The following is a 45,279-nucleotide window of genomic DNA, read 5'->3' as shown; positions in this document are numbered from 1 at the left end:
AGACTTAAACAAAATTACCGAAATCACCGCGGACTAAAACCTGAGAAAAGAGCAAATTATTTTAAGTGGTTTTTTGTTTTAAAGTCAAAATAGCACACATCTGTGACTAATATGCCCATATGGACTAAGACAAAAAGCAGAAAACAGGAACTTGGATTCTGAACGAGCAGGAATAAATATTTTCAGAGGAATTTACCAAAGAGTTCCAGAATCAACTGAAGACTGGAACATTATGCAAGCAATAACATACTCAGGAGCTAAAAGATAAACTATTATAATCGGAGGAGTTCAACTCCTCCGATTTAAAAAATATGTCAATATTTGATACAATTCTATTGATTTCTTGGGCGGGCTTTGTTTTCTATGGTTTGTTTTTTGGATTTATTCGCATGATAGGAAATTTTATTGGAATGATCGTCGGAATTTTTCTGGCTTCTAGATTTTATGTTGATTTTTATGAATCATTTGATTTCTTATTTGGTTCTTATGAAGGTTTAGGTAAAATTGCCTCATTCATAATTCTCTACGGACTAATAAGCAAGCTAGTAAGTTTTGGTTTTGCTGTTGCGGAGAAGATATTTAACCTGCTAACAATTATTCCTTTCCTAAAATCATTCAACAAACTTGGAGGTGCTATTCTTGGGTTTTTCCTCGGGGGGGTTATTCTTGGTCTTGTTCTATATTTAGGTTCTAAATATTTTATCATTGATAGCTTGCTTGGTGCATCTTTGGTTAATTCCCAAATTACCCCGATACTTTTATTCTTTGCTAAATTAGTTGAACCACTCTTGCCAGAAGCTCTCAAAGTAATGAAATCACTAATATAGTATGTTAAGAAAAGAAATTGATTTAGATAGTATTTCTAAAAATGATATTGAATTTATTTCAAATGCTTTTTTGGAGGGTAGTGTGATTGTCTACCCAACTGATACTGTATATGGTCTTGGCTGTTTGGCAACTGACAAGAAAGCAATTAGAAAAATCGAAAAGATTAAAAACAGATTCGAGCAGAAGTCATATATATTATTAACAAAAAGTTTTTGTATGACTAAAAAATATGCTAAAGTTAGTAAGAAACAGGATGAATTTTTGAGGAGTGTCTGGGTCGCTAGGACAAATGGTCCAGAAATAAACAAAAAAAATGCCAATAAACCAACCACTGTTATCCTTGAGGCTAGGCCGAATATGCTCCCTAAAAATGCTTTGAAAGACGGAACTCTTGCGTTTCGTTTGCCTAAAAATGATTTTCTTAGTAAAATACTAATGATAGTAGATTTGCCTATAGTTTCAACCAGCTTAAATATTTCAGGCCAAAAACCATTATCATCACTTGATGACATTGAAACATATTTTAGGAAAACAAGTTTGCCGGATTTAGTGGTTGATGCAGGGAAAATATCTAGGACGAAAACTTCAGAAATTATAGATATCAGAGATATTGAAAACATAAAAAAAATTAGATAATTATTTTATTAAATAAAAAAAATTTATGGCTTTATTAGACATGATCAAAAAACTATTCGGAGGAGGAAAAAAAGATGAGGTGCAAGAGGCTCCAGCTGAAGAAGTGGCAGCACAAGAAGAAGTGGTGGAAACTCCATCAGAAGAAGATGTTTCTAAAGATGCTTCAAGTGAGGAGACTGAAGAAGTAAAAACATATTAAATAACTCATGTTATCTATGTTAATAATAGACACGCACACGCATGTCAATTTTAATGTATTCAAGGAAGATGCCGATGAAGTAATTCGTCGGTCTCTTTCTGATGAGACATGGATGATATTGGTTGGCTCTGAGTATAGAACTAGTAAACGTGCCCTAGAATATGCTAATAAATACGAAAAAGGAGTTTATGCGGCAATTGGTCTCCATCCTACTCATGTTAGCGGGGGAGATGTTAAAGGAGATGATTATGAATTCTCAGCAAAGGATGAAGAATTCAATTATGATGCTTATGAGAAACTTGCGCGGTTTCAAAAAACTGTCGCAATCGGTGAAATTGGTCTTGATTATTTTCATCTTCCAAAAGATGAAAACATTGAAGAAGTAAAGAGGAAACAAAAAGATGTATTTTGGGAACAGCTAAAATTGTCACGTCACATAAAACTCCCTGCTATTATTCATTGTCGTCAAGCTCATGATGACATGATAAATATTCTTACAGATTTTAAAAAAGAGTACAAAGATGATTTTACTGAGTCTGGACCATGGGGAGTGATGCACTGTTTCTCTGGCGATGAAGATTTGGCATGGAAATATTTCTCCCTAGGCCTTTTTATTTCATTCACTGGTCTTATTACATTTTCAAAACAATGGGATGATTTAATCAGGAAAATGCCCAGTGATAAGTTTATGATAGAAACAGATGCTCCGTATATGACACCAGAACCATACAGGGGAAAAAGGAATGAACCAGTCTTGGTTTCATACGTTGCTAAAAGAATAGCTGATATAAAGAATTTAAGTTACGAAAGAATAGCCGAATTATCTACCAATAATGCTAGAAGATTATTTAAGATATAGTCTTGATATTTTTTAGAGTAAACACCTTGGTGGTGTTTTTTGTTTACTTAAATTGCTAATATTATTAAAATATTATTAGAAAAGTAATTTATGAAATCAATATTAGATAATGAAAATTTTAAGTTTGATGATGATTTTGAAATAAACCAATCTTCAAATAAAAAGAAAATAATTGGTGGAGTTATTGTAATTTCCGTAATTATTTGTTTGTCATTGTTGCTATTCATTGTTAATCGTTATGCATTTCCAGGTGGGTTTAATCTTTCGGATGTTAACAATGGGGAAGAACTTTTTGTTGATACTGATGGTGATGGGTTATATGATGATCAAGAAATTATTCTAGGAACAAGTCCTGAGCTAGCTGATACGGATGGTGATGGTTTTAGCGATAAAGATGAAATAGATAAGGGGTACAATCCACTTGGTGAGGGCAAATTAGAAGAAGATTTCAAAAAAACATTAGTTAGTGGTGCAAGTCAATTGAATTTTAATTTTTCTGATATTAATTCTGAAAGAGAATTTGCTAGTGTATCAAAGAATTTTAAAATAATCTTAAAGCCCGGTTGGATTTATGAAAATAATGATGGTGAGACAATCTCATTTTAAAAACTAGTTAACGACAAAAGCGTCGCATCGTTTACTATATACCCCTATGCAAGCTTGGCACTGGGCGCACTTCAAGTCTTAGGAGGCGGAAGTGAAAGTTTCACACTAAATAGTCTAGATAAACAATTTAGAAATAGTGATTTTATAAGAACTAAGCTTAAAACAAAGGAAGGCAGAGTTTATAAATATGTGTCTAATGATGATCGAGGGTCAATCGATTATTATTTGGAAACGAAAGGAGCACTTGGAATAGGCAATGATGTTGTTAATATAAAGGGAGGAATAGGTGGTAATGCTACTGACGTTGCAATATTAGAAATGGATTCGATTATTTCTTCTTATGAATTTTTCGCTCTCTCTCTCTCTCTCTCTCTCTCTCTCTCTCTCTCTCTCTCTCTCTCAAAAGGTTGTTAGATATAATGCATATCTCCATTCTCCGTCTATTACTTATTGCTCATCGGTAAATAGAATTTATGAAAGGGATATTTGTTTTGCAGATATTGTTATAAGATTCGAAGATTTTTCATATTGTGATTACGTTCAAGCCAGGAGACTTAAATCTGACTGTCTAAAACAACAAACTAGCAATAATGTTAAGTGCGTTGGAAATACATTTAGTGAGGAGTGTTATACTAAAATAGCAATTCTTAAAGATGATGTAGATCTTTGCAAATCTGATTCGTGCTACACGGCCTTTGCAAATAAAAAATCCGACTACTCATTTTGTGAAATTATTAAAAATCCCCAGGATGTTGATGGGTGTTACTATTCAGTATCAAATAATGAAGATTTCAAGGATTTTAATATTTGTGAGAAGATAAGTGACTTATCTTACAAGAATAGCTGTTTTAATGATTTTGCAGGAAAACAAAACAGTGTTGATATATGTAAAAAAATAACTAAGAACTTTATTCAAAATACCTGTATAAAAAAAGTTGCCGTTAATCTTAACGATATTAGTATATGTGACAATGCAACAGACAGTGATGGTAGGGAATACTGCAGGGCTGTGATCAATAAATCAAAAAACATATTTGAATTATATTTTGCCATGGAGCGTAAAAGTAAGCTAGAGGACTGTGAGCTTTTGCCAGATGAATCTAAATCTTTCTGTATAGATACTATTTTGAATCCAGAAAAAGTCCTCAAAGATATGCAAGATACTTTTAATGATAGATATTAGATTTCTAGGATAATTTAATAAAATCAAAACACATTATTTGGGTTATTAAGAAAACACACTTAGATATCGTTCAAAATATTAAAACTCTTGACTTTTTGGCTATTTTAGGTAAATTGTATATATAGTTGTGTATAAGCAATTTTTAGGAAAGCTTTACTATCAAGGATCTTCCCGGACCTTGATATTTATTTTGTAAAATGGAAAAAGATACAGGTAAAGTGGATGTTGAAGTCAGAAAAGCTGATCTAGACCAGAATACGCAAGACACAAAAGCGTGGTGGCAACCTGCCATGACTCTTTTTTTACGAATGTCTGTTTGGATAGTGACCCCAGTAATAGTTGCAGTTTTTGTCGGAAAGTGGGTTGATAAGACATACGGGACTGAGCCATGGGGATTTTTGGGAATAATGGGTTTATCATTTTTCTTTTCAATGTTTGTAATAATAAAAATGGTTTTGCAGGAATATACTAAGATTGAAAAAAATGAAGAGAAAAGTAAAAAATAATTAAATATGGATAATTTAGAAATTAACAATACAGAGACTCACGAGAAGATTGATAGTCATTCTGATGAGATGCATGCTGAGCATCAAGCAATGTTTGCAGCGGCTGCAGCTCAGAATGAAGCAGCAGAGCATCTTGTTGATGAACACGCAGAAGAAGGAAGTTATGAGTTAGTTCATGAGAACACTTTGTTCGCAGAGCCTATTGGAAGCATAGGAGGTTTTCCAATAACAAATTCTCTTATTAACTCTTGGGTTGTTATCTTAATTATAATTGTTTTTTCATTGGCTATTAGAAGGAAAGTAAACATGGTGCCGAAAGGTATCCAAAATATGTTTGAAATGGTTATTGAAGGATTCTTAGGAATTTTTGATTCAGTCACAGGTAGCCGAAAGATGTCTTTGAAGTTCTTCCCATTGGTATTTTCATTCTTTATTTTAATACTTCTTTCAAACTGGATGGGTTTACTTCCTGGCGCAGGGTCTATTGGTCAAGTTCAAGTTCATGATGGTCACAACATGTTTATACCTTATTTGCGTGGAGCTACTGCCGATATAAATACAACTCTAGCTCTGGCTCTGATTGGTGTTGTTGCTAGTCATATTTTTGGAGTTTTAACATTAGGTTTGTGGGCACATTTTAATAAATTCATAAATATAAAAACATTTTTAGAAATACCTAAAAAAGTAAAAGAAGATTGGACAGTTTTGATTGTTAACCCAATTAAGGCTTTTGTTGGATTGATTGAAATCATTGGTGAGGCAGCAAAGGTTGCTAGTTTGACTTTTAGGCTTTTTGGAAATATTTTTGCAGGAGAGGTATTGCTCGCATCGATGTCAGCAATTCTTGCTTTCGGTCTTCCAATTCCTTTTATGTTTATGGAAGTTTTGGTAGGATTGATTCAGGCTCTAATTTTCTCAATACTAATATTGTCATATTTATCAATGAGTACTAGTGCTGAAGAACACTAGACCACACAGCGTGTAACACGAAACATGTAACAAATAATAAAGTATTTAATTAATATATAAATAATAAAAAATATGGAAAACATTATGTTAGCAAAAGCCCTAGCTATTGGACTAGGCGCAATTGGACCTGGTTTAGGTATTGGTTTTATTGGTGGTAAAGCTGTTGAGGCTATTGGAAGAAATCCTGAAGCTTCAGGAAAGATTTTGGTTCCAATGCTTTTGGCTGCGGCCTTTGCAGAAGCTATTGCTATTTACGCTCTAGTTATCGCCTTCAGTATTAGCTAATAATATTGCTAACTGTTCCTTTTTGTTTAAAAGGGGGCAGGAGTAAGATTATTAAAAATAGGATTAAGAATAATTTTTCAATTTAATTCGAAATTCAAAATTCTTCATTCGAAATTCAAAACATATGGATTCATTAATAGAAACATTTCACATTGACTTAAGACTTTTGGTGGCACAAATGATTAATTTTGCTATTGTAATTTCTGTCCTATATTTTTTTGCTCTAAAGCCTTTGATGAAAGTGATGGACGAAAGAAGTAAGAAAATTGAAAAGAGCATTGAGGAGGCAAAAAGTATTGAAGAGAAATTACAAAAAACTAACGCAGACTACAAAGAAGCTATGAGCAATGCAAAGAAAGAGGCAAATCTGATTATGGAAAAAACTAATGCTCAGGCCGAAGAAAGAAAAGAAGAGATGCTTAAGAAAGCAAAATTGGAAATTGGTGCTGTTATTAATGAAGAAAAAGCCAAAATGCAAACAGAAAAAGCAGAAGTTTTGAAAGAATTAAAAAAAGAAGTTGCTGAAATGGTGGTTTCATCTCTTGAAAAAGTTTTAGATAAAAATTTAGATGATAAAACTGATAAAGAATTAATTAAGAAGATAGTAGAATAAATAATATTCTCCTCTCGAGAGGAGTACCCGTCAGGGGGAGGTGTGTAATAATTGGTGAGATAAATAATGTTTAACACTCCCCGTCAGCAAAGCTGCCACCCCTCTCAAGAGGGGAATTCAAAAAATATGAAAATAAGTCCAAAACAATATGCAATTGCATTATATGACCTAGTGGAAGGAAAAACAGAAAAAGAAATCTCTGTTCTTCTTGTTGGATTTTCTGATATGCTTAGAAAAAACAATGCTATGTCTAAATTGGATAGCATTTTGAAAGAATTTTCTGCTATTTGGAATAAAGAAAATGGGATTGTTGAAGCGACTGTGACATTGGCAAGAGATTTGGATGGAATAAGTAAAAAATCAATTATTGAATATATTAAAAAAGCAACGAAAGCAACCGATGTTCATTTAAAGGAAACAGTTGATAAGAGTATCCTGGGTGGAGTTGTTTTGAAGTACGGAGATAAAATAGTTGATAATAGCTTAAGGGGCAGGATAGAGAGTTTAGGACGTTCTTTGGAAAAATAAAAAAAGGTACCGTAACGATACCTTTTGTGAGATAGGTAAAATTTTACCTAGTTGCCGATAAGTTATAAAGCTGTATTGCCATGTCCTTCTCTTGCAACAGAAGATGTCTAGTTTGGCAATGAAGGCTAAAAATTTGAGCAAGGGTTTCTCTGTGCTCTGGTGGAGTAAAGTGTTTTAGATCTTGCATAAGTTTCATAGCCAGTAGGTGGGAACATTCATGACAATCTTCTGATGGTTTTGCAGGGTTTTCAATATAAGGATTTGCTTTGTGGTCCATGCATGATTCTTACATTGAATTTCTCCTCGTCTAAAAGGGTGATTGGTTGAATAAGATAAATTGAAATTTATTTTATTACAATGTTTGAGAGAGAACTGAATTCACAGACTATTCTTACTTGGTCATTGTTAAGTTCTCTTGTGAGAAGATCAAGAAGATGAAGTCGTTTCTCTGCTGCACATTGTATACATGGTACATCTGGTCTTTGTCCAAGTGGGTCATAGACATTTGATTTATGATTTTCACCTCCGCTAGTAAATGTTAAAGAACAATTAATTTAAATAATTACATAAGTCAATATATATGAGTAAAACTAGCTTGTTGAATTGTTAAATTGCTATCTCTTTTTCTGGATTCCGGGTCAAGCCCGGAATGACAATGAGGAACAATTTAACCATTTAATAATATAACAATTTATAAAATATATGAGTAAAACTAAAGATTTTATTGTTGAGCAGTTAAAAAAACAAATTTCTGATTTCAAGGCTGAAAGCCAAGAACAAACAGTTGGTCGTGTGGCGGAAATTGGTGATGGAATTGCTCGTGTCACAGGTCTTTCTGATGTTATGATGTCGGAGATGCTTGAATTTAGCACTAAAGATGGTCTTATTAATGGTGTGGTTTTGAATTTGGAAGAAGATTCAGTCGGAGTTATTTTACTTGGTGAATATTCTGGGATTAAAGAAGGAGATGAAGTTAAGGCTCTTAAAAGAATTTTAGAAGTTCCCGTAGGTGAAGCTCTTGTTGGGAGAGTCGTTAATGCTCTTGGTCAACCGATTGATGGCAAGGGAGAAATTAATGAAGCGAAGTTTTATCCAATAGAAAAAATTGCTCCAGGTGTTATTACTCGTAAATCTGTATTTGAACCTGTGCAAACCGGAATAAAAGCAATCGACTCAATGATTCCAGTTGGACGTGGTCAACGTGAGCTTATTATTGGTGATAGACAGATTGGTAAAACAGCCATTGCGGTTGATACAATTATCAATCAAAAAGGTCAAAACATGAAATGCGTTTATGTTGCTATTGGACAAAAAGAATCAAAAATTGCAAATATTGTAGCAAAGTTAGAAGAAAATGGAGCAATGGCCTATACTACTGTAGTTTTGGCTGGTGCTTCTGATCCTGCTTCGCTTTCATATATTGCCCCTTATTCAGGAACAGCAATTGCCGAATATTTTCTTGATAAGGGTGAAGACGCATTGGTTATTTATGATGATTTATCAAAACATGCTGTAGCGTACAGAGAAATTTCTCTACTACTCAAAAGACCTCCGGGACGTGAGGCTTATCCAGGTGATGTTTTTTACCTTCATTCAAGACTTCTTGAGAGATCATGTAAACTAAACGATGATTTTGGAGGAGGTTCTATTACGGCTCTTCCAATTATTGAAACACAGGCCGGTGATGTTTCCGCTTATATTCCTACAAATGTTATTTCTATTACTGATGGTCAAATATATTTAGAAACAGATTTATTTAATCAAGGAAATAGACCAGCTGTAAATGCTGGACTTTCAGTTTCACGTGTAGGATCAGCGGCGCAGACCAAGGCTATGAAAAAAGTTGCTGGAAAGATGCGTTTGGAAGCTGCTCAATATAGAGAGCTCGCTGCTTTTGCTGCTTTTGGTTCAGATCTCGATGCTGAAACTAAAGCAAAACTAAATAGAGGTGAAAGAATTATTGAAATATTTAAACAAGGTCAATATGCTCCGATTGAAATGGAAAAACAAGTTTCTATTTTCTACGCAGCAATCAATGGTTTACTGGACAATGTTCCAGTTGAAAAAATATTAGAGTTTGAAGCGGGAATGTATAAATATGTTGAGAATAATTCTGATGTTTATAAAAAGATTGCAGAGAAAGGTGAACTTTCAGATGAAATTAACGCTAGTTTAGAAAAAGCTGTTAATGATTTTAAAGACACCCTGGATTATTTAATTAAAAAAGAGTAATAGTAGTAATTAAATCCTAAATCCTAAGCATCAAATACTAAACAAATTCAAATTTCCAAATAAAAAATCCAAAACAGTTTAGAATTTAGATATTAGAATTTAGAGTTTATTAATTTATGGCTTCCATAAAAGACATACAACGTAGAATAAAATCAGTTAAGAATACCAAAAAAGTCACAAAGGCAATGGAAATGGTTGCGGCTGCAAAGATGAGAAAGGCTATTGAATCAGTATTGAAAACTAGAACTTATGCCAACTTGAGTTGGGAGACTGTTTTGCATATTTCAAAAGCTGCCAATGGTAGTGCTGCTGCTCATAAGATGCTTGCCAAGAGAGATGAAATTAAAAAAGTAGGCATGATTCTTGTAACATCAAATAGAGGTCTTTGTGCTGGTTTTAATACAAATATTATAACAAAGGCTCACGAATCAATTAAAAAACATCATTGGGATGGTAAAGCAGTTGAGTTTGTTACAATTGGTAAAAAGGGAATCGGAGCCAATAAATATTACGGATACGATGTTGTAGCAGAATTTCCAAAAGAAGATATTATCACTGAGATAAAAGATATTTATGATATTGCAAAGTTAGCCATCGATGATTATGTTTCTGGCAAATATGATAAGGTAATGGTTGCATATACTGATTATGTAAACGCTGCAACACAAATTCCAAGAGTAAAACAGTTATTGCCAGTTGATATTAGTGCTGAGGATGAATACTTGGGTGTAGTAGGAAGCGACACGAGAGTTGGAACAACGAAAGAAATGATTGGGGAGAAATCAGAACAACATTTAAGTAGTGAAAAGTATGCGCTTGATTATACTTTTGAACCAAGTCCTATGGAAGTGTTAGATGAAATGATACCAAGATTGATCGAGGTTCAGTTGTTTCAAGCATTACTTGAATCAAACGCTTCTGAACATTCCGCTCGAATGACCGCAATGCACCAAGCAACTGATGCGGCCTCAGATATGATTGATGAGTTGACTTTGAGTTACAATAAAGCAAGACAAGAAAAGATTACGAATGAAATAGCAGAAATATCAGCTGGAGCGAATTCTTTACAGGGTTAGAAAAATGTTCTTTAAATAAAAAAGCCACCAAGTTTCTGGTGGCGATTATGGAGGAAACATTTAGTAATAATGTTTCAAGTCTTCGCAAAAAATATGCAGTGAATAGCAAATCCATCCAATTGCGAATATTGCAATAGTTCCAATGAATATCAACATAAATTATCCCATGGATTAGAATGAACAAAACGATTATCAATAATTAACATAACAATAAATAATTGTCGACTATGTGAAATAGAAAAATGATTTCACTCGGTAAATCTCTAGTTTTAAAGATTTAATTATTGAAGAATGAATAATTGAGTCATTAAAATTAGATTGATTATAAAAAATATAAATAATATGTCAGAAAAATTAGGAAAACCCTCAGTCGCTAACGCGAAGGGTAAAATTAAACAAGTTATCGGTGCTGTTGTTGATGTCCAATTCGACGAAGATATGCCGGAAATTTACGATGCTCTTGAGGTTCAAGTTCAAGGAAAAACATTAGTGCTAGAAACTCAGCAACATAGAGGTTCAAATGTAGTTAGAGCCGTTGCTATGAGTTCAACTGATGGATTGAAAAGAGGAGACGAAGTAGTCAATACTGGTACTGGAATTTCTGTTCCTGTTGGTGATGAAACTCTTGGTAGAATTTTTGATGTTTTAGGAAACGCTGTAGATGGAAAAGAAACTCCAAAAACTGATATGAAATATCAAATTCATAGACCTGCTCCAGCCTTTGTTGATCAATCAACGAAAGTAGAACTTCTTGAAACAGGGATTAAAGTTATTGATTTAATTTGTCCAATTGCCAAAGGTGGTAAGGTTGGATTGTTTGGTGGTGCTGGTGTTGGAAAAACTGTTATAATTCAAGAGCTTATCAATAATATTGCTAAAGGACACGGTGGATATTCTGTATTTGCTGGTGTTGGAGAAAGAACTCGTGAAGGTAACGATCTTTTTCATGAAATGAAAGATACTGGTGTTTTGGACAAAGTTGCAATGGTTTTTGGTCAAATGAATGAACCACCAGGGGCTCGTGCTAGAGTAGCTTTGTCTGGTTTATCTATGGCTGAATATTTCCGTGATGAACAAGGTCAAGATGTGCTATTTTTCGTTGATAATATTTTTAGATTTACACAAGCTGGTTCAGAAGTATCAACACTTCTTGGACGTATGCCTTCTGCTGTTGGGTATCAACCAACGCTTGCAACAGAAATGGGAGAATTACAAGAAAGAATTACCTCGACAAATAAAGGTTCTATCACTTCAGTTCAAGCTGTATACGTACCAGCTGATGATTTGACTGATCCTGCTCCAGCTACTACTTTTGGTCACCTTGATTCAACTGTGGTACTAGCTAGAAGTTTGTCAGAGATTGGTATCTACCCAGCGGTTGATCCACTTGATTCAACTTCTACAGTACTTGATCCAAAAGTTGTTGGAGAAGAACATTATGCAGTTGCTCGTGGAGTTCAACAAGTTTTGCAAAGATATAAAGATTTACAAGATATTATTGCAATTCTAGGAATGGAAGAATTATCAGATGAAGACAAGCAAACAGTAACAAGAGCTCGTAAGGTACAAAGATTTTTGTCTCAACCGTTTGAAGTTGCTCAGGCTTTCACGGGAACACCTGGACAATACGTAAAAATTGAAGATACTGTAAAAGGATTTAAAGAAATTCTTGATGGTAAACATGACGATAAGGGTGAAGATGATTTTTATATGAAAGGTGGAATTGAGGATATTTCTTCGAAATAGAATCATGAAGCATGAATAATGAATCACAAACAAGAAAAATTGTTTTCTTGTTAATAAAATAATTCATAATTCATAATTCTTGATTCATAATTCTAAAACTTATGAAATTAATAAAATTTGAAATAGTAACCCCAGAAAGAATGGTCATGCAGGAAATGGTCCAGCAAATTGTTGCACCGACAAAAGCAGGAGAGATAACAGTTCTACCTGGCCATATTCCAATAGTAGCGTCACTACAGGCTGGTGTTATTGAAACAAAGAATGAAAAAGGGGAAAATAGTGTAATGAGTGTTTCCGGTGGTTTTATTGAGGTCCTTTCAGATAAAGTTGTTATTTTGGCTGACACAGCAGAACGAGCTGAAGAACTAGATGAAACAAGAATTGAAGAAGCAAGAACGAGAGCCGAAGAGGCCAAAAAAGATATTAGGTCTTTTGACAGAGAGAGATTTGCAAGTATTAATGCTAAGATGGCAAAAGAATTAGCAAGATCGAAAGCAGCCAAGAGATGGAGAAAATTAAAAGGAAACTAATATATATTTAAAATTCAGTCTATATACAAAAATAACCGATTTAAAGATTGGTTATTTTTATTTACAAAATAATGAAATTTTGATAAAATATAATTATTAACAGCTCATTAAATCATAATAAAAGAAAGGAGACAAAATGTTTGTATTTTATATTTCGCTAGGTATTCCGTTATTGATTACAATTCTTTTTTCATTACAGTTTACCTGTAGTCCCGCTCTTCTTTTCCTTATTTACGTTTTAAGCACAACTATCTCACTATACGTTCACTTCAAAGTTGTGAAAGAAAAAACTTACGAAGATTCACCATGATTTTTTTTAAATCCTTTCTTTAATTGTTACCTTTCTTTTAAGGTAACTTTTTTTTGTATTGACAAAGTATTAAATAGTATTACAATTGACATAGATTAAATAATTTATTTTAACAAATTATGTGGGTAAAGGATTACATGATAACCGAATATTGCACAGCTAAAAAGGATATGACAATTCTTGAAGCAGTAAAATTAATGGTTGAGAAAAAAACAAACAGTCTCATCGTTATCGATGAAAATAATCATCCAATAGGAACATTGTCTTCGTACACTTTAGTAAAAGAAGTGGTTCCTCCGTATTTGCAAGATGATCCAATTTTTTCAAATTTTGGAGCAGAGGGAACATTCAACAAATACGCCGAGAAAATGAAAGACAATAAGATTGAAGCTATAATGCACAAAGATTTTCATGCTTTGAGCATAAATGACGCTATGATTGAGGCAGCTTCATATGCCACTAAAGGGACAAGAAGAATCCTTCCAGTTATTAGCGATGATGGCGCTATGGTTGGTGTAATAACAAGGACATGTATAAAAAATGCTTTATACAACGCATTGTTTGAAAAAGATCAGATTGATGCAAGGAACGGTGGTAATAAATAATAATTTTTTTAATATAAAAATAATAAACATTTAAATAAGAAACTAAAGTTTAGTTTTTTATTTTTTTTGGATAATTAGTATGCATGAAGAATTAGTCGGCGTCGCCGCAAGTCATATAACCAGTGGAGCAGTTACAGCTGCTTTACTAATATTTTTAGCCAGTTATGGTGCTATAATTTCAGAAAAAATTCATAGAACAATTGTTGCAATTTTTGGAGGAGCTCTGATGATAATTGTTGGAATATTTATGGATTTTTATAGTCAGGACTCCGCTATTGGAGCAGTTGATTTTAATACAATCGGCTTGCTTATCGGAATGATGATTATTGTTGGGATTACGAAAGATACAGGCCTTTTTCAATATGTTGCAATTAAATCAGCAAAATTAGCTAAAGGAAACCCTTGGAAGATAATGTTAATGTTTGCAATAATAACAGCTGTTTTTTCTGCTCTTCTTGATAATGTAACAACAGTTATGTTAATGGTTCCAATGACATTGGTTATTGCTGACCATCTTAGAGTAAACCCAATTCCTTTTCTGTTTGTAGAAATATTTATGAGTAATATCGGAGGGACCGCAACGCTTATTGGCGACCCACCAAATATTTTGATTGGTTCTGCTGCAAATCTATCATTTCTTGATTTTGCTTTAAATCTAGCCCCCGTTTCTATAATTATTTTTATAGTTATGATCCCCGTAATAAAATTTTTCTATAAGAAACAAATACAAACCAGCCAAGAGAATATGGACAAGATTATGAAATTAAATGAAAGAGATGGTATCCAAGATGTAGTTTTACTTAAAAAATCATTATTCGTTTTAGCTTTAGTGGTGATTGGTTTCTTTCTACACGGATGGTTACATATGGAAGGGGCTACAATTGCTATTATGGGCGCAGGCTTGCTCTTGCTTCTAGACAATAAAAACCCAGAAAAAGCCTTGCATGAAGTAGAATGGATAACAATATTTTTCTTTATAGGACTTTTTGTAATAATTGGTGGACTTGAACATGTCGGCGTTATTGGATGGGCTGCTGATAAGCTAATCGAAGTAACCAATGGAAGTCTGGCTATAACCGCTATGGCAATGTTGTGGGGAGGGGCAATATTCTCAGCTTTTGTTGATAATATTCCATTCGTTGCAACAATGATTCCGCTAGTTCAAGAAATGCATGTTACTACCTTTACTGAGACAGCACAAATCAATACTATTTGGTGGTCTCTAGCACTTGGTGCTTGCCTTGGTGGAAATGGAACTTTGGTTGGAGCTAGCGCCAATCTGGTGGTAGCCGGAATGGCTGAAAAGTCAGGATACAAAATTGGTTTCATGGACTTTATGAAAATGGGGCTACTTATAATGTTTATTTCAATATTAATATCTACTGTCTATGTTTGGATGAGATATTTGTAGTATATAATTCAAAAAAATATATATAAAATAAAGTCGTACACCCGCCTGCCTCTATTTTTATTCAGCTTCTTTATAAAGAGAAATTATCTTTATAAAAATTTTGATTTAATACAATTCGTTCATGGCATTTTGGGCAGGTATGTACGACTTTATTTTATATATTTAGTAATTTTTTTTCTTGACACAAAGATAGAAAGTGATAAAATACTATAGAGTTAGCACTTGAAGCTAGAGAGTGCTAAAATTATTATTAATTAATTATCAAATGTTAAAGCATTTGTGTTATACCTATGAACTTGAAACCGCTACATGACAATGTTATTGTTAAGCCAGATGCACAAGAAGAAATGACTAAATCCGGTATAGTTTTACCAGGAAACGCTGAGCAGGAAAAACCAGTTCACGGCAAAGTACTAGCTGTAGGGGATGGTCTTTTTTTTGAGAATGGTCAAAAAAAGAAAATGAGCGTTAAAGTAGGAGACAACGTTGTTTTCAAAAAATATTCTCCAGATGAAATTACAGTAGAAGGAGAAGAATATTTGGTAATTAAAGAAAACGATATCGTCGCAATAATAAATTAACAAAAACTCTAAGCACTAAATACTAAATTCTAAACAAGTCTTAAACTCAAAATTCAAAAATTAAAAACTTTTGAATTTAATATTTTAAAAATTTGAATTTATTTAGAATTTAGAAATTATAATTTAGAATTTAATACTTTTATGTCAAAACAAATATTATTTAATGAAGAAGCTCGTTCTAAATTAAAAGCAGGTGTCGACAAGCTTGCAAATACAGTAAAGGTAACACTTGGACCGAAAGGAAGGAACGTTGTCATAGACAAAGGTTTTGGTTCCCCAATTATTACTAAAGACGGAGTATCTGTTGCTCGTGAAGTTGAATTGGAAGATAAAATTGAAAATATTGGAGCAGAGATGGTAAAGGAAGTTGCTTCAAAAACGAATGATACAGCCGGGGATGGAACAACCACCGCAACAGTTCTAGCTCAAGCAATGATAAGTGAAGGACTTAAAATGGTATCATCCGGAGTAGATCCAATAGAAATTAGAAAAGGAATAGAGGAAAAAGTTTCCAGGATGGTCGCTGAACTGAAAAAAGTAAGTAAAAGTATTTCAACAAAAGAGGAAATAGCTCAAGTTGGTTCAATTTCAGCCAATGACAAAGAGATTGGAAAGATAATTGCTGAAGCCATGGATTCTGTAGGGAAAGATGGTGTTATCACGGTTGAAGAGGGTCAATCTTTCGGAGTTGAAAAAGAAGTGGTAGAAGGAATGCAACTTGACAAAGGATATATTTCACCATATATGGTTACAAATCCTGAAAAAATGGTTTCAGAATTTACAGATCCATTTATATTATTAACTGACCAAAAGATATCATCAGTTCAACAAGTTTTACCTCTTCTTGAAAAAATGGCTCAAGCCGGAAAGAAGGATCTAGTTATAATCGCTGAGGAAATAGATGGTGAGGCATTAACAACTTTTGTTTTAAATAAACTAAGAGGAACATTTAATGTTCTTGGTATTAAATCTCCAGGCTTTGGTGACAGAAAAAAAGATATGTTAGAAGATCTAGCTATAGTTACGGGAGCTAGAGTAATCGTTGAAGAACTTGGCTTAAAACTTGAAACAGCTGATTTTGACGACTTAGGACAAGCCAGAAAAGTTATTGCTACAAAAGATGAGACAACCATTGTTGAAGGAAAAGGTGAAGAAAAGGATATTAAAAAAAGAGTTGAACAAATCAAAGCTGAAATTGAAGTTGCTGACTCCGATTATGATAGAGAAAAATTAAAAGAAAGATTGGCTAAATTGTCAGGAGGAGTTGCTGTTATAAAAGTAGGAGCTGCCACTGAAGCTGAGATGAAAGAGAAAAAAGATAGAATTGACGATGCCTTGCATGCTACAAGAGCGGCAGTTGAAGAGGGTGTTGTTCCTGGAGGAGGCATGGCACTTTGCTTAGCTGGAAATGCATTTGAAGGGCTAACTGGCACAAAAGAAAAATCAATTGGAGCTAGAATTGTTGATAATGCAATAATTGAACCACTTAAACAAATCGCTGCCAATGCTGGGAAAGATGGTTCATTGGTTCTCTATAATATAATGCGTGAACATAAAGATGGAAAAGTTGGTATTGGCTACAACGCTGCACTGGATAAATTTGAGAATTTATTAGAAGCGGGGATAGTTGATCCAACGAAAGTTGTTAGAAGTGCCCTAGAGAATGCTGCTTCAGCTGCAATCATGTTTCTGAGTACAGAAGCGGTAATAGCCGATAAACCATCAGAAAAAGACGATGGCGGAGGAATGCCGGGTGGAATGGGGATGGGTGGAGGAATGCCGGGGATGATGTAGTTCGACAGGCTCACCACAGGTAGAAAATATATTTTAGATATGAAAAAAGGCGGGTCTGTTGTAGACCTCGCCTTTTTGTTTTTAGGAAGCAATTTTGCAAATAATGTTTTTTTTATCTAGTGGCCTGATAAATTCGTCGCCGTTTTCTAGGAATGATAATCTTTCATCATCATAGAATGTTAGGTGAGTATTTGATTCAGGGAAACTAATAAGGGAAAATTTTACGTCATCCTTTCCTGAAATTTGTTTGACCAGTACGTGCCGTACTCCTGGTTCCAGGTCATTAAAAATAAGATAGTTTCCCTTTCCGTGAAGATTACTTGAAATGCTGAAAAAAATAATCGATAATGCAAATAGAACTGCTATTACCAATAACCCAACATTATTTCCAAATTTATTTAGTTCAAGAATGAAAGCAAAACAAACAAAGGAAAGAGTTAGTAAAACTAATCCTGCAAAAGCTAACCTTTTTACGTTTTTCTTCATGATGTTTCTCCTTTTTTTTGTAATTATATATTCTTTATATATAAATAACAGATTTTCTATGAAAATTCATAGATTTATATGTCCAAAAGTTGTTGGACCAAGAAAACTAAATAATAAAGTTTTTCAAAGAACATCATAATATATCATTAAATTATCATTTTGTCAATCGTTGTTGATTGTCTTAAAATATTGTATAATTGAAATATAAAAATAAACAATAAATATGGAAAATGAAAAGAAAAGCCAATACTTTAATATTTCCTTTTTAACTATCGTGAAGATTTTAGTTGCTCTTCTTTTGTTTTTTGTTTTATATGTGGTTCGTGATATTTTGGCTGTTTTGTTTATATCATTGATTTTGGCTTCAGCACTTGACCCTTGGGTTGATTGGATGCAAGACAGAAAAATACCACGTGGAGTTGGTATTATTACTATTTATCTTTTATTGTTTGGAATAGTGGGTTCAGTTATTTTGCTCGTTATTCCACCGATTACATCTCAAATAACAGAACTTACTTCCCATTACCCACAAATATCTGAAAAACTCTCCTCCGGGTTTACCTTACTTAAAGAATATTCTTTAGGAGCAAATCCCCTTGAAAACATTTTGAGTAGTAAGAATAGTTTCCCTGGGTTTGCGAAAGCTGCTGAAAATATCATCACAGGCGCTATTGATGTTTTTGGTGGTATATTTACTTTCTTTTTGGTTATAGTTGTTACTTTTTATATGGTCGTAGAGGAAGACGCTGTCAAAAAGGTTATTTGGTCAATTGCGCCTGCAAAAAATCAAGTTTATGTGATGCAGCTTATTTCAAGAATGCAAAAGAAAATAGGTCTTTGGTTGCGAGGTCAGATTATACTATCTTTATTAATCTTTACTTTAACCTATATTGGGCTTAGTATTCTGGGGGTCGAGTATGCCCTTGTTTTGGCTATAATTGCAGGCTTAACAGAGTTTATTCCATATTTAGGACCAATGATAGCAGCAATTCCAGCTATGTTCCTTGCATTCACCCAAGGAGGAGCTATCTTCATGGCTTTCGTTGGAATCTTGTATTATATTATTCAGTTAGTAGAAAACAATATTATAGTTCCAAAACTTATGCAAAAAGTTGTTGGGCTAAATCCAATAGTAACCTTGGCTGTTTTAATGATTGGCTTTAAGTTGGCTGGTGTTATAGGGATGGTTCTGTCTATTCCGGTCGCAACTGCAATAAATGTGTTCATAAAGGACATTATCGATAAAAAGGCTTTTAAAAGTGAGTAAAATATGAGCACTAAAATAAATATTGAAAATATTTTAAAGAAGGGGGTTTTATATATGATTCCCTTGTTTTTTTTATTGTTTTCTTTTGGAAGCGAATTCTTTAAATTTTTTGTTTTAGTTTTATTTTTTCCAGCATTAACTCTTTTGTTAATTTATTTTAAAAAATATCCATTGAAAGATAATTTCAAATTCTACACATATGAAAAATTAATAGTATTATTTGTCCTATTGTCCTTTTTTTCTAGCATGCTTTCTCAAAATAAATTCTCAGCATTTTTTGGAGATTTCAATAATCATCTTTTCTCATTTTTAACTATTTTTTTCTCAGTCGTCTTGTTTCTTTTATTAGCTCGAGCAAAAGATTTGTTTTCTTTAAAAGATAAGTTTTTGAAAGTATTTCTTTATTCGAGTATAGGATTGTTTGTATACAAAATAGTTACTTCCTTTATTCCGGCTTTTAATTTTTTTAAATTCACAACTGAAGATTTGATTATTATTGCCTCTCTAAATATATTACTTTTTGCTCCGCTTTTCTTTGGAAATTTTTTCTCAAAGTCTCAGAATAAATTTGTTAAGTATTTTCTTCTACTTCTTTTTTTCTTAATAACCATCGTTTTTCATAAACCTTTATTTTTTATTTTCGCAATTGCTTTTTTAATTCAAGGAATGTTGATTGATAAAAAAATTCTTCTTAGTTCTTTTAGGAAAAGATTTTCACTGCTGATTGTTATCGTCTTCTTTTTTGGAATTATCCTTTCAATCGGCTCAGAAAATGTTTATAAAATAGGAGAGGAAAACTTAAATAGAAGTGCTTCTTTTAAAATTGTTTTATCTTCAATAAAAACTGATTTTTTGTTTGGGGTGGGCCTTGGTTCTTACTCTGATTATTTATCTCTCCATAGACCTTATGAGCTAAATTATGAAGACAATTGGCAACTACGATTCAAAAACTCTCATTCATTTGTTTGCAATCTTCCACCGACTGTCGGTTTTTTGGCTAGTGTCAGTTTTATTCTTTTTCTTGCATTCTTGCTATATATTTCATATAAATCTGCAGTGTTATATAAAAAGAAAGACAATGATTATCAATTTATTTCCAGTCTAGGCGCTTTTGTCTTCGTTGTATTTTTGCCATTCTTAACTATTTTCTCATTCTTGAGTTTTCTTTTGTTCTGGTTTTTTCTGGCCCTTTTCTTAAATAATGTTTTAAGTTCAGGTTACTACAAGAACAGTGGGTTTCTTATACGAAATACTAATAATATTTTTCAAATACTATTTTATTTAGCAGTTTTTATGTGGTTTTTGATTATTGCTTTTAGCGTCAAATTTTTGATTGCTGATGTTTATTCAAAAAATATTAATGAAGAATCAATCCAGAAGGCAATATATTTTAATCCTAGTTTTGAGGAATATCCCATTACTCTTTCCAAAATTTATTTAGAAAGAGCAAAGCTTGAGTTAAAAAATGCAAATAAAGATTACGGAGCAATAGCGAGAGATGTGGACGAGGCGAAAAAGTGGGCTGAAAAAGCTATCGCCATTAATCCTAATTCTGTTATCTCATACGAAACATTGGGTATCATTTATCGAGACATCGCTAATTATTCTTCGAATGGGGAGGTTTTTGCCATAGGACCGCTTGTAAAAGCATTCTCGCTTGAGCCTACAAATCCTGTCCTTGCCACAGAGATTGGAAAGCTATATTTACTTCAAGGTGACAAGGTGAATTGCGAAGCAAGAGAAGGTGCCCTGGGGTGCAACGAGAATGCTTTAAAATATTTTAATATTGCTCACTCTCTGAAGAGTGATTATAGCGATGCTAGCCTTGGTCTCGCAAAAGTTATGATAGTTAACAATAACAACAGGGAAGCAATAGACCTTCTAGAAAAACTTAAAAAAGATGAGTTTAGTAATTCTAAAATTTATTTTGAATTAGGAAGAGCATATTTTAATATGAATAATGATAGACTTGCAATTGAAAATTTCCAAAAATCATTATTGTTTGATTCAAATAATTCGAATGCCCTATACAGTCTTGCTATCACTTATGACAGGATGGGGGATAAGGAATCAGCTTTTCTCTACTATAAAAAAACTCAAGACTTAAATCCTGGGAATCTTGAGTTGATGCAAAAGATTAATGAGTTTGAGTAAAATTTATTGTTATGGATATTGATCAAAATAAAAACTCTTCAAGAAGAAGAGTTTTTATGTTTGTGACCAGGGAGGGCCCGCCTTCGCTAAAGCTACGGACGGGTAAAAATCGAACGGGGTGAACCCCAACAAACCAATCGTAAATGTTTGAATTATTTCCTGTTATTTCTGCTGACAAGCAAAGCTCTCTGAATTCCATACATTTATCACACTTGAGGGTTTTCATCCTTCCACAAAACTCTATCAAAAAACTCTCCAAAAAGGAGAGTATTTTTAATAGTGCCCAGGGAGGGAATCGAACCCTCACTCTATTGCTAGAACGAGATTTTGAGTCTCGCGTGTCTACCAGTTCCACCACCTGGGCGTATTTATCCAATTACAATAAAAAATAGCCATTATTAGCTATCGGATTTTATTATATCAATTTTTAGGAGTTTGTCAAAGCATTTTTATTGTTGTATAATTAGTGTAATAATTTATACAATATGGGAAAAATAATATCAGTCGTGAATCAAAAAGGAGGAGTAGGCAAAACAACAACCTCAGTTAATGTTGGGGCTTATTTAGCGCAACTTGGAAAACATGTCTTAATCGTTGATATTGACCCACAAGCAAATGCCACATCTGGGATAGGTATTGATCATAAACAACTCGATCATGGAATATACGAAGCATTAGTAGGTAATAAAAATATAAGGGATGTTTTAAAAAGGACTATCATTGATAAATTCACTGTTGCACCAGCTACAGCTGCCCTTGCGGGGGCGGGGATCGAGCTTGTTTCAATGGATGATAGAGAATTTATCCTACAAACTTTATTAGAGGAGATTAGGGATGATTATGACTATATTATTATTGATGGACCACCGTCGCTTGGTCTTATGACTATAAACAGTCTGGTTGCCGCTGATGAAATCATTATTCCAATACAAAGTGAATATTATGCACTGGAAGGACTTGGTCAACTATTGGAAACGATTACCTTGGTTAAAGAAAATTTAAAACCAGATTTAAATATAATGGGCGCTGTTATAACTATGTTCGATAAACGAAACAAACTTTCTGGTCTTGTTTTGGATGAAATAAAAAACCATTTTCCAAATAGAGTCTTTAGTACAGTTATTCCTAGAAGTGTAAGATTGGCTGAGGCTCCAAGTTATGGTAAGACCATAATGCATTACGATACGAACTCTCGAGGCGGTCGAGCTTACGAAATGCTTGCACAAGAAATTATTGATATAGAAAATTTTGATATAAAAAAAGAAGGTAAAAAACTCGATGAGCCTGGATCATATTTTGGTGAATAAATAGAAAATAAATAATTATTAATAAAAAATATTATGGTAGGTTTAGGTAGGGGGCTAGACTCCTTGATTCCAAAAAAAGTAAATAAAATCACAACTTCAAGTTCGGGTGACACAGTTGTTAACGTTTCACACCCCGACGAACAACATACAGTGATGCAAGTTAGTCCAGCGGATATCTCTGTAAATCCTTATCAGCCCAGGAGAAGATTCTCAGATGCTCATATAGATGAGTTGGTTGAGTCAATAAAAATATACGGTATAATTCAGCCTTTGATTGTAACCAAAAAAGAAGAAGGTGGATATGAATTAATCGCTGGTGAGCGAAGGTGGCGGTCTGCTAAAAAACTTGGACTAGCTACTGTCCCTGTAATTATTCGGGATGCAGACAAACAGGAAAAATTAGAAATTGCCTTGATTGAAAATATTCAAAGAGAAGATTTGAACCCAATAGAAACAGCAATATCCTATAGAAAATTAGTTGATGAATTTAATTTGACACAAGAAGAATTAGCGGGAAGAGTCTCAAAGTCAAGATCTTCAGTTGCAAATTCACTCCGTCTTCTTAATTTGCCAGAAGAAATTCAAAATGCTTTAAGCGAAGGAAGAATTTCTGAGGGGCATGGAAAAATTATTCTTGGAATGGAAAATGAAGTACAGCAAATGGCTTTGTTTAGAAAAATACTACATGACAATATGTCTGTATCTGATACTTCTTTTGAATCAAAAATTACAAAAACCCCAAGTACAAAAAAAGAAAAACCTGTTAATTTTCAAGATAAAGACAGAGAACTCGTTATAAGAGAATATTTTGGCACCAAGGCTGAAATTAAAAGAAAAGGTTTAGGAGGACAAATTCTTATAGAATTTTATAGCGATGATGAGCTAGAGGAATTTATGAATAAATTGCGATAATCATACATCAAAAAAACACTTAGCAATAAGTGTTTTTTTGATACTCAAATTTATATAGCTAACTTAAAAAGTCCCCTTTGATTGCCTAGCTCAGAATAGAAATATAGCACGTCACCGTCATTATTGATATCTAGGAAATCAATATTGTTTAGTTTTATCAAGTGGTTCGTACTGTGTTTTTCTCTGTTGTCTAGCTCAATAGTGAACAGTGATTCGGCTGTTGAATAAATAATATAATTATTACTTGGATGCCATAAAACATAATTAATCTTATCACTAATCCTAGTTAGGATAGTTTTTTTGAAATTATCTTTTTCATAAATCCATATTTCGAAATCATTATAGTAAACTAGTTTTTCATTGTCGACCCAAAAACTATCTCCTACATTGTTGATTGTTTCCTTGAGTGGGCCAAAATAATCTAGCGGATCAACTAAATTAAGTGTTTTAAACCTTGAGCTATATATATTGATTAAACTATTATTTGTATTAACGAAAACATAGCTATCATCAAAATTTAAGTTTATTTGCCTAATTATTTTTTTATCATCATAAACAATCAAGTAAATATTTTTATTCAACTCTTCAATCGTGTAGATTAAATTATCCTTTATTAGGTAGTCAAATATTTTTTCAGAATTTAGAACAGTTTCTATCCCAACGCTTTTGGAATCAAGTTTAATAAGGCTATTGTTGTTTTGAATATAGACTAGACTGCTATTTGAAAAAGTGACACTTTCAAGATTAATATTCACGAGTGAACTAGATAAATCTTTTGGTTTATTCCAGTCATCAAGAGAAAATAAAAAATAATCAAATAAAATATGATTATTATCGAGCCAGATGATACTATTTGTTAGTTGGTTAGTACTTGAGGCATTTTTTTGATAATTAATAACTTCTTCGTTATCATCGTTGAAAATTTGGTATGTATTTTCAGTGGTATAGGCTATGTATTTTTTATTTAGAGATTGTTTTGAATTTATTATTATAGAAGAAGTTACAGGTTGAGGTAGATTATTTTTGAACATTACAATATCTTCAGCAAATGTTGAACTGCCTGGGTTTATTTCCAGTTTTTTTTCCCATGACCAATATCCATCTTTTTCGAGCTCTACTGTATATTCATCAGGAATAAGACCTTTTATTTTGGCTGGGGTCGTTAAAATGTTTTGATCCTTTGTGCTGTTGAGAGCTTTGGATCTAAGTTTGTTTAGAAATTTTTGTTGAGGTTCGTCGTTAATTATAATTTTCGCTCCGCTGGGCGTTGAATCGATAATGAGCATTCCTGTTTTTTGTAGAAAGTCACCAGAAAAACTAAATTTATATCCTGCTGCATAAAGACTAACAAGGGGAGTTATTGTGACAAAAGCCAAAATAAAAAATAAAAATAAATATTTTCTTGTTTTACTGTTCATATTAGTCTTTAACTCTTTTTATATCTGCACCAAGTGTTCTTAGTCTTTCGTCAATCTTTTCATAGCCTCTATCAATCTGGTAGATATTGTCTATGGTGGTCTCTCCTTCAGCGATAAGACCAGCCAATATCATAGTGATCCCAGCTCTTAGATCAGGAGATGTAAGTTTTTTACCAAAAAGTGGAGTTGGTCCATTGACAACTATTCTATGTGGATCGCACATTATAGAATTGGCTCCCATTTGAGCCAAAAGATCTGTAAATAGGAGTCTTCTGTCATAAATTGTTTCGTGGATTAGGGATGACCCTTGAGCTTGTGTCATTAGTAGAGTGTAGGGGGATTGCAAATCAGTAGGAAAACCAGGATATTCATGAGTTTTTATGCTATATGATTTAAAAGATTCAGTGGGAAATATTCTTAGATAATCAATGCCCGCATCAAACCTAATACCGATTTTATTAAATATATTTAAAAGAATTTCAATATGGTTTGGATTGCATTTTTTGATAGTTAATTCAGCTTTCGTGAGGGCAGCCAAAATAGCAAAAGTTCCAGTTTCAATCCTATCAGGAATAACCTCAAAAGTTCCCGCTGATAGTTTATCTACCCCCTCAATAGACATGATGGGGGTTCCAGCACCACTTATTTTAGCTCCTTGTGTGTTTAGATATTCAGCCAAGGCTGTAATCTCAGGCTCCATAGCACAGTTTTTTATTACACTAACCCCATCTGCCAGAGTAGCAGCCATCATTATACTTTCAGTTCCAGTAACACTAACAGTAGTAAAAAAGTAATCACAAGCTTTAAGTTTTGATGCTTTGATATGATAGAAGCCATCCTTATGTTCTATTTTAGCTCCAAGCGCTAAAAAACCTTCTAAAAATAAATCAATAGGTCTAGAGCCTGCTCCAATAACACAACCTCCAGGATGGGGAAACTTAACTTCACCGAAACGAGCAAGGATGGGTGCGACAAACATTATTGATGCTCGGAATTTGTTTGCTAGCTCTGAACTTAGTTCAATTGTTTTGATATCCTTAAGTTGGATTTCACACGAACTTTTGGAAAGAGTGATTTCTGCTCCTAGGTGTTCCATCATTTCAATCGACCTTTTGATATCCTCAATTTCAGGTAGATTTGTTATTGTAATTTTTTCTTCAGAAAGAATTGAGGCAGGGACAATTTTAAGCGCTGCATTTTTTGCCCCTTTCACGTCTATTTCGCCTGATATTTTTTTGCCACCTTGAATAATGAATTTTTCCATATAAATTATAGTATAAATGTTTAGTTTAATTGAATTTTAACTAATATTTGGTAAAATTGCAAATATAATAAATGGTTTTGTCTTGAAGGGAAATTAAGACAATTGATGCAATTTTTATATTTGTCTATCTTTTTTTAATGTGTTAAAATGAATGAAATGGAAAATGATAAATTAAATAAAACTGAAGATATGGGAATTGATATAAAAAAAGGTTTCTTAAAGAAATCTTTCTTCTTTGTTTTGGTGCTTTTATTAATGAGTGGTTCTTTTTTTGCAGGAATTTATTCGATTAGCAAAAACACCACAATTGAAGAAATAGCCAAGGAAAAGACTGTTTTTGTTGGACAAGTTCTGGGAAAATACAATAAAACAGATGATGGCTTGCTCACTCAGGATGTTGATTTTGATTTATTTTGGGAAGTCTGGGACCAGTTGGAGAAGAAATATGTCGATCAAGGTGAAATAAATGAGAAAAAGCTTTTTTATGGTGCTCTGAAAGGTCTTACTTCAGCTGTTGGTGATCCTTATACGGTTTTTATGGACCCAGTTATATCTAAAAGTTTTCAGGATGATTTGGCTGGAACTTTTGAGGGGATAGGCGCTGAAATTGGTATAAAAAATGATATTTTAACAATCGTTGCTCCTTTACCAGATATGCCTGCAGAAAAATCAGGACTTTTGGCAGGTGATCAGGTCTTTGCGATTAATGGAGAAACGACAATGGGAATTAGTATTGACGAAGCTGTTAATAAAATTAGAGGAGAGAAAGACACTCCGGTAACGCTCACTATATACCGTGAAGATTTCGAAGTCCCAAAAGAAATAGAAATAATTAGAGGAAAGATTTTAGTTTCTAGCGTAAGAACCACTTTGCGAGATGACAATATATTTGTTATTAAAGTTACGAATTTCAATGAAGATACTAAACAAAAATTTGATATAGCTATCGCTGATATTATTAAAGCTGAACCACTTGGTATTATTATTGATCTAAGAAATAATCCAGGAGGTTTTCTCGATACAGCGATAGAGATGTCAAGTGAATGGGTAGAGGATGGAACAGTGGTTATTGAAAAGTTTAGTGAAGACAGAGTAAATCCTTACCTGGCTAGAGGTCGCGCCAGGCTAAAGGATTATAATACTGTTGTTTTAGTCAATCAAGGATCAGCCTCAGCCTCTGAGATCGTTGCAGGTGCCCTGCAAGATACAAATGAAGCAAAGCTTGTTGGTATGCAAACATTTGGTAAAGGTTCAGTTCAAACACTTGAGACCCTCAGTGATGGTTCTTCATTAAAAATTACTGTAGCCAAATGGCTAACACCAAAAGGCAGAAGCATAAATGATGAGGGGATTGCTCCCGATATTCAGGTTGACCTAACATTGGAAGACTATAATAACAATACTGACCCTCAAGTTGAAAAAGCAGTAGAAATATTGTTTGATTATGAAAAGTTTCAAGATATATTTGCAACAAGTACTGAAGAAATAATAGAAGAATAATATGAAAGTCATACTTATAAAAAGTGTCCCAGGCCTAGGTGTTAGAGGGGATGTAAAGGACGTTAAGGAAGGATATGCTAATAATTTTTTATTGTCACAAAAGTTAGCAGAGATTGTCAGCGATAGGAAGGTTAAAAATATACAAGATGACAAGAAAAGAGAGGAAAAAAAGAAGAAAACAGCGATGAAGAGCAAGGATAAGATAGCCTCCAAGATAAATGGAAAATCATTCAAATTCAATCTAAAAGCTGACGAAACAGGAACTTTGTATACAAAACTGAATTCCAAATTTATAGCAGAAAAAGTTAAAAAAGGAGGATATGACATTTTAGAAAAAGATGTTAATTTGCCTTCCCCCATAAAAAAAATAGGTGAGTACGTAGTAGAATTAAGATTAGGAAATACTAAACCAAAAATTAAAATATTAATTAATAAATAGTGAGAAATCTTGCTATTTTTTTATTAAAATATGACTGCAAAACTAAGTGAGAAAAAGAATGACACAAAGTTTATCTTTGTTGTTGGTGGTGTGATGTCTGGCGTTGGTAAAGGTGTAACGACAGCTTCAATCGGAACTATTTTAAAATCAAAAGGTTTCAGGGTGTCAGCGATAAAAATTGACCCCTATATAAACGTAGACGCTGGGACAATGAATCCAGTTGAACATGGCGAAGTTTTTGTAACTGAAGATGGTGATGAAACAGATCAGGATGTTGGAAATTACGAGCGTTTTTTGAATACAAATATTTATAAAGAAAACTACATGACCACTGGTCGTGTTTATCAGACCGTCATCCAAAAAGAAAGAAACTTAGAATATAAAGGAAAATGTGTCGAAGTTGTTCCACATATTCCGATGGAAATCAGAGATAGAATTTATGCTGCAGTTGAGAAATCTGGTGCAGAAATTATGATTATTGAAATTGGCGGGACTGTTGGTGAATATCAAAATATGCTTTTCTTAGAAGCGGCTCGTATGATGAAGCTGTATAATCCTGATGATGTACAATTTGTTATGGTTTCATATCTTCCAATTCCACATTTAATGGGGGAGATGAAAACAAAACCGACTCAACATGCTATTCGGACGCTAAATTCAGCAGGAATTCAGCCAGATTTTATTATTGCTCGTTCAGAGAGACCAGTCGATGATCCCAGAAGAAAGAAAATTGCAATCAACTGTAACATCCATTCAGGGGATGTTATTTCAGCTCCTGATATTGACTCTATCTATGATGTTCCAATCAATTTTGAAAAAGATGGTTTAGGAAATAGAATTCTTGAAAAATTCAAACTAAAAACCAGAAAAAATGACTTGAAAGAATGGACCAAAATGGTCAATATCTCAAAGAATGCGACCAAGGAGGTAAAAGTAGGAATTGTTGGTAAATACTTCGCTACAGGCGATTTTACCTTTTCTGATTCATATATTTCAGTTATTGAGGCTCTAAAACACGCAGGTATTGCTAATAAAACCAAAGTTAAACTAGTTTGGATTGGAACTGATGAAATAGAAAAAAATGGGATAAGAGTCTTGAAGGGCTTAGACGGAATTGTTGTTCCTCAAGGATGGGGAAGTCGTGGTTCAGAAGGGAAAATAAGAACAATTAAATACTGTCGAGAAAATAAAGTTCCATACTTTGGACTTTGTTATGGAATGCAAATGTGTATTATTGAATATGCTAGGAATGTTTTGAAATTAAAAGATGCAAATTCCGAAGAAGCAAATTCAAAAACACCACACCCAGTTATTCATATTATGCCAGAACAAAAAGAACTACTCGCTAAGAAACAATACGGTGGAACTATCCGTCTTGGTGGTTGGCCATGTAAGATTACTCCAGGAACTCATATGGCAAAAGCTTATGCTAAGAAATTTGGCAAAACAATGACTGTTTCAGAGAGACATAGACATAGATATGAATATAACAACGCCTACAGAGAACAACTAGAAACAGCAGGACTCAAAGTAACAGGAACAAGTCCCGATGGAAAAATAGTGGAAGCAGTAGAAATAACCGACCACCCATTCTTTATGGGAACCCAATTCCACCCAGAATACATTTCAAGACCACTGGACCCACACCCTCTTTTTGTGGAGTTTGTGAAGGTGTGCGCTTCGCTTAGTGAAAAGATGAAAGTAAAAAGTAAAAAGTAGGCCCCTTGTCATTCTCAGCTTGACTGGGAATCCAGAAAATAAAAGTGATTTCAATAAATTTCGAATGAATATTTTAAATTTTATATATTTCTATGGATATTAAAGACTACAAAATAATAAACTGTGGAGGTGGAATTGTAATAAATGATAAAAACCAAATAGCAATAATATATATGGCAGATATGGGTACATGGGACTTTCCTAAAGGTGGAGTTGAAAATGATGAAAGTTTTTATGATACTTCCAAAAGAGAGATCTATGAAGAAGCTGGTATTAAAAATTTAGTGTTTATCAAAAAATTACCGATCTACAAAAGACCAGCCTCAAATGGTAAAACCAGACGGCTCCATACTCTGTATGGAGCCAAAATGCAAACCGTGACAATATAACTATATGCCAACACTAAGGATTAACGAAGAAAATGAAAATATACCGCACTTTATTACTATCACTGTAATTGAATGGATAGACATATTTACGAAGCCAGAATATTTCAAGGTGATAATTGAAAGTTTAAAATACTGTCAGAATAATAAGGGTTTAAAAATATTTGAATATGTAATTATGACCAACCATATTCACCTGATAGTGAAAGCAAAAGACGGAAATATTTTATCTCAGGTAATCAGTGACTTTAAAAAACACACAACTAAAGAAATCTTCAAACTATTAGAAAAAGATAATCGAAGATATATTTTAAATTTAGTAAAGAATAGTTTTTCAAGAAAAAAGGGCTATGAAAATCAGTTATGGCAAAGAGAAAATTATCCCGAACCAGTTTTGAGTGAAAAGTTTTTGCTTGAGAAGATAAATTACATTTACAAAAATCCAACAAGAAAAGAATTCGTCGCCTTACCAGAAAATTGGTTTTATTCATCGGCAAGGAATAGGATATTGGACGATAATAATATAATTAATCTCGATGACTACTAACACGCTCAGCAAAAAGACTCCACACACAGTATGGAGCCAGCAAGTCGATGACTTTCTATATGGAATGCATGCTAGTGTCTTTGGGGATTTTGATAACGGAAGCTTACTTAAGGTTAGTCTCTAGGTTGTAACCACAATTCCTTGTTGGCTCATAGCTAAACCAAGATCAATCTAGTATCCATAATTTGCTGGCTCCGGGTTGTACCCGGTGTTATATTGCAAGCCGTCACTAAATAACATGATCAGGTAATTAAATAAATTAGATTAATGCAAAAATCAAAAATATTAGGAATTATAATGATTTCTTTGTCTATAATTCTCATGGTGCTGATAATCGCCTATGCTGCTTTATTTTCTTTTATTGGAATAAGCTCTGGTGGGTCATTTTTGATGATTATTCCCTTAATTATAATTGCTATCGCTTTGGTTGTAGCTCTATCTTTTCTTTTACGGGCAGGAATTAAGAAAATGAGAAATGAAATATAATTTTATTGATTCTACTTCCCAGATAGCAATCTCTTTTTTTGCTAGTTCTGGTTATTTTTCTTAGTGCTATAAAATTCCTAAAACTAAAGTCGCTGATAATAGAACTACTCAATTAACAAAATATTCTCTGTCTTTCTCTAATGTGGTGGTGGTTAGTATTAACTGGTATAATTATAAAAAATAGTATAAAAACTTATTAGATTTTAAATTAAATTCCAAATGAATATAAAAACAGCATTTTTTTTAGCATATACTTCAATAAAAAGAGGGAACAAGGGGACATTGGCCATGACTATTCTTATTATGACATTGGCATATGTTAATCTTGTTTTTATTTCTTCTGTTTTTGGAGGAATTGTTGAGGCTATAAATACACAATCAATCGATAATCAATACGGAAATATTGTAATAGAGCCAGCAATCGATGAAAGATATATTAACAACAGCAGTGCTATGGAATTAATTACTACTATTCCTGGGGTTATTGGAAGTTCGAAACATTATCTCGACAGCACCATTATAAAATATGATGAAAAAAATGATGGCAAAGATATAAAAAGTGGTCGGTGGCTTTTGAAGTCTATAAATACAGAAGATGAAAAAAGTGTTACGAAAATTCATGAATCAATGATTGACGGTTCTTTTCTAAAAGAAACAGATAGAGATGTAATAATGATAGGGAAAGAAGTTGCAGGAGGCTACGGTGGAAGTTTAGAGCATTTAAGTCTTGGTGTTACGGTTGGTGATAAAATAGATGTTAGCTTTAGTAATGGGATTAAAAGAACTTACAAAGTAGGTGGTATTTTTAGTACAAAAAGTACTCAAGTCGATCAAACAGTTTTTTTGACAGAAAAAGAAATGGAATCTGTTCTAAAAGTTCATAATCAGGCCTCAGAAATAATAGTGAAAATTGAGGACATTGGTAATGAGGATATTTATATAGGGGAAATAAGAAAGTTGGGTTTACAAAGCGAAGATATAAAAAAATGGAGTGATTTAATGGGCTTTACTTCCAGTGCTAGCAAAAGTTTTACAATGATTAGTATTATTCTTGGAGTGATTGGAACAATAGTTGCTGGAGTTACGATATTTATTATTATATTTGTCAGCGTAGTAAATAAAAGAAAACAAATTGGAATATTGAAGGCAATTGGGATGAAAGAAAGCACGATTGTTCTCTATTTTGTAATGCAGGCTTTATTTTACGGTGTAATTGGTGTTATTTTTGGTGCATCGTTAATTTTGTTTGTTGTGAGGCCGTATTTTATATCAAACCCGCTGGATTTTCCAGTTGGTTGGGTGTCATTGAAAGTGACATTTGATATTGTTAGGATAAGTAATATTAGTTTAATAGTTGCAGCGTTAATAGGTGGATTTTTCCCAGCTTATCGTGGTGCAAAAGAAGATATATTAAAATCAATTTGGGGGTAGGACTCAACATTAAAATATGATTATTGAAGTAAAAAATTTAAAAAAAACATACGAAGGTAAAGTTCCTACGCATGCGCTTAAGAATATCAATTTTGGTGTTAAAAAGGGTGAATTCGTAGCGCTTATGGGTCGTAGTGGTTCTGGGAAATCAACACTCTTGCATCAGCTTGGCTTACTCGATATTCCAAGTTCTGGAGAGGTTATTATGGACGGAATCAATCTTATGTCATTTACTGAAAAACAAAAATCTGATTTCCGTCTTGAAAAGCTGGGTTATGTTTTTCAATCCTACGCTCTACTTCCAGAATTAACAGCACTCGAATCAGTTTACCTGCCCTTAATGCTTTCCAATGTGGCTAAAAAGGATTATATAAAAAAAGCCTCTGAAATGCTAGATAAAGTTGGTCTTGGTGATAGACTACACCACCTGCCTAAAGAAATGTCAGGAGGGGAGCAACAAAGAGTAGCAATTGCCAGAGCATTAATAAACGATCCGATAATTTTGTTTGCCGACGAACCGACAGCAAATCTAGACACCGAATCGTCAATGGCAATCTTGAAATTATTTAGAGAACTTAATAAAAAAATCGGTCAAACCATTATAATGGTAACTCATGAACCTGACGATAAAAAATATGTCGATAGAGTGATATGGTTAAAAGATGGGGTTATACAAGATGAGTAAAGAAATTATCGGCGTTATGAAGTCTTAGAAAAAATATATTTTATGGAACTTGGAAAGTACAAACATTACAAAGGGAAATTTTATGAGGTGATTGGTGTTGCTCACCATAGTGAAACCTTAGAAGAGCTTGTTGTATATCGAGCTCTGTATAATATCCCTGAACTTGGAGATAATGCTTTATTTGTTAGACCAAAAAAAATGTTTATGGAGAAAGTTGATGATGATGGTAAAAAAGTTTCGAGATTTAAGTATTTAGGTGATTAAATATTATGGAAAGCAACAAAGAAATAATACAGAAAATTCTCCATAAAAAGATTCAAATTGAAAAAATATATGAATTAAAACACCCAGGGAGCAGTTCAACCAAGGTTTTTACTATAAAAAACAGTAAAGAAAAATATTTACTTAAATCATATGAGAGCCAAAAACACACAAATCAAGAAACAAAAAATCTTTTTAATATAGAATTAATTGATGTTTTTGATAAACCAAAATATGTCGGCAGGTATAAGAAGCATTATATCCAAGAATATGTTGATGGACTTCTTTTTCAAAACTTAGTTGATAAACTATCATCCAAGTATTTGCACAAACACTACTTAATGGCTGTAGAAAATCTTGTCCTTATCCATTCTTCAAAAAACAACTTAAAAGATAAACGTAAGGTGTCAAGAGTATTTGAAGAAAAACCACTAGAGAGAAGACTAAATGAGGCTATAGTTCTAATAAAGAAAATTGGAATACCAAGCTATAAAGAAATTGTTGGTAGTTCAAATCCGAAGTGGGATAATTTTCTAAAAAATGTTAATATTTCAAATATTACCCAAAGCTTAAAAATTAGCGGTGATAATTATTTCTTGGGTCACGGTGACTATAAGCCAAACAATATTATTTTCGGGGCTAATAAAAAAATATTTACTATTGATTGGTTGGGAATGTCGAAGGCTCAGCCCTGGTATGATTTAGCCTATCTGTTGGTACATTTGAAGAAGACAGAAAAAGACAAATATCTCAAACACTATTTTAAAAAAATGAAAGAAGAAGATTTACTGCAAAATCTAACAATAGAAAGGGCTAGGAGATTATTTAAAAATGGGATAATTTTCCAACAAATTATCCGAGCGGAATCAAATTGTTATAGGATAAAATCAAAAAGTGATAAGCACCACATAAAAGAGTTTAAAGAAGCCTTGGACGAATTATCAAAAAAGCTTTAAGGAAAAAATGAATGACTTCATAGAACACTCTAAATCTTAAAGTAAATAATTTTAATTTTTATGGCAAAATACGATGCTAAAACAAAAAAAATAAATGTATTTTTGTGAAATAGCAAAAGGCAATATTTTATCGGAACTCAATTCCACTCAGAGTACATCTCAAGACCCCTGGCCCCACATCCTCTTTTTGTGGAGTTTTTTTAAGGTTTGTGGTTCACTCAGAGTAAAGGGGGAAGTTAAAAGTAAGAAGTTACGGCCTCATCAGCGTGTTTAAGAGATGTCTTAAAGGAGAGTAGAACATACTCTCTTTTTTTAAATATTAAAAATTGATGAAAAAAACAAGAAGATGTGTTATAATATTAAAAAGAAATAGTAATATCCACTTGAGCGACTAGGCGCGGGGTGGTAGAATTTTATATGGAGACATTTCTCGCTATAACTGCCAGTCTAAACACTGCAACAATGCTCGTTGTTACGGGTTTGTTTTATTTCAAGGGAAGATATTCATTATCAGGAAAATATTATTTTTATCACTTGTTTTTTCTTTCTCTTTACAGTCTTGTGTCTATGGCCTATCTAACCATCCCTGATGATAAGATTATCCTATATTTTCAAATTCTTCACTTGCCGACTCCATTCTTGTTTGTATTTTTCACTCACTTTTCCCTTTTATTCGTTGACAGAATTAAAGAATATAGAAATTTTTTAATAGCATCATACATAGTATCTGCCCTTTTACTTTTGGCAATATTATCTCCTTTTTTTATTACTGGTGTACAACAAATTTCTGGGGTAGGTTTGTGGCCTACGCCTGGTCTAGGTTTTCTCTTCTTTGTCTTTTATTATTTTCTTTCTCTGCTCTTCCCCCTTTATCTTTTGCTGAAGTTTTATTTTAGGTCAACTGGGCACAAAAGAGCTCAGGCTAGATTTATTACTTTGGGAATAATTCTAGGTTTAATAGGGCTTGCTCCCTCTTTATTTTATTGGTATGGCTATTATATTCCTCCTTTTGGTTTTATTCTAGTTACGGTCTGGATTTTAATGGTTGCCTACTCAATTATTGCTCACCGTTTTTTAAACATAAAACTTGTTCTTAGAGAATCTTCTGTCTATATCCTCTCTTTGTCATTAACAGTTCTTATAATGGCCGTACTTCGCTCAGTATTTTACAATGCTGCTTCTCCGTTAAATATTTTTGATATAATTATCTTTGTTGTCGGGTTATTAATCTTTATCCCCTTAAAAGATAATGCATATAAAATTGCTAATAAATATTTTTTCACCTCTCTATATGACCCAGGACAACTTGTTTCATCCTTAAGTAAGGGATTAAGTTCAACACTAGACACAAACGAAATAAATAACCATATCTATAAGGTCTTGTCATCAAATCTAAAACTAAAATCTATTGCTATTCTGGACCACGACAAGGAAGAAGAGACCTATACGATTAGTTACAATAGAAACATTCGACAAGGGAAAATTAAAAAGATTGCTATAGATAAAAACTTGCATCATCGGTATATTTTGGACGGAAAAACTGTTGTTTTTGATGAATTGTATCGTGATGGAATAGAGTATAGTAAAAGTATTCTAGACATTTATAAAAAACTTAATATCTGCGCTTTAGTTCCACTCCTTTTGAAAGACAAGCTTATCGGTATCCTGGCTATTGGACACAAAGAATCAAAAGATAATTTTAACAATGATGATATAAATGTATTAAATATTTCTGGATCTATAATAGCGACATCTCTTTCTAATGCCTATCTTTATAAAAAAACAGAAGAAAAATCGAAGAACCTTGAGGAATTATTGGCAATGAAGAGTGAATTTTTACGGATAATAAATCACCAGATGAACACTCCATTATCAATAATTAAAATAGGTTTCGATTCTCTTCAAAACAAGATTATGCCAAGGAAAGAGAGTATGAAAACAATTGCTGAAGGCATTACTCAGATGGAAAATTTTCTCTTCGAATATTGGGATGCTTACGAATTTGAAGGCAAGAGAAGAAAAACGAATCTCGAGAAACTAGATTTGAAAAAAATAGTAGAAAAAGAGGTCAAAAAAATAAAAAATTGGAAAGTGTTTAAGAACAAAAAATTAAAAATCAAAGTTGAAAAGTTTGAAAATAATAAATTGGTAATTGGAGATAAAAAATTTGTTGAGCATGTTATAGCAAATATACTTGAAAATTCTACTTATTATACAAGTAAGGGGGGTGTGAATGTGTCATTTAAAATGATTCACAAAAAAACAAAACCTTTTTTGAAAGTTTTGTTTGCTGACACAGGGATTGGAATAAAAGATAAAAAAAGCCTTGGGCTATTTAAAAAATTTCACAGAAGTTCTGATGCATCTCTCTATCATCCAGACGGTGGCGGTCTAAGTTTGTATATTTCTTCAAAAATAATGGAAGCAAACAATGGGGAGCTAAGACTTGAAAGCACAACAGTAGACAAAGGTTCTGTTTTTAGTATTAGTCTTCCTCTTGTGAATGATTAATTATTGGGTATTAACTTAAATAAAGTTTTTTATCTATGCCAGATTATAAATCAAAAACAGAAAAAGGGGATTGTATTCTTTGTGAAATTGCAAAAGGCAATATTTCTCCGATGGGGAATGGAGCTATCTATGAAGATGAGAAGTACATGGCTTGGCTTAGTCCTTTTCCAAACACTCTTGGTTTTACGTCCATTATGCCAAAGAAGCATTTTTCTAGCGATGTTCTCGGTATGCCCGATAATGAATTAGCAGAGTTTGTCTTGGTGGCTAAAAAAGTAGCTAAAATTTTAGAAAATTATTTTGAAGATGTCGGTCGTGTTGGCTTAATAATGGAAGGAACCGGAATTGACCACGCTCACATAAAGCTATTCCCAATGCATGGAACGGGTTATATAAAAAAAGGTGAATGGAGACAACATCACAGCGAAGTAGAAACTTATTTTGAGGAATATAAAGGCTATATTTCATCAAATGATAGTAAACAAGCAGATTTAGGGGAGCTTGAAAAATTGGCAATTAAAATAAGGAAAAATCATGAAAATAATTAATGCATGAATAAAAGAGTTGCTCAAGTTCAAATAATTGTTTATAAAATGGTTCGTAATGAACCTCTATTTTTGCTTTTTAAAAGGGTTCCTGAGCGAGGTGGTTTTTGGCAGGCTATTACAGGGGGCGTTAATGAGGGGGAGGATTTGAGTGTTGCAGCCAAGAGAGAACTTTTTGAAGAGACTAAAATAAAAGACTATATTAAATTTTTGAGAAAAGTATATTATTTTGAGTTTGATACAGAAGAATATGGACGTATAAAAGAATATGTTTTTGCAGTTGAGGTTGATGATAATACAGAGGCAGTAATTTCTAATGAACATTCTGAACAAAAATGGTGCTCATATAAAGAAGCTCTAAGTTTGCTGAAATATGAGAGTAATAAAGATTCTTTCAAAAAACTTTATTCTATTTTAAATAAAAAGAATTTTCTCAAAAGAGTATTTCTTAGTGTTTATAAGGCGATTATTGCCGTTTTAATGGGCTTTTCTTCAAGTTTTGGTAAGTCATCAATAAAACCAGAGAAGAAGGATAATAAAATTAGTGAAGCTAAAAAATAATTAATCGTACGTACGCACGTAAGTACGTTCGTACGTACGTCAAGAATATGTTACAATTTATTAGAAAGCTAACAAGAGCCTCCACCCATAGTTATTCCTTGAATATTCCAAAAGAAATTATTCAAAAATACGGCTGGAAAGAAAAACAAAAAATAGTAATTGAAGATCAGGGGAGAGGAAGATTATTAATTCGAGATTGGAGAAATAAATAAATGGAAGTAACTAGACATTTTACAGCTACGACAATAGTCGTTCATAACAATAAAGCTCTTTTACACATGCATAAGAAGCTTGGTTTTTGGTTGCCAGTTGGGGGACATATAGATAGAGATGAATTGCCACATATGGCTGCTTTGCGCGAAGCAAAAGAAGAGTCTGGCCTGGATGTTGAGCTGTTAAATGGTGAAGAACCATTGGAGATGGGGGATGTCCTGGATCTTCCTAAACCAAGACATATTTTACTTGAAAATATTAATAAATTTCACCAACATATTGATTTTATCTATTACGCTAACTCAAAGACATCAGAGCTGCTACCAGAAGATGGAGAAAGTGGTGATATTAGATGGTTTCCAGAAGAGGAGCTCAAAAAATTAACAGATTTACCTGAAAACGTGGTAGCATTATCATTGGAAGCGATAAAATTATTTAAAAAATAGTCAAGAACACATGGATACAATGATGGAACTTTTAGAAATTACGGCGAAGGCCGCTGGATTTCCAGATCCAAAATCAATCCCAGAAATAATAGGAGCTTTAATCGGAATAGTATTATCTTTTGTTGGGATAATATTTTTGTGCTTAACTATTTATGGAGGTTTTCTTTGGATGACTTCTGGGGGGAACGAAGTAAAAATATTAAAGGCAAAAGAAACTTTGAGAAATTCAATTATTGGCCTTATTATAATTTTGTCCGCTTATTCTGTTGCTAGATTCGTAACTGGTGCAATAATTAGCTCAACACTTTGACAAGAGAACAATATATATAGTTGGCCCATCTAAAAACAGTAAGAAATTTTTTTTAAAAAAGCTTTATCGATCATTTCATTTTTATAAATTTTTGTAATTCATCGGAGTTATTATATATCTTTTTTAAGATTTTCCTCTTGATTAATCTTCCCGAAAGGAGATTCTAATGGACGCAGCTGTTAAAAAAGAATTTTTGAGCTCTCATGATGTCGCAATTAATCTTCTTCAGAGTAATCCAGATTCTCACATTTTAACCTTGGCGGAAATTTATCGTAATTGCAGTGTCGAAAGAACTGAGGCTATTGATCTTGTTAATGCTTTTAAAAAAGCCATGCAAAATCTTTATCCGCCTATTGCGATAATTGCAAAAGGTAATGTTCCTTTTACAATTAAATTTTTAGAGGAGCAAATTTAGAAAATCTAAAAGCTGAATATCTTTGTATTCAGCTTTTTTTAATAATTTTAAATGGTTAAAATTATTTCTACATTTTAGAACAAGTAAAGAATATTTTGACAAATGCAAATAAAGATGTTAGAGTTTGCAAGCATTTTGATCTTTTTAAAACTAACCATATCAACATAGGAGGTAATTATGAATATGAAGGAAGTTCTTGGTATCGTTCTGGCAGGTGGCTACGGAACTCGATTAAGATCATTAACGGCTCATCGAGCTAAGCCTGGTGTTCCATTCGCAGGTAATCTAAGAATCATTGATTTTGTAATGTGGAATCTTCTGCATTCTGGAATCTATCATATTTGGGTTTTAACTCAATTTAGATCTCAGTCGGTGGCTAGCCATATTACAAACAATTATGTTATGAGCAGATTTTTAGGTCATTTTATTGAACCTGTGCCTGCTCAGCAAAAAGACGGAGAAAAGTGGTATGAAGGTACGGCTGATGCTGTTAATCAAAACATAACTATGTTTAAATCTGGCGAGTTTAAATTGGCCGCAATATTTTCTTCAGACCATATCTTTACAATGGATGTTAGTCAGATGGTCGAATATCACGAAGAAAAAGAATCAGATTTTACTATTTCAGCAATGCCTTACACTAGCGAAAGTGCAGTTGGTCAATTTGGTGTTGTAGAAGTTGACGAAAACTTTCGTGTAACAGGTTTTACAGAAAAGCCAGAATCACTTGATCTTGTTAAGGAAATCCCTGGTATGCCCGGAATGTGCTTAGTTTCAATGGGTAATTATATCGCTGACATAGAAGGTTTATCTGAAATCTTGGCAATCGATAGTCTTGATGAAACTTCAAAACACGACTTTGGTAAAGATGTAATCCCATATATGGTAGATGCTGGAGTTAAAGTTTTTGTTTATAATTTTGATGACAATAAGATTAAAGGTAAAGACAAAAACTTTTGGAAAGACGTCGGAACTTTAAAGGCATATTATGATGCATGCCTTGATATGGCTATGATTATGCCCGAGATTGACCTCTACAATAAGCATTGGCCAATCAAGTCTTTCTCGAGCGGTTTCCCTGGTGCAAAAGGAGGACTTAAAGCAGGGAGTTATAATAATATAATATGCAACGGATGCATAACCAACGAGTGCTTGATTTATCATTCCGTTTTAAGTCCGGGAGTTATCGTTGAGACAGAAAGTTACATAAATGATTCAATATTGTTTCAGGGTGTATCAATTGGTAGAGATTGCAAAATAAAGAATACTATCATTGATAAACATGTATTCATCCCGGACGGGACAACTATTGGTTATTCTGAAGAAGAAGATAATGCACGAGATTTTTGGGTTGAAGATGGGATAACTCTTGTTCCTACAGGATGGCATCCGTAAATATTTAAATATTTTTAACAAAATGTTGAATTTAATAAGAACGCAGTATGTTGCGTTCTTTTTTTATTGTTTGAGAGTTATTTAAATTTTTATTACCATGTTTTGACACTTTTTGCTAATACTTTGACTTTCGCTTTTTGTTCGTGTATACTATATATAGTTATCCACTTTCAGTTTTTTCATGGCAAGGAGGGACTTTTCACCCTTGCTTGCCGCAAAAAGAACTGAAAGTGGATTATAATAATTTTCTTATTATTTTAAAATTATGCATGAAAAAATAAATGAACCCATCGAAGTCCTGGTTAAATTCAGTGGAGAAAAAGTAATGCCAACATTTTTTAAATGGCGAGCCAAAACTTACAAAGTTGAAAAACTTAATTTAGTGCATAGGGAAAAAGATGGAAATGATAAAGTTTATTATTTTTCTGTGTCAGATGATATCAATTTTTTCCGTCTGGCATTTTTTACCAGGGATATGGGATGGGTTTTGGAAGAACTTTTTTATGAAGGATAGAATTATACTCCATATAGACATGAACTCTTATTTTGCCTCTGTTGAGCAACAGGCGAATCCTTTTTTGCGCGGGAAGTCTCTTGGGGTTTGCGCTTATCTTTCTGACAATGGGGCTATTATAGCTTCTTCAATGGAGGCTAAGGCCAAGGGGATAAAAACTGGTTGTAAGGTGCGGGAGGCTAGGATTCTTGATCCGAACGTTGTTTTGCTGGAGAATGAACCAGCAAAGTATAGAAGTACAACTGAGAAAATATTTAAAATTTTGGGTGAATATACAGACACTTTGGAACCCTATAGCATAGATGAAGCTTTTCTTGATTTGACTGGTTGGGTAAAAAATATTGAAGAAGCACGTACTCTGGCAGTTATTATTAAAGAAAGAATACGAGATGAAGTTGGCGAGTGGATGCATTCTTCGGTGGGGATATCAACAACAAAGTTCTTAGCTAAATTTGCAGGGGATATTGCTCCAAAAAAATCTGTATTAGTTATAGATAGGAACAATATAGATAGTATTTTGAAAGACAGAGAGCTTACTGATGCTTGGGGAATAAATACAAAGACTGAGGAGAAATTAAGAGTTTTAGGAATAAAAAATTTACTGGAATTAAAAAATTATAATCCAGACAGAATAAGAAGAGCTATGGGTCGACATGGCTATTACCTCTGGGCGAATTTAAATGGTCTTGAAATATCTAGTGTTAGCCAGGGTTCAAAACTACCAAAATCTATTGGTCATTCATATTCCCTGAAAGATGGGCACAAAGATAGAGAATATTTATTAAAAGTTTTTTATAAATTGTGTGAAAAAACAGGACGGAGATTGCGTGACCTCGGGATGGAAGCCGAAGGCATAAGTATCGGGATAACATATTTTTATGGGAAGCCAATACACAAAAGCTTCAAAACAAGAGAAAGAATGTTTAGGACAGAAGATATATTTTCCAATGTAGAAAGTTTTTTTGTTTGCCAAAATATTTTTTTACCAGTAAAAAATTTGGCGGTTTCTGTCACCAGATTAACACCCGTCTCTAGTCAAATGAATATTTTTGAAGATAATCTTTCAAAAAAAAATCTAAGCCTTGCCCTAGATAAAATTAACGATAAATATGGTGAATATACAGTAGTCCCTGGTCAAATGTTTGATATGGATGGAGTGGCAAGAGATAGAATAGGATTTCGAAAAACCATGAGTATTTGACAAATTAGTATAATGGTGTTATTATTCAATAAATTTGGTCATTGATAAAATAAAATCAACAATGAAAGGGGATGGATGTATGAAAATTTTTTTTATGTTTTGCTGGTATTAGGTTCTCTAACATGGTGTGTGGTTGATTTTAACAGCTGGACTGAGTTCAGAGATGTTTACAGCGAAGAAACGCTTATTTATTTCGGAGCTTTTATATTGCTTGTATTCATAGGGTTCATTGTTGCAATAGCAGTTGATTCATATTATCAAGAAATAAAAAATAAGTTTAAAAAAACCCGTAAATAATCACAGGGAAAAAATATAATCAGCCTGATATTCCAAATCTTTCGACCCTTAAAAGGAGAACCTCAATGTTGCTAAGTAGAAACAATTCTTTAAATTATTTAGATAGCTTTAAAAAAGTTAGCCCAGAAATTTTGGCTGACTGGGAAAAAAGAATAGAAATCTGCAAGAAAGAACTTGAGACAGAGTTCCCTGCATTTTTTGAAAAAAGAAGAGAACGACTCATAAAAACAGCAGAAGCTGGAAAAAAAATAGTTCTATGTTAAACAAAAAACGCGATTCAATTGAATCGCGTTTTCTTTTATAGAAAAAGATTATTCTTGAGTAACGACATTTACAAAAGTAGTTTCTTTCAGTTGATTGTTGTACTTTCTCATCTTCTTTTTTGTAAACTGAACAACACCTTCTACTACAGAAAATAGAGTATGATCTTTTCCAATCATTACATTTTTACCAGGATGAAATTTAGTACCTCTTTGTCTAATGATAATTGAACCACTCTTTGCAGTTTCACCAGCAAACAATTTAACGCCTAAACGTCTTCCAGCTGTTTTTCGGCCGTTTCTACTTGAACCACCGGATAGTTTATGAGCCATATAGCAATAAAAAACTATAATATTTAGCTAAAATAAGCAATTATTATAGATATCTAAATTATTTTTAAATTTATGTTTAAATATTAGCAGAAAAGTTGATATTGGTCAATAGAAAAAAACGCCCAACAGTAAATAGTTGGACGAATGCTTGATTTAGAAATAAATCAGATTATATGGTCAAGGAAAAAGTTATCAATCTTAGTAAACAGATGTTCGCAGTCTCTCATTTGGCCGCTGCTTCTGTATGAGCAAAGATTAAGGAATTCTTTAATTTTGCTCATTAAGCTATTTATTAAATTATTTTCAAAATCGTTTTTATTTTCGGCTACATTCTTTTCTAATTCTAAAAGAGTCTTCTCGGTTTTTTTAATCGTAGCATTCCAATCCTTGCTAGGAAGCGTGTCTATCATGGATAGTTTGAAAGATCCAAATGTTATTTTTGTTTTTTCTGACCATACCTCTTGCATTAGTATTCTCCTTTTATTTGTATGTTTTTTATTGGGTTTAAATTGAGGATAGAATAAAAAATCATATTTAGCAAGTTTTTTGGGCTGTACAATATTAACTGTGGTGGAAAACTAAAAAGTAGTGGTAAGATTAGCTATGAAAACTAGTTTTACAACTATAACTAAAATTAACCACTACTTCTATGAAAAAATATACCAATAAATTGTTTAATTTACAAGGACTATTGCTTGGGAAAATAGATTTTAATGATGAAGAAAAACAGATAATTATACATGCTCGAGGCCCAGGCAAGTTTGTTAAATGTCCTAGCTGTTCTTTTACAACTAAAAAAGTACATCAAATAAGTCATAGAAAAATTAAACATAGCATCTTGGACCATCGGGTAGTTATTCTATGTTTGCAGGTCAGGAGATTAAAATGCAAACATTGTAGTCTGGTATTCACAGAGCCATTCGTCGGAGTTGATAGACGTCGCACAACGCCAAATTTTAGATTGCAATTGTTGGATTGGTTAACTAGAAATAGTTTCAGCTATATTGGTCAAAAATTTAATATATCTCCAGCTACTTTAGTTAGATATCTGCTCGAGATGAATGGTGATATTAAAATAGATTGGGCTAAGGTAAATGTGACCAAACTTGGAATTGATGAACATAGTTTTAGAGGCAAAAGGATGATCATTACTATCACTGACCTATCAAACAAAAAATTGTTAGCTATATTAAAGGGAGATAGCCAGAGAGACTTGATAGAGTTCATTAACTCAATACCCAATAAATACAGGGCTAAAATTGATGAAGTGTGTACTGATCTACGTTCCAGTTTTGTACCCGTGATTAACAAGTGTTTTTCAGATGTAATGCACACTGCAGATAGATTTCATGTTGAGGTTCTAGCTCGCAGAGCATTGGATGAAATTAGAAGCATAGTTCAGGATGAAGGCGTGGGTAGTAAAATGAATATGAAAAAAATACTTTGGGTCAACAAAGATAGTTTAAATGAATACGAATTAAGTAGATTGGAGTTGATATTTAAAAAGTATGAGAGATATCCAGTTTTAAAACAGGCCTACATTATTAAAGAGAAGATAATATT

The 45,279-nt window shown here is 33.0% G+C and carries 52 protein-coding genes and 1 tRNA gene; 46 read left to right on the top strand and 7 right to left on the bottom strand.

The genetic code is table 11. The annotated features are described in order from the left end of the window. Positions 1-311 precede the first annotated feature (311 nt). The 12 genes from PF572_02970 (at position 312) to atpH (ending at position 7,212) form a co-directional block, all read left to right on the top strand. Positions 312-827, top strand: a complete 516-nt coding sequence (locus tag PF572_02970; GenBank protein MDA3840027.1) for a CvpA family protein — start codon at positions 312-314, stop codon at positions 825-827. 1 nt (position 828) lies between these two features. After that, complete coding sequence (locus PF572_02965) at positions 829-1,464, top strand: L-threonylcarbamoyladenylate synthase (protein MDA3840026.1); 636 nt, start codon at positions 829-831, stop codon at positions 1,462-1,464. Positions 1,465-1,489: 25 nt separating this feature from the next. Further along, positions 1,490-1,663, top strand: coding sequence for a hypothetical protein (locus PF572_02960; protein MDA3840025.1), 174 nt, complete (start codon positions 1,490-1,492; stop codon positions 1,661-1,663). Between the two features lie 16 nt (positions 1,664-1,679). Then, a complete protein-coding gene (locus tag PF572_02955) occupies positions 1,680-2,522 on the top strand; it encodes a TatD family hydrolase (protein ID MDA3840024.1) in 843 nt (280 codons plus the stop codon). A 90-nt stretch (positions 2,523-2,612) separates the two neighbouring features. Further along, complete coding sequence (locus PF572_02950) at positions 2,613-3,128, top strand: hypothetical protein (GenBank protein ID MDA3840023.1); 516 nt, start codon at positions 2,613-2,615, stop codon at positions 3,126-3,128. 54 nt (positions 3,129-3,182) lie between these two features. Continuing rightward, positions 3,183-3,542, top strand: a complete 360-nt coding sequence (locus PF572_02945; protein ID MDA3840022.1) for a hypothetical protein — start codon at positions 3,183-3,185, stop codon at positions 3,540-3,542. Beyond that, positions 3,469-4,311 (top strand): hypothetical protein, encoded by an 843-nt coding sequence (locus PF572_02940; GenBank protein MDA3840021.1) that lies wholly within the window; start codon positions 3,469-3,471, stop codon positions 4,309-4,311. The genes PF572_02945 and PF572_02940 overlap by 74 nt, the downstream gene beginning before the upstream one ends. 197 nt (positions 4,312-4,508) lie before the next feature. Further along, positions 4,509-4,817 (top strand): AtpZ/AtpI family protein, encoded by a 309-nt coding sequence (locus PF572_02935; GenBank protein MDA3840020.1) that lies wholly within the window; start codon positions 4,509-4,511, stop codon positions 4,815-4,817. Positions 4,818-4,823: 6 nt separating this feature from the next. Then, positions 4,824-5,786, top strand: coding sequence for a F0F1 ATP synthase subunit A (atpB, locus tag PF572_02930; protein MDA3840019.1), 963 nt, complete (start codon positions 4,824-4,826; stop codon positions 5,784-5,786). Between the two features lie 72 nt (positions 5,787-5,858). Continuing rightward, complete coding sequence (atpE, locus tag PF572_02925; protein ID MDA3840018.1) at positions 5,859-6,071, top strand: ATP synthase F0 subunit C; 213 nt, start codon at positions 5,859-5,861, stop codon at positions 6,069-6,071. A gap of 124 nt (positions 6,072-6,195) precedes the next feature. Then, complete coding sequence (atpF, locus tag PF572_02920; protein MDA3840017.1) at positions 6,196-6,684, top strand: F0F1 ATP synthase subunit B; 489 nt, start codon at positions 6,196-6,198, stop codon at positions 6,682-6,684. A gap of 126 nt (positions 6,685-6,810) precedes the next feature. Then, on the top strand, positions 6,811-7,212 hold the full coding sequence (gene atpH, locus PF572_02915; protein ID MDA3840016.1) for an ATP synthase F1 subunit delta: 402 nt from the start codon (positions 6,811-6,813) through the stop codon (positions 7,210-7,212). 43 nt (positions 7,213-7,255) lie between these two features. Here the strand turns inward: atpH and PF572_02910 are convergent, their stop codons facing one another. Next, positions 7,256-7,489 (bottom strand): hypothetical protein, encoded by a 234-nt coding sequence (locus PF572_02910; GenBank protein MDA3840015.1) that lies wholly within the window; start codon positions 7,487-7,489, stop codon positions 7,256-7,258. 425 nt (positions 7,490-7,914) lie between these two features. On the opposite strand from PF572_02910, the gene atpA reads away from it, so the two are divergent. From atpA to groL, 8 genes are all read left to right on the top strand, one after another. Then, entirely contained in the window at positions 7,915-9,444 is a 1,530-nt protein-coding gene (atpA, locus tag PF572_02905) for a F0F1 ATP synthase subunit alpha (GenBank protein ID MDA3840014.1), read from the top strand. A gap of 116 nt (positions 9,445-9,560) precedes the next feature. Then, entirely contained in the window at positions 9,561-10,520 is a 960-nt protein-coding gene (gene atpG, locus PF572_02900; GenBank protein MDA3840013.1) for an ATP synthase F1 subunit gamma, read from the top strand. Between the two features lie 342 nt (positions 10,521-10,862). Continuing rightward, positions 10,863-12,266 (top strand): F0F1 ATP synthase subunit beta, encoded by a 1,404-nt coding sequence (gene atpD / locus PF572_02895; GenBank protein ID MDA3840012.1) that lies wholly within the window; start codon positions 10,863-10,865, stop codon positions 12,264-12,266. A gap of 101 nt (positions 12,267-12,367) precedes the next feature. Next, positions 12,368-12,796: an ATP synthase F1 subunit epsilon gene (gene atpC / locus PF572_02890; GenBank protein MDA3840011.1), complete on the top strand. Its 429-nt coding sequence runs from the start codon at positions 12,368-12,370 to the stop codon at positions 12,794-12,796. 447 nt (positions 12,797-13,243) lie between these two features. Next, positions 13,244-13,711, top strand: coding sequence for a CBS domain-containing protein (locus PF572_02885; GenBank protein ID MDA3840010.1), 468 nt, complete (start codon positions 13,244-13,246; stop codon positions 13,709-13,711). A 79-nt stretch (positions 13,712-13,790) separates the two neighbouring features. After that, positions 13,791-15,122, top strand: coding sequence for an ArsB/NhaD family transporter (locus PF572_02880; protein MDA3840009.1), 1,332 nt, complete (start codon positions 13,791-13,793; stop codon positions 15,120-15,122). A gap of 290 nt (positions 15,123-15,412) precedes the next feature. Next, positions 15,413-15,703 (top strand): co-chaperone GroES, encoded by a 291-nt coding sequence (locus PF572_02875; GenBank protein ID MDA3840008.1) that lies wholly within the window; start codon positions 15,413-15,415, stop codon positions 15,701-15,703. Between the two features lie 141 nt (positions 15,704-15,844). Beyond that, on the top strand, positions 15,845-17,497 hold the full coding sequence (groL, locus tag PF572_02870) for a chaperonin GroEL (protein MDA3840007.1): 1,653 nt from the start codon (positions 15,845-15,847) through the stop codon (positions 17,495-17,497). A gap of 81 nt (positions 17,498-17,578) precedes the next feature. Here groL and PF572_02865 read toward each other — a convergent pair whose 3' ends face one another. Beyond that, positions 17,579-17,983 carry a hypothetical protein gene (locus PF572_02865; protein MDA3840006.1) on the bottom strand — a complete coding sequence of 135 codons (405 nt, stop codon included), beginning with the start codon at positions 17,981-17,983 and terminating at the stop codon, positions 17,579-17,581. 223 nt (positions 17,984-18,206) lie between these two features. On the opposite strand from PF572_02865, the gene PF572_02860 reads away from it, so the two are divergent. Beyond that, positions 18,207-19,250, top strand: a complete 1,044-nt coding sequence (locus tag PF572_02860) for an AI-2E family transporter (protein MDA3840005.1) — start codon at positions 18,207-18,209, stop codon at positions 19,248-19,250. A 3-nt stretch (positions 19,251-19,253) separates the two neighbouring features. Continuing rightward, entirely contained in the window at positions 19,254-21,404 is a 2,151-nt protein-coding gene (locus PF572_02855) for a hypothetical protein (GenBank protein MDA3840004.1), read from the top strand. 280 nt (positions 21,405-21,684) lie between these two features. On the opposite strand, the gene PF572_02850 is transcribed toward PF572_02855, so the two are convergent. Then, positions 21,685-21,768: transfer RNA gene (locus tag PF572_02850), tRNA-Leu, on the bottom strand. A gap of 121 nt (positions 21,769-21,889) precedes the next feature. Here PF572_02850 and PF572_02845 point away from each other — a divergent pair. Both PF572_02845 and PF572_02840 read left to right on the top strand, forming a co-directional pair. Then, positions 21,890-22,711, top strand: a complete 822-nt coding sequence (locus PF572_02845) for a ParA family protein (GenBank protein ID MDA3840003.1) — start codon at positions 21,890-21,892, stop codon at positions 22,709-22,711. 33 nt (positions 22,712-22,744) lie between these two features. Continuing rightward, positions 22,745-23,623, top strand: a complete 879-nt coding sequence (locus tag PF572_02840; GenBank protein MDA3840002.1) for a ParB/RepB/Spo0J family partition protein — start codon at positions 22,745-22,747, stop codon at positions 23,621-23,623. Between the two features lie 50 nt (positions 23,624-23,673). Here the strand turns inward: PF572_02840 and PF572_02835 are convergent, their stop codons facing one another. After that, on the bottom strand, positions 23,674-25,041 hold the full coding sequence (locus PF572_02835) for a hypothetical protein (GenBank protein ID MDA3840001.1): 1,368 nt from the start codon (positions 25,039-25,041) through the stop codon (positions 23,674-23,676). Position 25,042: 1 nt separating this feature from the next. Next, complete coding sequence (gene murA, locus PF572_02830) at positions 25,043-26,305, bottom strand: UDP-N-acetylglucosamine 1-carboxyvinyltransferase (protein ID MDA3840000.1); 1,263 nt, start codon at positions 26,303-26,305, stop codon at positions 25,043-25,045. 147 nt (positions 26,306-26,452) lie between these two features. Between murA and PF572_02825 the strand changes: the two genes are divergently transcribed. The 21 genes from PF572_02825 (at position 26,453) to PF572_02725 (ending at position 43,386) form a co-directional block, all read left to right on the top strand. Continuing rightward, entirely contained in the window at positions 26,453-27,805 is a 1,353-nt protein-coding gene (locus PF572_02825) for a S41 family peptidase (GenBank protein ID MDA3839999.1), read from the top strand. Position 27,806: 1 nt separating this feature from the next. Beyond that, positions 27,807-28,244: a 50S ribosomal protein L9 gene (rplI, locus tag PF572_02820; GenBank protein MDA3839998.1), complete on the top strand. Its 438-nt coding sequence runs from the start codon at positions 27,807-27,809 to the stop codon at positions 28,242-28,244. A gap of 30 nt (positions 28,245-28,274) precedes the next feature. After that, positions 28,275-29,963: a CTP synthase gene (locus PF572_02815; GenBank protein MDA3839997.1), complete on the top strand. Its 1,689-nt coding sequence runs from the start codon at positions 28,275-28,277 to the stop codon at positions 29,961-29,963. Between the two features lie 92 nt (positions 29,964-30,055). Beyond that, entirely contained in the window at positions 30,056-30,352 is a 297-nt protein-coding gene (locus PF572_02810) for an NUDIX hydrolase (GenBank protein ID MDA3839996.1), read from the top strand. Positions 30,353-30,356: 4 nt separating this feature from the next. Then, positions 30,357-30,896 carry a transposase gene (locus PF572_02805; protein ID MDA3839995.1) on the top strand — a complete coding sequence of 180 codons (540 nt, stop codon included), beginning with the start codon at positions 30,357-30,359 and terminating at the stop codon, positions 30,894-30,896. A gap of 267 nt (positions 30,897-31,163) precedes the next feature. After that, a complete protein-coding gene (locus PF572_02800; protein ID MDA3839994.1) occupies positions 31,164-31,382 on the top strand; it encodes a hypothetical protein in 219 nt (72 codons plus the stop codon). Between the two features lie 219 nt (positions 31,383-31,601). Next, on the top strand, positions 31,602-32,813 hold the full coding sequence (locus tag PF572_02795) for an FtsX-like permease family protein (protein ID MDA3839993.1): 1,212 nt from the start codon (positions 31,602-31,604) through the stop codon (positions 32,811-32,813). Positions 32,814-32,829: 16 nt separating this feature from the next. Next, on the top strand, positions 32,830-33,498 hold the full coding sequence (locus tag PF572_02790; protein ID MDA3839992.1) for an ABC transporter ATP-binding protein: 669 nt from the start codon (positions 32,830-32,832) through the stop codon (positions 33,496-33,498). A 42-nt stretch (positions 33,499-33,540) separates the two neighbouring features. Next, complete coding sequence (locus tag PF572_02785) at positions 33,541-33,762, top strand: DUF1653 domain-containing protein (protein MDA3839991.1); 222 nt, start codon at positions 33,541-33,543, stop codon at positions 33,760-33,762. Positions 33,763-33,767: 5 nt separating this feature from the next. Then, positions 33,768-34,715, top strand: coding sequence for a phosphotransferase (locus PF572_02780; GenBank protein MDA3839990.1), 948 nt, complete (start codon positions 33,768-33,770; stop codon positions 34,713-34,715). A gap of 417 nt (positions 34,716-35,132) precedes the next feature. Further along, positions 35,133-37,226, top strand: coding sequence for an ATP-binding protein (locus PF572_02775; GenBank protein MDA3839989.1), 2,094 nt, complete (start codon positions 35,133-35,135; stop codon positions 37,224-37,226). A 35-nt stretch (positions 37,227-37,261) separates the two neighbouring features. Further along, positions 37,262-37,774, top strand: a complete 513-nt coding sequence (locus PF572_02770) for an HIT family protein (GenBank protein MDA3839988.1) — start codon at positions 37,262-37,264, stop codon at positions 37,772-37,774. Between the two features lie 3 nt (positions 37,775-37,777). Further along, positions 37,778-38,332, top strand: coding sequence for an NUDIX pyrophosphatase (locus tag PF572_02765; protein MDA3839987.1), 555 nt, complete (start codon positions 37,778-37,780; stop codon positions 38,330-38,332). 47 nt (positions 38,333-38,379) lie between these two features. Further along, positions 38,380-38,544, top strand: coding sequence for an AbrB/MazE/SpoVT family DNA-binding domain-containing protein (locus tag PF572_02760; protein MDA3839986.1), 165 nt, complete (start codon positions 38,380-38,382; stop codon positions 38,542-38,544). Beyond that, positions 38,545-38,991, top strand: a complete 447-nt coding sequence (locus PF572_02755) for an NUDIX domain-containing protein (protein MDA3839985.1) — start codon at positions 38,545-38,547, stop codon at positions 38,989-38,991. 19 nt (positions 38,992-39,010) lie between these two features. Continuing rightward, positions 39,011-39,301, top strand: coding sequence for a hypothetical protein (locus PF572_02750; GenBank protein MDA3839984.1), 291 nt, complete (start codon positions 39,011-39,013; stop codon positions 39,299-39,301). A gap of 166 nt (positions 39,302-39,467) precedes the next feature. Beyond that, on the top strand, positions 39,468-39,716 hold the full coding sequence (locus PF572_02745) for a hypothetical protein (protein MDA3839983.1): 249 nt from the start codon (positions 39,468-39,470) through the stop codon (positions 39,714-39,716). A gap of 183 nt (positions 39,717-39,899) precedes the next feature. Beyond that, a complete protein-coding gene (locus PF572_02740; protein MDA3839982.1) occupies positions 39,900-41,111 on the top strand; it encodes a sugar phosphate nucleotidyltransferase in 1,212 nt (403 codons plus the stop codon). 265 nt (positions 41,112-41,376) lie between these two features. After that, positions 41,377-41,625, top strand: coding sequence for a hypothetical protein (locus PF572_02735; protein MDA3839981.1), 249 nt, complete (start codon positions 41,377-41,379; stop codon positions 41,623-41,625). After that, a complete protein-coding gene (locus PF572_02730) occupies positions 41,615-42,826 on the top strand; it encodes a DNA polymerase IV (GenBank protein ID MDA3839980.1) in 1,212 nt (403 codons plus the stop codon). Before PF572_02735 ends, PF572_02730 begins: the two co-directional genes overlap by 11 nt. A 362-nt stretch (positions 42,827-43,188) precedes the next feature. Then, on the top strand, positions 43,189-43,386 hold the full coding sequence (locus tag PF572_02725) for a hypothetical protein (GenBank protein ID MDA3839979.1): 198 nt from the start codon (positions 43,189-43,191) through the stop codon (positions 43,384-43,386). A 48-nt stretch (positions 43,387-43,434) separates the two neighbouring features. Here the strand turns inward: PF572_02725 and rpmA are convergent, their stop codons facing one another. Then, positions 43,435-43,716: a 50S ribosomal protein L27 gene (gene rpmA, locus PF572_02720; GenBank protein ID MDA3839978.1), complete on the bottom strand. Its 282-nt coding sequence runs from the start codon at positions 43,714-43,716 to the stop codon at positions 43,435-43,437. A gap of 164 nt (positions 43,717-43,880) precedes the next feature. Continuing rightward, positions 43,881-44,183 (bottom strand): hypothetical protein, encoded by a 303-nt coding sequence (locus tag PF572_02715; GenBank protein MDA3839977.1) that lies wholly within the window; start codon positions 44,181-44,183, stop codon positions 43,881-43,883. Between the two features lie 182 nt (positions 44,184-44,365). Between PF572_02715 and PF572_02710 the strand changes: the two genes are divergently transcribed. Beyond that, positions 44,366-45,279, top strand: a 914-nt coding sequence (locus PF572_02710) for a transposase (protein MDA3839976.1), incomplete at its 3' end; no start/stop codon positions are given.

The organism is Patescibacteria group bacterium (genome assembly GCA_027858235.1).
Taxonomy (GTDB): Bacteria; Patescibacteriota; Patescibacteriia; order Patescibacteriales; family BM507; genus BM507.
The sequence above is the reverse complement of the archived record's forward strand: the minus strand, read 5'-3'. Positions and strand labels throughout refer to the sequence as shown.

Bases quoted from the DNA above. Each gene is read 5' to 3' on its own strand.
- PF572_02760 (MDA3839986.1), top strand. From the start codon at position 38,380: ATGTTACAATTTATTAGAAAGCTAACAAGAGCCTCCACCCATAGTTAT.
- PF572_02775 (MDA3839989.1), top strand. From the start codon at position 35,133: ATGGAGACATTTCTCGCTATAACTGCCAGTCTAAACACTGCAACAATG.
- PF572_02835 (MDA3840001.1), bottom strand. From the start codon at position 25,041: ATGAACAGTAAAACAAGAAAATATTTATTTTTATTTTTTATTTTGGCT.
- atpD (MDA3840012.1), top strand. From the start codon at position 10,863: ATGTCAGAAAAATTAGGAAAACCCTCAGTCGCTAACGCGAAGGGTAAA.
- PF572_02780 (MDA3839990.1), top strand. From the start codon at position 33,768: ATGGAAAGCAACAAAGAAATAATACAGAAAATTCTCCATAAAAAGATT.
- PF572_02840 (MDA3840002.1), top strand. From the start codon at position 22,745: ATGGTAGGTTTAGGTAGGGGGCTAGACTCCTTGATTCCAAAAAAAGTA.
- murA (MDA3840000.1), bottom strand. From the start codon at position 26,305: ATGGAAAAATTCATTATTCAAGGTGGCAAAAAAATATCAGGCGAAATA.
- atpF (MDA3840017.1), top strand. From the start codon at position 6,196: ATGGATTCATTAATAGAAACATTTCACATTGACTTAAGACTTTTGGTG.
- PF572_02860 (MDA3840005.1), top strand. From the start codon at position 18,207: ATGGAAAATGAAAAGAAAAGCCAATACTTTAATATTTCCTTTTTAACT.
- groL (MDA3840007.1), top strand. From the start codon at position 15,845: ATGTCAAAACAAATATTATTTAATGAAGAAGCTCGTTCTAAATTAAAA.
- PF572_02825 (MDA3839999.1), top strand. From the start codon at position 26,453: ATGAATGAAATGGAAAATGATAAATTAAATAAAACTGAAGATATGGGA.
- PF572_02955 (MDA3840024.1), top strand. From the start codon at position 1,680: ATGTTAATAATAGACACGCACACGCATGTCAATTTTAATGTATTCAAG.
- PF572_02855 (MDA3840004.1), top strand. From the start codon at position 19,254: ATGAGCACTAAAATAAATATTGAAAATATTTTAAAGAAGGGGGTTTTA.
- PF572_02755 (MDA3839985.1), top strand. From the start codon at position 38,545: ATGGAAGTAACTAGACATTTTACAGCTACGACAATAGTCGTTCATAAC.
- PF572_02885 (MDA3840010.1), top strand. From the start codon at position 13,244: ATGATAACCGAATATTGCACAGCTAAAAAGGATATGACAATTCTTGAA.
- PF572_02880 (MDA3840009.1), top strand. From the start codon at position 13,791: ATGCATGAAGAATTAGTCGGCGTCGCCGCAAGTCATATAACCAGTGGA.
- atpC (MDA3840011.1), top strand. From the start codon at position 12,368: ATGAAATTAATAAAATTTGAAATAGTAACCCCAGAAAGAATGGTCATG.
- atpA (MDA3840014.1), top strand. From the start codon at position 7,915: ATGAGTAAAACTAAAGATTTTATTGTTGAGCAGTTAAAAAAACAAATT.
- PF572_02715 (MDA3839977.1), bottom strand. From the start codon at position 44,183: ATGCAAGAGGTATGGTCAGAAAAAACAAAAATAACATTTGGATCTTTC.
- PF572_02725 (MDA3839979.1), top strand. From the start codon at position 43,189: ATGTTGCTAAGTAGAAACAATTCTTTAAATTATTTAGATAGCTTTAAA.
- rplI (MDA3839998.1), top strand. From the start codon at position 27,807: ATGAAAGTCATACTTATAAAAAGTGTCCCAGGCCTAGGTGTTAGAGGG.
- PF572_02865 (MDA3840006.1), bottom strand. From the start codon at position 17,983: ATGAAGAAAAACGTAAAAAGGTTAGCTTTTGCAGGATTAGTTTTACTA.
- atpG (MDA3840013.1), top strand. From the start codon at position 9,561: ATGGCTTCCATAAAAGACATACAACGTAGAATAAAATCAGTTAAGAAT.
- atpE (MDA3840018.1), top strand. From the start codon at position 5,859: ATGGAAAACATTATGTTAGCAAAAGCCCTAGCTATTGGACTAGGCGCA.
- PF572_02795 (MDA3839993.1), top strand. From the start codon at position 31,602: ATGAATATAAAAACAGCATTTTTTTTAGCATATACTTCAATAAAAAGA.
- PF572_02810 (MDA3839996.1), top strand. From the start codon at position 30,056: ATGGATATTAAAGACTACAAAATAATAAACTGTGGAGGTGGAATTGTA.
- PF572_02940 (MDA3840021.1), top strand. From the start codon at position 3,469: ATGAATTTTTCGCTCTCTCTCTCTCTCTCTCTCTCTCTCTCTCTCTCT.
- PF572_02785 (MDA3839991.1), top strand. From the start codon at position 33,541: ATGGAACTTGGAAAGTACAAACATTACAAAGGGAAATTTTATGAGGTG.
- PF572_02960 (MDA3840025.1), top strand. From the start codon at position 1,490: ATGGCTTTATTAGACATGATCAAAAAACTATTCGGAGGAGGAAAAAAA.
- PF572_02740 (MDA3839982.1), top strand. From the start codon at position 39,900: ATGAAGGAAGTTCTTGGTATCGTTCTGGCAGGTGGCTACGGAACTCGA.
- PF572_02730 (MDA3839980.1), top strand. From the start codon at position 41,615: ATGAAGGATAGAATTATACTCCATATAGACATGAACTCTTATTTTGCC.
- atpH (MDA3840016.1), top strand. From the start codon at position 6,811: ATGAAAATAAGTCCAAAACAATATGCAATTGCATTATATGACCTAGTG.
- PF572_02765 (MDA3839987.1), top strand. From the start codon at position 37,778: ATGAATAAAAGAGTTGCTCAAGTTCAAATAATTGTTTATAAAATGGTT.
- atpB (MDA3840019.1), top strand. From the start codon at position 4,824: ATGGATAATTTAGAAATTAACAATACAGAGACTCACGAGAAGATTGAT.
- PF572_02935 (MDA3840020.1), top strand. From the start codon at position 4,509: ATGGAAAAAGATACAGGTAAAGTGGATGTTGAAGTCAGAAAAGCTGAT.
- PF572_02790 (MDA3839992.1), top strand. From the start codon at position 32,830: ATGATTATTGAAGTAAAAAATTTAAAAAAAACATACGAAGGTAAAGTT.
- PF572_02950 (MDA3840023.1), top strand. From the start codon at position 2,613: ATGAAATCAATATTAGATAATGAAAATTTTAAGTTTGATGATGATTTT.
- PF572_02970 (MDA3840027.1), top strand. From the start codon at position 312: ATGTCAATATTTGATACAATTCTATTGATTTCTTGGGCGGGCTTTGTT.
- rpmA (MDA3839978.1), bottom strand. From the start codon at position 43,716: ATGGCTCATAAACTATCCGGTGGTTCAAGTAGAAACGGCCGAAAAACA.
- PF572_02875 (MDA3840008.1), top strand. From the start codon at position 15,413: ATGAACTTGAAACCGCTACATGACAATGTTATTGTTAAGCCAGATGCA.
- PF572_02845 (MDA3840003.1), top strand. From the start codon at position 21,890: ATGGGAAAAATAATATCAGTCGTGAATCAAAAAGGAGGAGTAGGCAAA.
- PF572_02965 (MDA3840026.1), top strand. From the start codon at position 829: ATGTTAAGAAAAGAAATTGATTTAGATAGTATTTCTAAAAATGATATT.
- PF572_02770 (MDA3839988.1), top strand. From the start codon at position 37,262: ATGCCAGATTATAAATCAAAAACAGAAAAAGGGGATTGTATTCTTTGT.
- PF572_02805 (MDA3839995.1), top strand. From the start codon at position 30,357: ATGCCAACACTAAGGATTAACGAAGAAAATGAAAATATACCGCACTTT.
- PF572_02910 (MDA3840015.1), bottom strand. From the start codon at position 7,489: ATGGACCACAAAGCAAATCCTTATATTGAAAACCCTGCAAAACCATCA.
- PF572_02750 (MDA3839984.1), top strand. From the start codon at position 39,011: ATGATGGAACTTTTAGAAATTACGGCGAAGGCCGCTGGATTTCCAGAT.
- PF572_02745 (MDA3839983.1), top strand. From the start codon at position 39,468: ATGGACGCAGCTGTTAAAAAAGAATTTTTGAGCTCTCATGATGTCGCA.
- PF572_02800 (MDA3839994.1), top strand. From the start codon at position 31,164: ATGCAAAAATCAAAAATATTAGGAATTATAATGATTTCTTTGTCTATA.
- PF572_02735 (MDA3839981.1), top strand. From the start codon at position 41,377: ATGCATGAAAAAATAAATGAACCCATCGAAGTCCTGGTTAAATTCAGT.
- PF572_02815 (MDA3839997.1), top strand. From the start codon at position 28,275: ATGACTGCAAAACTAAGTGAGAAAAAGAATGACACAAAGTTTATCTTT.